The 56,573-nt window shown below is 61.5% G+C and carries 55 protein-coding genes (2 of these 55 only partly in view); 8 read left to right on the top strand and 47 right to left on the bottom strand.

The window, feature by feature from the left end; translation table 11 throughout:
• The 6 genes from ACTAQJ_RS01300 to ACTAQJ_RS01275 all read right to left on the bottom strand — a co-directional run.
• A protein-coding gene (locus ACTAQJ_RS01300) for an MFS transporter (protein ID WP_498700166.1) crosses the window boundary here: on the bottom strand, nucleotides 1-1,409 show its 5' portion. It extends 10 nt beyond the left edge of the window; 1,409 of the gene's 1,419 nt are visible here — the first part of the coding sequence; the start codon lies at nucleotides 1,407-1,409; the stop codon falls past the left edge of the window.
• An 87-nt stretch (nucleotides 1,410-1,496) separates the two neighbouring features.
• Entirely contained in the window at nucleotides 1,497-4,505 is a 3,009-nt protein-coding gene (locus tag ACTAQJ_RS01295) for an AAA family ATPase (protein ID WP_498700164.1), read from the bottom strand.
• On the bottom strand, nucleotides 4,502-5,677 hold the full coding sequence (locus ACTAQJ_RS01290; RefSeq protein WP_498700162.1) for an exonuclease SbcCD subunit D: 1,176 nt from the start codon (nucleotides 5,675-5,677) through the stop codon (nucleotides 4,502-4,504). The genes ACTAQJ_RS01295 and ACTAQJ_RS01290 overlap by 4 nt, the downstream gene beginning before the upstream one ends.
• Before the next feature lie 71 nt (nucleotides 5,678-5,748).
• Complete coding sequence (locus tag ACTAQJ_RS01285) at nucleotides 5,749-6,666, bottom strand: MIP/aquaporin family protein (RefSeq protein ID WP_477515104.1); 918 nt, start codon at nucleotides 6,664-6,666, stop codon at nucleotides 5,749-5,751.
• A 99-nt stretch (nucleotides 6,667-6,765) separates the two neighbouring features.
• Nucleotides 6,766-7,110 carry a DUF202 domain-containing protein gene (locus tag ACTAQJ_RS01280; protein WP_431120257.1) on the bottom strand — a complete coding sequence of 115 codons (345 nt, stop codon included), beginning with the start codon at nucleotides 7,108-7,110 and terminating at the stop codon, nucleotides 6,766-6,768.
• A gap of 36 nt (nucleotides 7,111-7,146) precedes the next feature.
• A complete protein-coding gene (locus tag ACTAQJ_RS01275; protein ID WP_308169301.1) occupies nucleotides 7,147-7,503 on the bottom strand; it encodes a YidH family protein in 357 nt (118 codons plus the stop codon).
• Between the two features lie 145 nt (nucleotides 7,504-7,648).
• Here ACTAQJ_RS01275 and ACTAQJ_RS01270 point away from each other — a divergent pair, with 145 nt between their 5' ends.
• Complete coding sequence (locus ACTAQJ_RS01270; protein WP_498700159.1) at nucleotides 7,649-8,719, top strand: ADP-ribosylglycohydrolase family protein; 1,071 nt, start codon at nucleotides 7,649-7,651, stop codon at nucleotides 8,717-8,719.
• Between the two features lie 12 nt (nucleotides 8,720-8,731).
• Here the strand turns inward: ACTAQJ_RS01270 and ACTAQJ_RS01265 are convergent, their stop codons facing one another.
• On the bottom strand, nucleotides 8,732-9,280 hold the full coding sequence (locus tag ACTAQJ_RS01265) for a DUF4395 domain-containing protein (RefSeq protein ID WP_431115609.1): 549 nt from the start codon (nucleotides 9,278-9,280) through the stop codon (nucleotides 8,732-8,734).
• A gap of 89 nt (nucleotides 9,281-9,369) precedes the next feature.
• Nucleotides 9,370-10,431, bottom strand: coding sequence for a 3'-5' exonuclease (locus tag ACTAQJ_RS01260; protein WP_498700155.1), 1,062 nt, complete (start codon nucleotides 10,429-10,431; stop codon nucleotides 9,370-9,372).
• Between the two features lie 206 nt (nucleotides 10,432-10,637).
• Here ACTAQJ_RS01260 and ACTAQJ_RS01255 point away from each other — a divergent pair, with 206 nt between their 5' ends.
• Nucleotides 10,638-11,402, top strand: a complete 765-nt coding sequence (locus ACTAQJ_RS01255; RefSeq protein ID WP_477515099.1) for a DedA family protein — start codon at nucleotides 10,638-10,640, stop codon at nucleotides 11,400-11,402.
• 71 nt (nucleotides 11,403-11,473) lie between these two features.
• On the opposite strand, the gene ACTAQJ_RS01250 is transcribed toward ACTAQJ_RS01255, so the two are convergent.
• From ACTAQJ_RS01250 to clpS, 6 genes are all read right to left on the bottom strand, one after another.
• Nucleotides 11,474-12,073 (bottom strand): non-canonical purine NTP pyrophosphatase, encoded by a 600-nt coding sequence (locus tag ACTAQJ_RS01250; protein WP_498702134.1) that lies wholly within the window; start codon nucleotides 12,071-12,073, stop codon nucleotides 11,474-11,476.
• 104 nt (nucleotides 12,074-12,177) lie between these two features.
• A complete protein-coding gene (gene rph, locus ACTAQJ_RS01245; RefSeq protein WP_254186194.1) occupies nucleotides 12,178-12,936 on the bottom strand; it encodes a ribonuclease PH in 759 nt (252 codons plus the stop codon).
• Nucleotides 12,937-13,030: 94 nt separating this feature from the next.
• Nucleotides 13,031-13,828 (bottom strand): MBL fold metallo-hydrolase, encoded by a 798-nt coding sequence (locus ACTAQJ_RS01240; RefSeq protein ID WP_431115612.1) that lies wholly within the window; start codon nucleotides 13,826-13,828, stop codon nucleotides 13,031-13,033.
• Nucleotides 13,825-14,904, bottom strand: a complete 1,080-nt coding sequence (gene murI, locus ACTAQJ_RS01235) for a glutamate racemase (protein WP_498700153.1) — start codon at nucleotides 14,902-14,904, stop codon at nucleotides 13,825-13,827. The genes ACTAQJ_RS01240 and murI overlap by 4 nt, the downstream gene beginning before the upstream one ends.
• Before the next feature lie 103 nt (nucleotides 14,905-15,007).
• Nucleotides 15,008-15,574, bottom strand: coding sequence for a DUF2017 domain-containing protein (locus tag ACTAQJ_RS01230; RefSeq protein ID WP_442003869.1), 567 nt, complete (start codon nucleotides 15,572-15,574; stop codon nucleotides 15,008-15,010).
• Nucleotides 15,567-15,929 (bottom strand): ATP-dependent Clp protease adapter ClpS, encoded by a 363-nt coding sequence (gene clpS / locus ACTAQJ_RS01225; protein WP_216923934.1) that lies wholly within the window; start codon nucleotides 15,927-15,929, stop codon nucleotides 15,567-15,569. The genes ACTAQJ_RS01230 and clpS overlap by 8 nt, the downstream gene beginning before the upstream one ends.
• 76 nt (nucleotides 15,930-16,005) lie before the next feature.
• Here clpS and ACTAQJ_RS01220 point away from each other — a divergent pair, with 76 nt between their 5' ends.
• On the top strand, nucleotides 16,006-17,295 hold the full coding sequence (locus tag ACTAQJ_RS01220; RefSeq protein ID WP_498702133.1) for a nicotinate phosphoribosyltransferase: 1,290 nt from the start codon (nucleotides 16,006-16,008) through the stop codon (nucleotides 17,293-17,295).
• Nucleotides 17,295-17,921 carry an isochorismatase family protein gene (locus tag ACTAQJ_RS01215; RefSeq protein WP_498700150.1) on the top strand — a complete coding sequence of 209 codons (627 nt, stop codon included), beginning with the start codon at nucleotides 17,295-17,297 and terminating at the stop codon, nucleotides 17,919-17,921. Before ACTAQJ_RS01220 ends, ACTAQJ_RS01215 begins: the two co-directional genes overlap by 1 nt.
• A 6-nt stretch (nucleotides 17,922-17,927) precedes the next feature.
• Here ACTAQJ_RS01215 and ACTAQJ_RS01210 read toward each other — a convergent pair whose 3' ends face one another.
• The 8 genes from ACTAQJ_RS01210 to ACTAQJ_RS01175 all read right to left on the bottom strand — a co-directional run bounded on the left by ACTAQJ_RS01210 (nucleotide 17,928) and on the right by ACTAQJ_RS01175 (nucleotide 27,408).
• The gene (locus ACTAQJ_RS01210; protein WP_498700149.1) at nucleotides 17,928-19,703 is read right to left on the bottom strand and encodes a DEAD/DEAH box helicase; all 1,776 of its coding nucleotides are present in this window, start codon (nucleotides 19,701-19,703) and stop codon (nucleotides 17,928-17,930) included.
• 112 nt (nucleotides 19,704-19,815) lie between these two features.
• Entirely contained in the window at nucleotides 19,816-20,151 is a 336-nt protein-coding gene (locus tag ACTAQJ_RS01205; protein ID WP_431120260.1) for a DUF3039 domain-containing protein, read from the bottom strand.
• Between the two features lie 8 nt (nucleotides 20,152-20,159).
• The gene (nagB, locus tag ACTAQJ_RS01200) at nucleotides 20,160-20,942 is read right to left on the bottom strand and encodes a glucosamine-6-phosphate deaminase (RefSeq protein WP_216923939.1); all 783 of its coding nucleotides are present in this window, start codon (nucleotides 20,940-20,942) and stop codon (nucleotides 20,160-20,162) included.
• Between the two features lie 86 nt (nucleotides 20,943-21,028).
• Nucleotides 21,029-22,600: a transporter gene (locus ACTAQJ_RS01195; protein ID WP_498700145.1), complete on the bottom strand. Its 1,572-nt coding sequence runs from the start codon at nucleotides 22,598-22,600 to the stop codon at nucleotides 21,029-21,031.
• A complete protein-coding gene (locus ACTAQJ_RS01190; protein WP_498700142.1) occupies nucleotides 22,582-23,448 on the bottom strand; it encodes an ABC transporter ATP-binding protein in 867 nt (288 codons plus the stop codon). The genes ACTAQJ_RS01195 and ACTAQJ_RS01190 overlap by 19 nt, the downstream gene beginning before the upstream one ends.
• 41 nt (nucleotides 23,449-23,489) lie before the next feature.
• Nucleotides 23,490-24,590: an NADH:flavin oxidoreductase/NADH oxidase gene (locus tag ACTAQJ_RS01185; protein ID WP_498700139.1), complete on the bottom strand. Its 1,101-nt coding sequence runs from the start codon at nucleotides 24,588-24,590 to the stop codon at nucleotides 23,490-23,492.
• Nucleotides 24,590-25,591, bottom strand: coding sequence for a co-chaperone YbbN (locus ACTAQJ_RS01180; RefSeq protein ID WP_498700137.1), 1,002 nt, complete (start codon nucleotides 25,589-25,591; stop codon nucleotides 24,590-24,592). Before ACTAQJ_RS01180 ends, ACTAQJ_RS01185 begins: the two co-directional genes overlap by 1 nt.
• A 38-nt stretch (nucleotides 25,592-25,629) precedes the next feature.
• A complete protein-coding gene (locus ACTAQJ_RS01175) occupies nucleotides 25,630-27,408 on the bottom strand; it encodes a DUF8094 domain-containing protein (RefSeq protein WP_498700135.1) in 1,779 nt (592 codons plus the stop codon).
• A 168-nt stretch (nucleotides 27,409-27,576) separates the two neighbouring features.
• On the opposite strand from ACTAQJ_RS01175, the gene ACTAQJ_RS01170 reads away from it, so the two are divergent.
• Entirely contained in the window at nucleotides 27,577-28,869 is a 1,293-nt protein-coding gene (locus ACTAQJ_RS01170; protein ID WP_498700133.1) for an AI-2E family transporter, read from the top strand.
• A gap of 14 nt (nucleotides 28,870-28,883) precedes the next feature.
• Here the strand turns inward: ACTAQJ_RS01170 and ACTAQJ_RS01165 are convergent, their stop codons facing one another.
• Together ACTAQJ_RS01165 and ACTAQJ_RS01160 are read right to left on the bottom strand one after the other, a co-directional pair.
• A complete protein-coding gene (locus ACTAQJ_RS01165; RefSeq protein WP_498700131.1) occupies nucleotides 28,884-29,681 on the bottom strand; it encodes an alpha/beta hydrolase in 798 nt (265 codons plus the stop codon).
• Nucleotides 29,682-29,713: 32 nt separating this feature from the next.
• The gene (locus tag ACTAQJ_RS01160) at nucleotides 29,714-30,058 is read right to left on the bottom strand and encodes an Rv1322 family protein (RefSeq protein WP_224090942.1); all 345 of its coding nucleotides are present in this window, start codon (nucleotides 30,056-30,058) and stop codon (nucleotides 29,714-29,716) included.
• A gap of 49 nt (nucleotides 30,059-30,107) precedes the next feature.
• Here ACTAQJ_RS01160 and nucS point away from each other — a divergent pair, with 49 nt between their 5' ends.
• From nucS to ACTAQJ_RS01145, 3 genes are all read left to right on the top strand, one after another.
• Nucleotides 30,108-30,803 (top strand): endonuclease NucS, encoded by a 696-nt coding sequence (gene nucS, locus ACTAQJ_RS01155; RefSeq protein WP_498700128.1) that lies wholly within the window; start codon nucleotides 30,108-30,110, stop codon nucleotides 30,801-30,803.
• 59 nt (nucleotides 30,804-30,862) lie between these two features.
• Nucleotides 30,863-32,110 (top strand): N-acetylglucosamine-6-phosphate deacetylase, encoded by a 1,248-nt coding sequence (locus tag ACTAQJ_RS01150; RefSeq protein WP_498700125.1) that lies wholly within the window; start codon nucleotides 30,863-30,865, stop codon nucleotides 32,108-32,110.
• A gap of 279 nt (nucleotides 32,111-32,389) precedes the next feature.
• Entirely contained in the window at nucleotides 32,390-32,593 is a 204-nt protein-coding gene (locus tag ACTAQJ_RS01145) for a cold-shock protein (protein ID WP_018776337.1), read from the top strand.
• Nucleotides 32,594-32,768: 175 nt separating this feature from the next.
• Here the strand turns inward: ACTAQJ_RS01145 and ACTAQJ_RS01140 are convergent, their stop codons facing one another.
• The 23 genes from ACTAQJ_RS01140 to ACTAQJ_RS01030 form a co-directional block, all read right to left on the bottom strand.
• On the bottom strand, nucleotides 32,769-35,282 hold the full coding sequence (locus tag ACTAQJ_RS01140; RefSeq protein ID WP_498700124.1) for a phosphatidylglycerol lysyltransferase domain-containing protein: 2,514 nt from the start codon (nucleotides 35,280-35,282) through the stop codon (nucleotides 32,769-32,771).
• The gene (locus ACTAQJ_RS01135; RefSeq protein ID WP_498700121.1) at nucleotides 35,264-36,562 is read right to left on the bottom strand and encodes an alpha/beta hydrolase; all 1,299 of its coding nucleotides are present in this window, start codon (nucleotides 36,560-36,562) and stop codon (nucleotides 35,264-35,266) included. Before ACTAQJ_RS01135 ends, ACTAQJ_RS01140 begins: the two co-directional genes overlap by 19 nt.
• Before the next feature lie 5 nt (nucleotides 36,563-36,567).
• The gene (locus tag ACTAQJ_RS01130) at nucleotides 36,568-36,999 is read right to left on the bottom strand and encodes a DUF2550 domain-containing protein (RefSeq protein WP_224091077.1); all 432 of its coding nucleotides are present in this window, start codon (nucleotides 36,997-36,999) and stop codon (nucleotides 36,568-36,570) included.
• A gap of 10 nt (nucleotides 37,000-37,009) precedes the next feature.
• Nucleotides 37,010-37,294 carry a F0F1 ATP synthase subunit epsilon gene (locus ACTAQJ_RS01125; RefSeq protein ID WP_216923952.1) on the bottom strand — a complete coding sequence of 95 codons (285 nt, stop codon included), beginning with the start codon at nucleotides 37,292-37,294 and terminating at the stop codon, nucleotides 37,010-37,012.
• Between the two features lies 1 nt (nucleotide 37,295).
• Complete coding sequence (atpD, locus tag ACTAQJ_RS01120) at nucleotides 37,296-38,747, bottom strand: F0F1 ATP synthase subunit beta (protein WP_431115631.1); 1,452 nt, start codon at nucleotides 38,745-38,747, stop codon at nucleotides 37,296-37,298.
• 83 nt (nucleotides 38,748-38,830) lie between these two features.
• Nucleotides 38,831-39,721: a F0F1 ATP synthase subunit gamma gene (locus ACTAQJ_RS01115; protein ID WP_477515082.1), complete on the bottom strand. Its 891-nt coding sequence runs from the start codon at nucleotides 39,719-39,721 to the stop codon at nucleotides 38,831-38,833.
• Nucleotides 39,722-39,797: 76 nt separating this feature from the next.
• A complete protein-coding gene (gene atpA, locus ACTAQJ_RS01110) occupies nucleotides 39,798-41,435 on the bottom strand; it encodes a F0F1 ATP synthase subunit alpha (RefSeq protein WP_431120262.1) in 1,638 nt (545 codons plus the stop codon).
• An 85-nt stretch (nucleotides 41,436-41,520) separates the two neighbouring features.
• Nucleotides 41,521-42,348 carry a F0F1 ATP synthase subunit delta gene (locus tag ACTAQJ_RS01105; protein WP_498700117.1) on the bottom strand — a complete coding sequence of 276 codons (828 nt, stop codon included), beginning with the start codon at nucleotides 42,346-42,348 and terminating at the stop codon, nucleotides 41,521-41,523.
• The gene (locus ACTAQJ_RS01100) at nucleotides 42,348-42,905 is read right to left on the bottom strand and encodes a F0F1 ATP synthase subunit B (protein ID WP_216923955.1); all 558 of its coding nucleotides are present in this window, start codon (nucleotides 42,903-42,905) and stop codon (nucleotides 42,348-42,350) included. Before ACTAQJ_RS01100 ends, ACTAQJ_RS01105 begins: the two co-directional genes overlap by 1 nt.
• 56 nt (nucleotides 42,906-42,961) lie before the next feature.
• Entirely contained in the window at nucleotides 42,962-43,165 is a 204-nt protein-coding gene (gene atpE, locus ACTAQJ_RS01095; RefSeq protein ID WP_009356484.1) for an ATP synthase F0 subunit C, read from the bottom strand.
• 77 nt (nucleotides 43,166-43,242) lie between these two features.
• Nucleotides 43,243-44,043, bottom strand: a complete 801-nt coding sequence (gene atpB, locus ACTAQJ_RS01090) for a F0F1 ATP synthase subunit A (RefSeq protein ID WP_216923956.1) — start codon at nucleotides 44,041-44,043, stop codon at nucleotides 43,243-43,245.
• Nucleotides 44,044-44,124: 81 nt separating this feature from the next.
• Nucleotides 44,125-44,460 (bottom strand): hypothetical protein, encoded by a 336-nt coding sequence (locus tag ACTAQJ_RS01085; RefSeq protein ID WP_431115634.1) that lies wholly within the window; start codon nucleotides 44,458-44,460, stop codon nucleotides 44,125-44,127.
• Complete coding sequence (locus tag ACTAQJ_RS01080; protein ID WP_498700113.1) at nucleotides 44,447-44,938, bottom strand: Cg1360 family ATP-synthase-associated protein; 492 nt, start codon at nucleotides 44,936-44,938, stop codon at nucleotides 44,447-44,449. The genes ACTAQJ_RS01085 and ACTAQJ_RS01080 overlap by 14 nt, the downstream gene beginning before the upstream one ends.
• Before the next feature lie 113 nt (nucleotides 44,939-45,051).
• Nucleotides 45,052-46,170: an MraY family glycosyltransferase gene (locus ACTAQJ_RS01075; RefSeq protein ID WP_498700112.1), complete on the bottom strand. Its 1,119-nt coding sequence runs from the start codon at nucleotides 46,168-46,170 to the stop codon at nucleotides 45,052-45,054.
• A gap of 282 nt (nucleotides 46,171-46,452) precedes the next feature.
• Nucleotides 46,453-47,409, bottom strand: a complete 957-nt coding sequence (locus tag ACTAQJ_RS01070) for a glycosyltransferase (protein WP_498700110.1) — start codon at nucleotides 47,407-47,409, stop codon at nucleotides 46,453-46,455.
• Nucleotides 47,410-48,195, bottom strand: coding sequence for a WecB/TagA/CpsF family glycosyltransferase (locus ACTAQJ_RS01065; RefSeq protein ID WP_431115638.1), 786 nt, complete (start codon nucleotides 48,193-48,195; stop codon nucleotides 47,410-47,412).
• Nucleotides 48,192-48,932: an L-threonylcarbamoyladenylate synthase gene (locus tag ACTAQJ_RS01060; protein ID WP_431115639.1), complete on the bottom strand. Its 741-nt coding sequence runs from the start codon at nucleotides 48,930-48,932 to the stop codon at nucleotides 48,192-48,194. Before ACTAQJ_RS01060 ends, ACTAQJ_RS01065 begins: the two co-directional genes overlap by 4 nt.
• 12 nt (nucleotides 48,933-48,944) lie before the next feature.
• A complete protein-coding gene (gene prmC, locus ACTAQJ_RS01055) occupies nucleotides 48,945-49,817 on the bottom strand; it encodes a peptide chain release factor N(5)-glutamine methyltransferase (RefSeq protein ID WP_431115640.1) in 873 nt (290 codons plus the stop codon).
• A 45-nt stretch (nucleotides 49,818-49,862) separates the two neighbouring features.
• Nucleotides 49,863-50,936 carry a peptide chain release factor 1 gene (gene prfA, locus ACTAQJ_RS01050; protein ID WP_431115641.1) on the bottom strand — a complete coding sequence of 358 codons (1,074 nt, stop codon included), beginning with the start codon at nucleotides 50,934-50,936 and terminating at the stop codon, nucleotides 49,863-49,865.
• A 243-nt stretch (nucleotides 50,937-51,179) separates the two neighbouring features.
• Nucleotides 51,180-53,321 carry a transcription termination factor Rho gene (gene rho / locus ACTAQJ_RS01045; protein WP_498700108.1) on the bottom strand — a complete coding sequence of 714 codons (2,142 nt, stop codon included), beginning with the start codon at nucleotides 53,319-53,321 and terminating at the stop codon, nucleotides 51,180-51,182.
• 398 nt (nucleotides 53,322-53,719) lie between these two features.
• Nucleotides 53,720-54,694 carry a homoserine kinase gene (gene thrB / locus ACTAQJ_RS01040; RefSeq protein ID WP_431115643.1) on the bottom strand — a complete coding sequence of 325 codons (975 nt, stop codon included), beginning with the start codon at nucleotides 54,692-54,694 and terminating at the stop codon, nucleotides 53,720-53,722.
• Nucleotides 54,695-54,696: 2 nt separating this feature from the next.
• A complete protein-coding gene (gene thrC, locus ACTAQJ_RS01035) occupies nucleotides 54,697-55,800 on the bottom strand; it encodes a threonine synthase (RefSeq protein ID WP_498700106.1) in 1,104 nt (367 codons plus the stop codon).
• Nucleotides 55,801-56,573, bottom strand: the 3' portion of a protein-coding gene (locus tag ACTAQJ_RS01030; RefSeq protein ID WP_431115645.1) for a homoserine dehydrogenase. Its footprint extends 544 nt past the window's final position; only the last 773 of its 1,317 coding nucleotides appear in the window; its start codon lies beyond the right edge, outside the window; the stop codon is at nucleotides 55,801-55,803.

Here is a 56,573-nt window from a genome sequence, read left to right as displayed (position 1 = left end):
GGTCGACGCTTCATGACCAGATAAGTCAGAACTCCCAGCACCAACAAGCCCGCTGCGGCAGCCATGGATACGAGGAAGGCTGCACCGGGACCCTGGGTCTGTGCCAACTGCCCGGCAAGGTAGGATCCCAGTGCGGTGCCAGCCACGATCCCACTGGCCAGGGCTGTCATCACCGTAGCCATTCGGCCGGCAGGGGCCACCACGCCACCGATGCTGAACACCGTGACCATGACCGGCCCCACCGGGATTCCCAGCAACAGCAGCACGAACACCATGGGCCAGATGCCCCCGGGAACCAGCAGCAGCAAGGCGAACAATGACATCGCAAGGGCCGAAGCAACCCACCGGGCGGCAAGACTAAAGCGCTGCGGCCAGAACGCAACGGACAGCGCCGCCACGGCCGAGCTCAAACCCATCACGGAGTAGAGAAGGCCAGCAATTTCCGCTGTAGCGTACTGGGCAGAAAAGGCGCTCAGGGCATTCTGCGTAGCACCAAAAAAGGTGCCCATGCACACCATTGCCACAACCGGCACAGCCACGACGGCGCCGGCCCAGCGGTTCCCTCGCTTTGCTGTGGGTTCACTGGAACCATCCTCGACGGCGGCAGCAGCCTTACGCGGGGCCAGCACCACGGCCTCTTGGCTGGGGTGGATGGCGAAAGCTGGTACAAGCGTGATGGTCATGACCGCTGCCAAGGCCAGAGGCAGCCAAGGAGCAATGAGGCTCGCCAGAATTCCAACCAAGGCAGGTCCGAGCACGAAGGTAATCTCGTCAGCAGTGCCCTCGTAGGAAAGTGCCGTGTCCAGATCGGCACGGCTGGCCGCGACGCTACGGCCACCGCTCGCGGGAACTCCCGCTTCCTTTCCAGCAACATCTTTTGTTGAAACACTGGCCTTGCGGGCTGACGACAGGTTCCGGGTGGTCAGCGCCATCCAGCGAACACGGGCCATGGGGCCAACCTGCGGGCAACTCGCCCCGGCGAGGAAACCTGCCACGAGCACGCCAGTCGCGTCGAGCACGGAGACATAACTTGGGGTCACGTAGGCGGCAGCAAGAAGGCCGAGGACGGCCAGGGTGTTGACAACTGCCGCGACAAGCAGCACGATGCGTTGGCCGGCGCGGTCGGCCAGCGAGCCGAGGACAGGGGCTCCGACGGCTGAACCGATACCTACTGCTCCGGCAGCCATGCCACCGATTGCGTAAGAATGACTCACCGCTGTAACCAAGGTCAGTGTTCCCACGGTGAGCATAGCCAACGGGAGTCTTGCGAAGAGGCCGAGGGGCAGGAACCCCGGCCCGGCGAGCTCAGGTAGCCTTGCGAACCTCCCGGGCAGGCGGGAGCGATGCGTGGATAACGTTGTGGTCGGTTGCGAAGGCAGTGGCTTTGAAGCCAAAGAAGATTTTTCCATAGTTCCGGGTTCGCTAAAGTCTGCGCATCGTCCCTCCTCCCGATGCGCGCGACCCGGTGTAACGGATCCAGTCTATCGGATCCGTTTTCAGACAGGCATTGCTTCGGCAACAACCACCGTAGAACCATGGCGGCCCTTGACCACGTGCAACTGGCTGCTGATGCGTTGCTTCATTTCTGCGACGTGGCTGACCAGCCCGACAACCCTGCCGCCGTCGCGCAAACCCTCCAAGGCATCCATCACCTGTTCCAGGGCTTGCTCGTCCAGGCTTCCGAACCCTTCATCGACAAAGAGCGTTTCAATGTCCACTCCGCCGGCCTCCTGCTGTACGACATCCGCAAGGCCAAGGGCCAGCGACAAGGAGGCCATGAACGACTCTCCGCCGGAGAGCGTGGATGTGTCACGCCGCTGGCCTGTCCATTCATCCACCACTTCCAGTCCGAGACCGGATTTCTGGTTGCGTGCAGCCCGGGCGTCAGTGTGCTGCAAGGTGTAGCGGCCATCGCTCATGGCAACGAGCCTCTCCGAAGCTGCGATGGCCACTTGCTCCAGCCGGGCAGCCAGCACATAGCTGTTCAAGCTCATGCGGTAGTTGTTATCTCCTGCGCCGCGAAGGGTGTCTGCCAGCCCACCCAACAAGTTGGCATGCTCGCGCGGTTCCCTGCCTGCCTCGGCAAGGTTTTGATACTCCGCGCGGATCCTCTGCACTGACCGCACAGCTTTGCTTGCCAGCCCCGCGGAAAGCGCCAGTGCCTTTGCAGCTTCCATGGCGTGGGCAGCCTCAGTCTTGGCGACCCTGAGTTCGTCCTCTGGCAGGGGAAGTTCGCCGATGCTGACTTCCTTCGCTGCCATGACGAGTTCCTCGCCGGCAAACAGTTCATCCAGCCGGGCAGCTTCCGCCTCGAAATCCGCGAGGGCTTTCTCCAATGCCACAACGTCCGAGGGTGACATGAGCTCGCGACGCACATCCTCGACCGATGAAAATCCGGACCCGGGCAATGCCCTTTCCAGCGCAGCAAGCGCCTCCAGGCGCGCAGCCCCGGCACGTTCGAGTTCGTTCGCGGCATCCACTGCAGCCTGAAGCAGCAAACGCTGGGAGGTGAGAGCTTCAGCCCGCTCACGAAGGCTGGCGAAGCCGTGTCTCAGGCCAGCTAGCTCCTCTTCAAGCGCAAGGTACTGTTCCTGAAGTAACTCCACAGCAGAGCCTGCTTGCAAGGCGGCATTCGTTGACCCGGCATGTTCCTCCTGCAGGAGGGTAATGCGCTTAATGAGATCCTCATGCTCTTTGCCGAGCTTCTCCAACGCGCCAGAGGCCTTTCGGGCTTCGATCGCCGCAGCTTCGGATGCGACCAAGCGGGCGGCCGATTCCCCTGGATCTGCGGAGCCACCCTGGGCAGCCAGGCCCGCCAGCAACTGTGCGGCTCTTGATACCGCTTCCGCGCTGCGTCCCAGAGCCTTTTCGCTCGCTTCAAATAGTTTGCTGGCCTCTTCCTCTTCCTGGGCGATGGAAAGTGCAGAACGAGCTGCGGCGGCGGGATTCGGGTGCTCGTTGCTGCCACAAACGGCGCAAGGCTGCCCAGGCACAAGGGCTGCCGCGAGCTCACCGGCTGCATTGGCCAAGCGTGCCTCCCTCATGTCAAGCCATGCTTGCCTGAGGTCCTGCGTTTTGTTGCGGGCACGGACGTGGCGCTCAGTGACGTCCTTCAACTCGGCGGCGGCAGCTTCATGACGGGACACAACCGACACCAGCTCGGCGGCAGCGGCGGCCTCCCGTTCGAGGTCTTCGACGCGGGCAGCCGAGGGTTCCAGTGCCGCCATCCCGGCCTTCACCGCTGATTCCTCGGCCCGAAGGTGTTGCAGGGATTCTGCTGCTGCTTGCTCGGCCGCCAGGTGGCTGGAGTGTTCTTTTCGTTTGGCTGCAAGTCGGGTGGCCACGTCCTCCATGCGCCGCTCATCTGGAAGCCGGGCATCGAGGACGGCAAGGGTGGTCCTGACTGTCTCAAGCGCAGCAACAGGATGTGCCGCATCCAAGCCCTTGGATTCAAGCTGCTCCCGGGATCTGTCCCTGTCCACCAAGGCAGACCGGAACTTACGCTCCGTGGCGTCCAAGGCGTCCAGTTGTCCCCCAAGGACAGCCGCACGGCGATGTCCTCCCAGCTTTTCCTTGTTTTCCAGTGCCCGCGCAGCAGCTAGTTCATGCAGAACCCGCCGCTGCATCCCAGCAGCGAGCCTGGCATGCCGTTGGGCCTTCTCCTGGTCCTCCTGAAGTTGTTCCGCAAGCCGTATGGCCTGGGCATCAGCTGCGGTGGCCTCGTCTTGACGTCGCCCACCTTCTTCCAGCAACTCCATCTCCAGGGCCGCGAGCCATGCCTCTGGCGCCTCGGCAGCTGTCTCCGCATTTGAGAGTTCATCGGGAAGGCCAAGCTGCTCCCGTTCCGCGGCTGCCCTGCCAAGCAGCATCTTCAGTTCGGCCGCATTGTCCTGCACGGCGCGCGCAGCTTCGGCCGCCTGCCGCGCAATTTGCTTCTCCACGGACTCGAATCGCTGCGTCCCAAAGAGTTTTTGGAGGAGCTCCAGCCGATCATTGGCTTTGGAGCGAAGGAACGCCGCAAAGTCACCTTGGGGAAGCATCACAACGCGCGTGAACTGGTCCCGGTCCATACCCAAAAGCTCGGACAGCTCGGCGCCGACTTCGTCATTACGCGAAGATTTTTCCTCCCAGACTCCGGAAACGCACTCGCGGAGCAGTGTCTTGGCTTGTTGGGTAGTGAAGCCGTTCCGGCCGCGCGCGCTGGGGCGTTCCCATGCCGGGGAACGGCTGACTTCGAAACGCCTGCCGCGGGCCGAGAATTCGCACACCACACGGGGTTCGGCACCCGGCGCTGCATGATCGCTGCGAAGGCGCTTACCTTCCTGGCGTGCACCCGGAACGGAGCCATAGAGGGCGAAACAGATGGCGTCGAGAATGCTGGTTTTGCCGGCCCCGGTGGCGCCGTTGAGCAGAAACAACCCCTGTGCACTGAGTTGATCAAAATCAATGTGCTGGGCAGTGGCAAAAGGCCCGAAAGCCTCAATTTCCAGTCGATGGATTCTCACAGTTCAGCCTCCTCCAGGCGCACGGCCCCTAGGGCGGCGCGCAGGGCAGCTTCTTCCGCAGATCCGGGACTGCGCTCCCGAACGTGTTCCAGGAATCCGCAGCAGACCTCGAGGTCGTCCTGGGCGGCTGCAAGCCTGCTGCTGTAACTGACTTTGTCTTTGGTTCCAGCACCCTCGGGGTCGAAGGACAGGACCAAGGTGTCAGGAAAGCGGGTTCGGAGCTGCTCCATAGCCTGGGCGGGCCGCTCGGCATCCGTGAGGGTGATTTGGCAATAGGCAGCTTCAGCCCAGGCGTGTTCGCCTGATTCAAGAAGATCGTTCAGCTTGCCTCTCAACACGGCCAGGCTTTTGGCAGCTTCCCAAAGGACTTCCTGGACACCGATGCTTCCATCGGCATCGATATCAACCAACCAGGCGCCCTTGGAATGTTTGGCTTCGGAGAACGAATAAGCCAGTGGGGAGCCGGAGTAGCGGACATTCGGAGCAAGTTCCTGCCGGCCGTGCAAGTGACCAAGTGCCGTGTAAGCAAAATCCTCGAAGAGATCCAGGGGCACTGCGCCCAACCCTCCGATGCTCAAGTCCCGTTCACTGTCAGAAGTGATGCCTCCACTGGCAAAAGTGTGTGCAAGGACCACAGGATGCACTGCGCCTGATGTACGGCGGTCCTGAAGGTCGCGCCGAATCCGCTCGGTTGCTTCACGGGTGACCTCGAAATGACTTGCGGTCTCCACCTCCAGCCGCTCCGCGACAAGCCGAGGTTCCAAATAGGGAATCCCGTAGATCGCAAGTGTGGCGCTGCTCTCCCCATCTTTTCCGAAGGGAACAAGCACGGGAACGTCCAGGTCCTCGACCCTCGTCCTGAGGTGAACGCCGCCGCGTTCGAGCAAGCGGGACGCGAATCCGAGCCGAATGGCGGAATCGTGGTTGCCGCTGGTGAGCACTACGGTGGCCCCGGCTTGGGTAATACGCACCAAGGCGTCGTCGAGAAGTTTGACGACATCGAGTCCAGGCAGGGCGCGATCATAGACATCGCCCGCAATGAGGACAACGTCTACAGACTTCGCTTCGACGAAGGACACGAACTGGTCCACAAAACCGCGCTGCGCTTCAAGCATGCCAACGCCGTGGAATGACCGGCCGAGATGCCAATCCGAGGTATGGAGTAACCGCATATTTTCAAGCTAACTGTGGGCACCGACAAAAAAGCGCAGACAGGCCGTCCGGCGTCGATCCTCTCCTGCTGCTAGCCCTTCTTTCCGTCGAAGAAGTCGCGTGCGTCATCTGCAGCAGCTTCTTTCCGGACAGTCCCGGTCTCCACTGCCTCTGCCTCTGCCTCCGCTTGGACATCCTCCGTGTCATCCACATCCAGGTGCTGGTCCCCGCGGCTTGATACCGACGCCAACGTCTCGTCATCTCCAAGGCTGGTGGCCGCGGAGGCGTAGCCAAAGCCGCGGAAGGCCAGTCCGGCCAGTGCGGCCCCCATCAGTGGAGCGACCCAAAAGAGCCACAATCCTTCCAAGGCCCAGGAAGGGCTGAAGAAAGCCAGCGCAGTTGCGCGTGCGGGATTAAACGGAAGGTTGCCAAGGACCTGGCCAAACTGCAGCAACACGGCGACGCAAAGGCCTACAGCAAAGGGAGCCACGGCAGGAAAGGCACGGCGTCCGGCAGTCGCTCCAAGGAACACCGCAACCAGCAAGGCGGAGCCAACCACTTCAACAATCAAGACCCCTGCCATCTGGGTTTGGGCAGCAGCATGCTCTCCATAGCCGGCTGCCACAGAGCCGAAGGCCGCCCGCGCATCCGTCAGGACCGGAACTGTCAGAACCACAACGTAGGCAAGAGCTGCGCCGATCACGCTGCCGATGATTTGGGCCGCAAGGTAGGCCACAGCTGCCAGCGCGCGGATGCGGCCGGCAATCAGGTTGCCCAGAGTGATTATCGGATTGAAGTGACCGCCGGAAACATGACCGAAGGCCAGCATGGCCACTGTCACCGTCAGGCCGGTCGCAAGGGCGGCGGGTAGGGGCGCTGATGAAGGGTTCGAGAAGATCGACACACCCACGGCCACGAGCACAACAAACATCGAACCGACGGCTTCAGCCGACAGCCGCGCGAACAGCCCCGGTTCGTGGTCGGTCGTGGCTTGCACTGGAGAGGTCATGTCGAATGATTCCTAACGATTGGTTTGGGGACGGCCCTTGAGCATCCTGCCAGTTGAGCCTGAACAGTTGCTGAGTCCCTGCTGACTCCCGATCCGAGCTTAGCCGCCCAAGGCGATGGCCGCGATCGCAGTTCCGCCCAGCCCTATCACGGCAAGGGTGCTGACAAAGATGAGTCGTGCCGAAGCTGCTTCGTTTCCAGCATGAAGCTGCCGTGAGCGGACCCACACCACACAAGCCAGGACAATGGTGGCGGCAGCAGCCATGAGGGCGCAGATGCCTTGGTAATCCAGCCCGGGAAGGCCCGGAATCAGACGGCCCGCAGAGGGCTCGGAGGTAAGCCAACTGCGCCAGATGAACAGATCCACCACCACAAGCGAAATGAGGGTGCGCCGCCACGCCAGCGTGGTCCGTTCCGGCTGAAGGCCTGGATCACGGAGGTCCATGCTCAACGCGCAAGCCTCGTCATCGCGCAAACCTGGTCATCGCGCCACCAAAATCAACACGGCGAATGCGAATGCTGCCACGGCCACCACGATCGTCATGAGCAGCATGACCCAGGAGAACGGCAAGGCTTCATCGTTGCGCATCGCAGCTTCCATTTGCCCCCACCTGCGGTATGACAGTGCAGCCAGGCCGGCCCCGATGAGGGACAGAAGGACACAGAGGACGATCCTTACCGGCTGGGGGGCAATGTTTGGAGCCAGCTGATCAATGGCAATCGATCCGGCCAGTAATGCCAGGGAGGTACGGATCCAGGCAAGGAAAGTGCGTTCGTTCGCCAAGGAGAACCTGTAGTCAGGTGTCTTGCCTGTCCGTCGCCAAGCCGGTTCACGCACGTCGTCTCTCCAAGTTTTCCTAGTGCTGGGCAGCTTCCCCACCATATCAGCGGCCGTTCACATCAGTTGCGTACGTCATCCGTTGCGTACCCACACCAGTTGCGGACCCCATCAGTTACATAGCAGGGCGCGGTAAGTTGATGGCATGAGTTTTGCAGCCTCCTCCCCCGCCGCCCCGTCGTTTGAATCCCGCGTCCACGGGACACTGCTCGGAGGTGCATTGGGTGATTCCCTTGGCTACGCAGTGGAGTTCGACCGCCTTGAGGCCATTCGTGCCCGTTACGGTTCCGCCGGGCTCACGTCCTTTGACCAACTCGACGCCGTCGGCCAGTTTTCGGACGACACACAAATGACGCTGTACACCGTGGATGGCCTGGTCGACGCCCTCGAATGGGCCAATGATGGGGTGGCAGCAGATGAGATCGCCTGCCTGTGGCTGGCCTACCTTCGCTGGCTGGCAACCCAGGACGTTGCTGTTTCCCCTTCTGCCCCCGTTCCACAACCGCGGTGGATAGACGGCCAGGAAGTACTCCGGCGTCGTCGGGCCCCGGGAAACACGTGCCTCAGCGGATTGGCTTCAGGAGAAATGGGCACTGTGGCCAGGCCAGTCAATCCCGATTCCAAGGGGTGCGGCACTGTCATGCGTTCAGCACCTTTTGGACTCGTGCCCCATATCTCCCGCGAAGCCGTGTACAAACTCAGTTCAGATGCTGCATCGTTGACGCACGGACACCCGTCAGCGCGGTTAAGCGCGGCTGCCTTCAGCTTGTTGATCCAGAATATTGTGGCTGGCAGCGACGTCCGCACAGCAGCTTCCGCCGCCTTGGACTACGTGAGTGGCGTGCCAACCAAAGCTCCCGAACTCCCTGAGCGTCTGGAAGCGGCCTTGAGGTTGTCGTCGGAGCCTGCTCCCCTCGGTCCTGAAAAGCTGGTAACCACACTGGGCGAGGGCTGGGTGGCAGAGGAGGCACTCGCCGTCGGGCTTTACGCCGTCCTGTCCACGCAAGGCAGTGAGCCGGCGGAGCACTTCCGCAAGGCCATCGCGGTGGCCATCAACCACAGTGGGGACAGCGATTCCACCGGTTCCATCGCCGGAAACATTCTGGGTGCTTACTACGGCGAAACTTGCCTTCCTGCCCAGTGGCTCGAGGCATTGCAAGGCACGGAGGTCATTCGTGGCATGGCAGACCGGTTGCTCGCTGTCACTACAGGCTGATCGGCCCGCACGTCAGCTGCGTCGCAGCGCGATGTTCTCGCAGGCTTCGCAAACCTCCGCGGGAATCAATCCGCGACGCTGGAGGATGCCAAAGATGGCGCAACCAAGGCAAAAGCCGAGGAACGCCTCAAGCGAGGCCGCAACGATCAACAGCGCGAGAAGGATCCATGCAGCAGGCTGGAACCCTGTGAAAAAAAGCACGACGGCGGCACTGCTCAAAGCGGCTCCCACACCTTGCGCGAAGCGCTTCGGAGGACCGGCCACCAACTTGGCGTGCCCGATGCGCGGGGCCAAAACCTTGACCGAGAGCAGGGCTAGCGGCGAAATCCGGGGGCCGAAAAGGACACGGAGCCAGAAACCGATTGCCACGGCAACCAGGCCCAAGGACGAGCCCGTCAGCAGTGTTGCGACAGCCAGCAGCACAACCAGTCCGGCCGTGATCCGGGCGGCGTATTCATTGACAGGGTTGGGAAAGGCGAAGACGACGCGCCAATCAATCCCGGCTTTTACTGGGCCATTGGATTGGTGTACCGATGACTGGGACAGGCTGGCCTTGGTCATGCACCAAGGCTAGGAGCACGGCTCCCCGGGCTGGAAGCATTGTTTCGCACTATGACCCCCGCCGACCCAAACCGCCTGCCAGACTGAAGTTAGTTCCCGCCCACCATTTGCAGGAATTCCCCTTCCGAGACAACCTCAATCTGCTGACCTTTCGCATGGAGTTCCAAAACCCGCTTGGCCTTTCCTGTAAGCCGTCCGGCACGCAGGTCTCCGGCCACGAACCCGTCGCCCACCACAAGGACAGTGGTGCGTGCGGTCACCCTGCTTTCCGGCCGGGCACCCATCTCTGCAGCACGTGACTTAGCCTCCGGACGGGTCATGATGAGGTCGCCCGTGAAGACCACCGTCTGGCCGAACAGGGGATGCCCCGGTTCGGCTGTGGGATTCGGCAACGGATTGGGGCCTTCCTCAGGCCACGCCGAGAATGGACGACCCGAACCGTTCAAGGCGCCGTCCAGGGTTTGCTCCGCGGGGCTGCCTGCCCTCTTGCCCGCGGACCCCGTGCCTGCGAGAGCCTTGCCTGCGAGAGCCTTGCCTGCGAGAGCGGCAAGGGTGGGCTTGGAGAGGCCATTCATGGGATCGAAGGCAGGTTGCCTGGGCAACATAAGGCCCAGCGAAAGATAGAGTTCGGCGATGCTGTTGGCGTTGTTGCGACGGGCGATGTCCACCAGGATTCCTGCGCAGGCGCGTGCGTCCTCGGCGGCATCGTGGTGGTTGACCAGGGGTACTCCGGCTTCCTCCGCCGCATACGGCAGGGAGTTGGACACCAATGAGTAGCAGCGGCGGGACAGCATCACGGTGCAAACGTACTCGTAGGCCGGGCCTGCAAGCCCGGAGACCTCCAGGCCGGATCGGATAACGCCCAGATCGAAGGCTGCGTTGTGGGCCGCAAGTACGTCGTTGCCGATGAAGGCGCCAATTTCGGGGAAGAGGTCCCCGAACCTGGGACGGCCGGCAACGTCTTCGGCACGGATGCCGTGGATGCGGGTGTTGTGAAACTCGAAGTGGTCGTGGTTCTCCGGCGGCCGCATGAGCCAGGAGGCTTCTTCCACCACCACACCGCCGCGGACTTTGCTGAGGCCAACCGAACACGGCGACCCCCTGAAGCCGTTGGCTGTTTCAAAGTCGATCGCCGTAAAGTCCAATGCCACTGGACAAGGTTACAGGCGGAAAGGGTGCGCTCTTGCCGATTTCCGCGGCGGGGCGGCCTTTCCGGACCGCTTTGTGGCGAGTGTTACCTCGTGGTGTTTCGCACTCGCGCATCTGCTTGTGCGCGGGAATGCCGCTGTTACCAGCGGAGGCATGAGACTGCCCGACGACGGCGGTCCAGTAGGCTTGATAGGTGATCTTTACTGCGATGAGCGACTTAGCCGTATCCACTTTCGGGGGCGCGGGACCGGTGCGTCCACCCATGGCCTCGTTCCTGCCGGACTGGCTGAACCCCCAGGTCTTCCTGGCTGATCCAGCCTTGGCGCCGTGGGTAGTGCTGCTGGTTTGCGGCATTGTCTTTGCCGAAACCGGCCTGCTGGTGGGCTTCTTCCTGCCCGGCGATTCCATGCTGTTTACCGCTGGCCTTCTTGTAGCCACGGACACCATCAAGTTCAATATCTGGGCTTTGGCGGCCCTCATCATCGTTTCTGCGATCATTGGCAACCAGACCGGCTACCTCATTGGCTCAAAGGCCGGCCCTGCAATCTTCAACCGCCCGGACTCCAGGCTGTTCAAGAAAGAAAACGTCGAAAGCGCCCACGCATTCTTTGAGAAGCACGGCGGCAAGGCCCTGATCCTTGCCCGCTTTGTCCCCATCATCCGTACGTTCGTTCCGGTGATCGTCGGCGTGGCCCAGATGGACAAACGCAAATTCTTCCTCTTCAACGTCATCGGCGCCACACTTTGGGGCGGCGGCGTCACCTTGCTTGGATACCTTCTGGGTGACCGCGTTCCGTGGGTCAGCAGCAACCTGGACATCATCTTCATCGTCATTGTCCTGATCTCGGTCATTCCCATCATTATCGAGGTAGCCCGAGGCGTCGTTGCCAAGCGTAAGGCTGCCGCTGAAGGCAGCAACCCTGTGGAGGAATTCATCGAGGAGCACGAAGGCGGAAAGCACCGCGAGAAGTAGGCCTCACCGCACTTGATGCCATACAGGAGAAGGCACCCCGCAAAACGCGGGGTGCCTTCTCCTTTGTACTTCTACCTCGAATGAACACCCGAGAGCGCAGCAACTATCACGGGGAGCAAAGCCCGGAACGCCTGGCCTCGATGGCTGATGGCGTTCTTTTCCTCGGATGTCAGCTCCGCACAGCTCCTGTCCATTCCCACGGGCTGGAGCACGGGGTCATACCCGAACCCACCCTCACCCCGTGGCTCGCGCAGCAACGTACCTTCGAGCTGCCCGTACTCCACCGTTTCGTGAGTGATTCCGTCGGCTCCGGGCACTGCCAAGGCGGCCGCGCAGACAAAAGCTGCCCCGCGGAAGGCGTCCGGCACATCGGAGAGCTGGGCGAGCAGCAATCGCAGGTTCGCGTCGTCGTCCCCGTGCTTTCCCGACCACCGGGCGGAGAAGATGCCCGGCGCACCGCCCAGGACATCAACGGCAAGCCCCGAATCGTCCGCGATGGCTACCAAACCCGTTGCCTCAGCCACGGCACGCGCCTTCAGGAGTGAGTTCTCAGCAAAGGTGACTCCGGTTTCCGCAACATCCGGCGCACCAACGGCAGCTGCATCCACCACTTGGGTATCGACGTCGAGCCCTGGAACCTGGCCGCGCAGCAGCTCCCGGAGTTCCTTCAGCTTTCCCTGGTTGTGCGTTGCGAGGACGAGCCGCGGAGCATTGGCTGGATCTGCACTGGCCGAATCCGCACCGGATGCGCCGGAGACCGCTGCGGCGTCGCCGCTCACGGAGCTTCCGCCAGCGTCTCGCGCTGGATGGCCGCAAGCTGGCCCGTGCCGATCAGGGCGAGGTCCAACAGGGCGTTGAGTTCATCGCGGTCGAACGGAGCGCCCTCGGCCGTGCCCTGGACCTCCACAAACTTGCCGGATCCGGTGACCACAACGTTCATGTCTGTTTCGGCGCGGACATCTTCTACGTACGGCAGGTCCAGCATCGGCACGCCATCGATGATGCCCACCGAGACGGCAGCAATCGTGTCCACCAACGGCTCGGCGTTGCGGGCGATGAGCTTGTTTTCGCGGGCAAACCGAATCGCTTCGGCAAGCGCCACATAGGCGCCGGTGATGGCAGCGGTGCGGGTACCGCCGTCGGCCTGCAGGACATCGCAGTCAAGGACGATCGTGTTCTCGCCCAGCGCTTTGGTATCGATGATGGAGCGCAGCGAACGGCCAATGAGGCGGGAGATCTCGTGCGTGCGTCCGCCGATCTTGCCCTTCACGGACTCGCGATCGGATCGGGTGTTCGTTGCGCGCGGCAGCATGGCGTATTCGGCGGTAACCCAGCCACGGCCCTCGCCCTTGAGCCAGCGTGGAACGCCTTCGGTCAGCGAAGCCGTGCACAGTACCCGCGTGTTTCCGAACTCGATGAGCGCCGAGCCCTCTGCCTGCTTGGACCAGCCGCGGGTAATGCTGATGGGACGCAGTTGATCGGGGGTCCGGCCGTCGGCGCGGATAACGGGTGTGGCTGTAGCTTCAGAAGTCATGCTTCAAGCTTAGCGACGATGGGACAACGCCCGACGCCGCCCAGTGGGTCAGGCGCGCACGGCACCATCTGGATGGGGTCTGGCTCGATGGGGCCTAGATCGTGTAATGGACCCCGGCAACGGCAACAGCGACGTCCCCGGCAAACACCGGTTTGGCCTCGGACATTACCTTGGTCTGCGAAGTCCACACCGGAATGTGAGTCAGAAGCAAGCGCTTGGCTCCGGCGTTCATGGCCGCTTCCCCAGCGCGTTTGCCCGTCAAGTGCACGTCCTTGATGCCATCATCGCGGCCTTCTTCGAACGCGGCCTCGCACAGGAACAAATCAGCGCCACTGGCTGCCTCCTCCAGCCCCTGGCACGAATCGGTGTCCCCCGAATATGTCAGTACCCGCGTTATGGGCGTCCCGTCCTTGCCTGGTTCCGTTGCAGTGACACGCAACGCGTATGCTTCTTCCACCGGATGGTTGACGCCGTAGGGAGTCACCGTGAAGGGGCCGACAGTAACGGGCTTCTGTTCGGCCCAATGAGTAAAGTCGAACTCCTCATGCATGCCCGGATCCAGGTCCAGCCCATAGGCTGTTGCCATCCTGTCCGCAGTTGCTGCCGGGCCCCACACGGGAATCCGGTCCCGCCCCCAGCCGCCGGGCTTCCAGCGGACCGCTACGTGGAGGCCACACAAGTCCATGCAATGGTCCGGGTGCAGGTGCGTGAGGAAAATGGCGTCAATGTCCTCAAGATCCGTGTAACGCTGGATGGCGCCCAAGGCTCCGCTCCCAAGGTCCATTACGATCTTCCATTCCCGCTCACCGTCGTGCGCAGTCACCAGATAGCACGACGCCGGCGAGCCGGGACCCGGAAAGGAACCAGTACAGCCCACGATGGTCAGTTTCACAGGCCACGTCCTGGGATGGCACTGGAATCAGGGCTGACTCCGTTGTCCGGTTGGACGAAGTAGGAGCGGCGCGACAGTCCGGCGCCGCTCCTGGCTGCTTCGAGCATTTCCGGAGTGATGCGGGCCAGGCTTCCAGTGGGGTATTGCGCAGCCACGTGGTCGACGTGTTTGACGGACAAGACCTCCGGGCCCAGGAAACGGCGGGCCAATGTTTCAAATTGAACGGCGTCGCCCGTTGCGATGAACTCATGGCTGGGGGCACTTGTATCGGTTCGCTGGATACCGTGAGTGGCCAGCGCACGGTAGACGTCCTTGGCAGTTTCCTCCGCACTGGACACAAGGGTCACGTCCTCGCCCATGACGAAAGAGATCACCCCGGTCAAGAGGGGGTAGTGCGTGCATCCGAGCACCACTGTGTCCACACCAGCGTGTTTCAGCGGCTCCAGATACTCATTGGCCGCTGCCAGGAGGTCCGCCCCCGTGGTGATGCCGGCTTCAACGAAGCTCACGAAGGCCGGGCAAGCCACAGAGGTAATGGCAAGATCCGGGGCCGCCGCGAACGTGTCCTCATAGGCGCGCGAGCCCACGGTGGCGGAGGTCCCAATAACACCGATCCTGCCGGAACGGGTGGCTGCGACCGCTCTACGCACAGCGGGTTGGATGACCTCAATAACGGGTATCCCATATCGCGCTGTATAGCGTTCACGCGCATCCCGGAGAACTGCGGCCGAAGCAGAGTTGCAGGCAATGGTCAGCAGCTTCACACCCGAATCCACGAGCTCGTCCATCACACCCAGGGCGTTGGCCCGGACTTCGGCGATGGGCAGCGGCCCATAGGGTCCATTGGCCGTATCCCCCACGTACAGGATCGATTCGTTGGGGAGTTGATCAATGATTGAGCGGGCTACCGTCAACCCACCCACGCCGGAATCAAAGACACCAATCGGGCGGGATCCCATGAGCTCATTGGAGACCCCCAGGTCACCGGGCGAGGCAGCAACCGGGGCCCCTGTAGCGCTTGGTGATCCGGCGCCTGTTGAACTGCCGCCCGTTGAACTGCCAGATGCTGAAGTCATGATTATTCGAGAATAAGGCTTCCCCTGTGTTGCGGCCATTACCTGTGGCCTCCGCCTCGTGTCTGATGTGTCACATAGGCGACCCCGGCGATGGCCTTTCTGATCAGGATTTTGCCTGCCTGGCCGCCATCATCGATTGCACCAATGACTCCTGGAGCCAGGTGGTGAAGTTGTAGACCAACGCCAGGTAGCTCTCCACGTCCTCCGCCTGGCTCCAGTCCTGCATGCTGTGGATGTGCTCGGCGTCCGCTTCGTCACGGATGTCCAGGCGTTCGGCCAAAACCAGGCGAACATCATTCAAGGCCATGGACCAGCGCGTTGCGTCCTCCGGGGTCAGTACAAGATCGTCCTTGTCCAGGCCCATCGCTGTGGCCTTCAACGCGCCAATCTTGTTTTCGCGCACCGAGCGTTCGGTCAATTGCCGGAACTCAAGCGAGCCGCCGTCGTCGTCCTTCATGACGTTTGGCAAAAGCCGCAGCAAGGCGCGATCGCTCGGTTGCTTCACGTCCATGTCCAAGCCGATCAAGGCGGCCAGCGGGTCCTCGTTCTCCCTGGCATCGGACTCCAGCATCGAGATGACGTCGTCCAGCAGCCCCCGTAAAAGATCCCGTTCGGCAGGCTCGAGGTAGCCGGTGATTCCCTTGAGTCCGTATTTGAATGCCTTAGCCACGCTGGCGGCCGCCCTTCCCGGGTGCTTCATTTCCGCTTGCCGCTTTCTCCACGGTGGCCCACAGGCCAAAGCCGTGCATGGCTACTGCGTGCTGCTCAACCTGTTCCTTGCTGCCATGCGCCACGATGGAGCGGCCCTTCCTGTGGACCTCCATCATGAGCTTGTGTGCCTTGGACTCGGAGTAGCCGAAGTAACTCTGGAACACATAGCTGACGTAACTCATGAGGTTGACGGGATCATTCCAGATCACCAAATTCCAAGGGATGTCCGGGGCAGTCAGGACATCGGTGGACGTCTGCTCTACGGCTTCCGTCCGCTCATCAATGTCCGTGCCAAATGCAACGCTAGGGGTCATCTGTCCATTCTATGGCGGCTCGCACTAGAGTGAATTCGTGAGTAGAGCCACGTCTTGGGACCATCCCGCCACTTCCTTGTACACCGACCACTACGAGTTGACGATGCTCCAGGCCGCCCTGCACTCCGGGGCTGCCCATCGCCGCTCTGTGTTTGAAGCGTTCGCCCGGCGCCTGCCTGACGGCCGCCGCTACGGCGTGGTAGGCGGAACCGGCCGCCTCCTGGAAGGAATCGCCGACTTCAGCTTCGGCGAAGCCGAGCTCGCGTTCCTTGAGCAGAACAAGGTGGTCAACCAAGAGACGCTGGACTACCTGGCCAACTACAAATTCAATGGAGACATCTGGGGTTACGCGGAAGGCGACGCCTACTTCCCCAACTCCCCCATCCTCATCGTTGAGTCCACGTTCGCCGAAGCCTGCATCCTGGAGACCTACATCCTCTCCGTCCTGAACCACGACAGCGCCATCGCTTCTGCCGCATCAAGGATGACGTCGGCGGCCGGTAGCCGGCCATGCATCGAAATGGGTTCCCGGCGCACCCAGGAGGAATCCGCGACGGCGGCTGCCCGCGCCGCAGTGATCGCAGGCTTCGCCAGCACCTCCAACCTTGAGGCCGGACGACGCTACGGCATCAAAACCGTTGGTACTGCGGCACACTCCTTCACGCTCCTCCACGACACCGAACGCGAGGCCTTCGAAGCGCAAATCGCCGCATTCGGCCCGGGAACCTCGCTGCTGGTGGACACGTACGACGTCGAAACAGCGGTGCGCACCGCCGTCGAACTCGCAGGGGACAAACTGGGCGCCGTCCGGCTGGACTCGGGCGACCTGATTGCCCAGGCGCAGTGGGTCCGGCAACTGTTGGATGACCTTGGAAACGTGAACACCCGGATAGTTGTGACCTCCGACCTCGACGAATTCGCCATAGCCGCCCTCCAGTCCGCCCCGGTGGACTCGTACGGGGTTGGCACGTCCTTGGTGACGGGCTCCGGCGCTCCCACCGCCAGCATGGTGTACAAGCTGGTGAGCAGGACAAACGACGCCGGCGAGTTCATCTCCGTTGCGAAAGCAGCCAAGAACAAGGCCAGCGTGGGTGGACGCAAGTACGCCCTGCGCAAACTCAACGAACACGGAAGGGCAACGCAGGAGATCGTTGGAATAGGTCGCCGGCCGGAGGACGACGGAAACGACCGGTCGTTGTTGCACCAGTTCATCAAGAATGGCGAACTCCTGCCCGGCTGGACGGGCCCCGAAGGCGTGATCCGCGCCAAAGAACGGCACGCCGCCAGCATGGCCGAATTGCCTGCCGTGGTGAACCGCCTGCAGCGCGGCGAGGCCGCCATCCCCACCATCTACGAGGAGAACTGATGTCCAGGGCCCTGATCATCGTCGATGTCCAGAACGACTTCTGCGAAGGCGGTAGCCTCGCCGTGGAAGGAGGCGCTGCAGTTGCCGGCGCCATCACCGAGTACGTGGATGCAAACCAACAGCATTTCGACCACATCGTGGCCACCCAGGATTGGCACATCGAACCGGGAAGCCACTTCTCCGATGAGCCGGACATGGTGGATTCCTGGCCGCCGCATTGCCGGGCCCGGACCAAAGGAGCTGAACTCCACGAGGACCTGGACCCGGAATACATCCAGGCGTACTTCCGTAAAGGACAGTACACAGCGGCCTACTCCGGCTTTGAGGGCGTCCTTGCCCCGGAAGACGACGTCCCTTCCGGGGATCTCAAGGCCGGCTCCGCTGTCTCCGAGGTCCTGGATGAAGATGCCATCGGCCTCGATGACTGGCTCCAAAGCCACGACGTCGAAGAGGTGGTGGTCGTGGGCATCGCCACGGACTACTGCGTCAAGGCCACGGCCCTTGACGCCGTGCAGGCCGGGTATGCCACTACGGTCGTTGCGGACCTGACTGCGGGAATCGCCGAGGACCTCACTGAAACCTTCGACGAAATGGAAGCCGCCGGCGTCGAGGTTGAACGCAGCTAAGTCCGGTTACTTTCGGCCGATGAACCAATCCTGCAACTTACGCAACCGCGCCTGAAGTTGTTCCTCGTTCGCCTGGGCTACAGCAGGTCCACCGCATAGTTCGCGCAGTTTGGTGTGAACTACTCCATGCGGCGTGCCTGTCCGGGCGGACCAGGCGGCTACGTTCTTGGCCAGTTCGTTGCGCAAGTCCATGAGCATGCGGTGGTCGGGTACGGCCGGTGAAGCTGCGGCAGCCAAAGGCGACTGGCGTTTCTTGCGCGATTGCTGCTCGTGCTGCCGCTGACGCAGCAACGTACCTACTTGCTCGGCGTCGAGAAGCCCGGGAATACCGAGGAAGTCCAACTCGTCATCAGAGCCGATGTCCGCTCCCGTACCGAATTCACCGCCGTCGAAAAGGACGCGGTCAAAGGAAGCCTGTGAGTCGAGAGCTTCGAACTTGCCCTTGGTGAGCTCGTCCGAAGCCTTGTCCTCGCGGTTCGCCTCGGCCATGAGGTTCTCTTCAGGGCTGAAAAGTCCATCCTCATCCTTTTCCGGGCGGTCAAGAGCGTGGTCGCGCTCGGCCTCCATGGTGTTGGCCAGCACCATCAGGGGCGGCACTGACGGCAGGAAGACCGACGCCGTCTCGCCCCTTTTGCGGGCACGCACAAAACGGCCTACGGCCTGGGCAAAAAACAGCGGCGTAGAGGTGGACGTAGCGTAGACGCCCACCGAGAGGCGAGGAACGTCCACGCCTTCGGACACCATTCGGACGGCGACCATCCACCGCTTGTCTCCCGCGGAGAAGTCCTCGATCTTGCTGGAAGCCTTCGAGTCGTCAGAAAGAATGACTGTGGGCGATTGCCCGGTGATCTTCTTTAGCTGCCCTGCGTACGCGCGGGCGTCGTCGTGGTCCGTGGCGATAACCAGCCCACCGGCGTCCGGGACCGTCCGGCGAACCTCGCTAAGGCGTTTATCCGCGGCGGCAAGGACAGCCGGGATCCATTCGCCGGTCGGGTTCAACGCCGTACGCCACGCCTGTGACGTGATGTCCTTGGTGACGGCCGCTTCCCCGAGGGAGGCGGCCATTTCGTCACCTGCACTGGTCCTCCAGCGCATCTGGCCTGAGTAGGCCATGAAAAGCACGGGACGCACCACGTGGTCCCGGAGGGCATTGCCGTAGCCATACGTGTAATCGGCTTTGGAGCGTCGAATCCCGTCGCGGTCCTCGGCGTATTCCACGAACGGGATGGGTGACGTATCTGAACGGAACGGCGTTCCGGTCAGGGAAAGGCGCCTTGCTGCTGGGTCAAAGGCCTCGCGCAAGCCATCTCCCCAGGACAGTGCCTCTCCACCGTGGTGGATTTCGTCCAGGATGACCAGCGTCCGGGCGGCTTCTGTTTTGGCACGGTGCAGCATCGGCTTGCTCGCCACCTGGGCATATGTCACAGCGACACCAACGAATCCACGGCCATGCTGGCCATCGGAATTCTTGAAGTTGGGGTCAATGGCAATGCCCACCCGGGCAGCAGCGTCAGCCCACTGCCGCTTCAAGTGATCCGTGGGCGCCACGATAGTGATCCTGTTAACAACGCCGCTGTCCAGCAGCGTGGTGGCAATCCGCAAGGCAAAGGTAGTCTTACCGGCGCCAGGCGTAGCCACGGCCAGGAAATCCTTTGGATGCCTGGCCATGTAGAGGTCCAGGGCTTCCTGCTGCCAGGCGCGCAGCTTGGGGGCTGTGCCCCACGCGGCGCGTTCAGGGTACGCGGGAGGCAGGGATGGACCACCAAATAATGTTTCTGTCATGCGGACTCCCCCGGCCTGATGGCAGCGAAAATTAGCCCCGGTTCTCCGGGCACGCGGCAGTGGACCGCATTGCGGTCACGATCGGAAGGGACCTGTGTTCTCTTCCCAGCCACTACTTGGAGTTGCCCGGGCCGCTGTCTCCACCGTCTTTGCCAGGACGTAGACCCTCATAGATCTCCTTGCACTCCGGGCAGACCGGGAACTTCTGGGGATCGCGCCCCGGCGTCCAGACTTTGCCGCAGAGGGCAATGACGGGCTCGCCGGTCATGGCCGACTCCATGATCTTTTCCTTGCGAACATAGTGCGAGAACCGCTCGCGGTCGCCGGGCTCCACTTCCTGGCGCGTTTCCTCGCGCTCAATGGTGGATGTGGACGTTCCGGCTCCGGAAAGCTCGCGCATGGGGTCGTTTTCGAATGGATCCGGAGGAAGCGTAGTCATGGCATCCATCTTACCGTCTACAGACCCTGCCACTCCGGCTTGTTGTCATAGGTGTGGCGGTAGTAATCGGCCAATTTCAGCGACGACGCAGCGGCTTCGTCCACCAATATTGTGGCGTGAGGATGCATCTGGAGGACGGATGCAGCGCAAATGGCGGCTACCGGTCCTTCGACGAAGTCCCGCACTGCCTGGGCTTTTTGTGCACCAGTAGCCACCAGGATGACGTGGCGGGCATCCATGATGGTGCCCAAACCCTGGGTGACTACATGGTGCGGGACGTCGTCGATGCTGTTGAAAAAGCGGGCGTTGTCCTTGCGCGTCTGCTCGATCAGCGTTTTGATCCGGGTGCGGGACGCCAGCGATGAACCGGGTTCATTGAATCCAATGTGGCCGTCCGTGCCCACGCCCAGAATCTGGAGGTCCACGCCGCCGGCATCCTTGATTGCATCCTCGTAGGCCTGGCAGGCTGCTTCCAGATCCTCGGCGGCACCGTCCGGGCCATGCACATTCTCAGGCTTGATATTCACCCGGTTGGTAAACTCGCGCCGGATCACCTCGCGGTAGGACTCCGGATGCCCGGCCTCAAGTCCGACGTATTCGTCCAAGGCAAATCCATGCGCCTCGCTGAAGTCCACGCTCCCGGCTTCGTAGCGCCGGGCCAATTCGTCGTAGATCGGCAGCGGAGACGAGCCCGTGGCCAAACCCAACACGGCGTTCGGCTTGCGGCGCACAAGGGCTTCGATGGCATCTGCCGCCAGTGCGCCAATCTGTTTGGTGCCAGGGAGAATGACAACTTCCATCGTCACTGCCTTTCTTGTGTAGGAATTGCGCGGTATTGAGACGAGGTTATCCCATGTCCCATGAGCTTGCCATGGTTGTTACGGGGTTAGCGGTTCACACTGAGCTGGGCGAACATCTCCGGGCCCCGCGCATCCAACCATTTACCGCCCAGGCGCACCCCGACAACGAATAGAGTCATGCCCACAAGTGGACCCACCACAAGGTTAATCCAGCCGGGGACAACGCTGCCGGTAAAGAGTTGGGCTCCCATCAGCGCAAGCTGCGGGAGGAGCAAAAGAACAAGGACACCCATCCCTATCATCTGCACGGCAAGTGTCTGGGCAACGTTGCCCGGAGGCTTCTTGAACGGGCTGTCACCGGGCAAGGGCACGGCGATGTTGTATCGCGCGGAGATCACTGAGGATAACCCCAAGCCAGTGAACAACGTACCCAGCGACAGGCCGATCAGGTTCGGAGCCCACGCCCAGGCACCAGTAAAGAAGAACGGACCGATGGAAAAGAGAAGCACAAGAGGCAGGGAAATGGTCAGGCACGCGATGGCACGCCCCAGTCGGTCATCCACACCCCTCACACCTGATGCCAGGTGGAGGGCAAAAGCGGTGTTGTCATAGGAAACATCGGCGCAGATGGACCACGCCATGACAAACGCCGTCAGCGGCCCAAGAAGCATGAGCATGCCGTAATCGCCGCTTTGGCTCCCGCTGAAGAAGAAGATCACAGGAAACAGTGGAACCACCACCAGCGAGCCCGCGTAACGGGGGTCTTTCATCCAATAAATCAAGGCACGGGCAGCAACCGCGCCAGCCGGGGTTCCGGGCAAGACATCGAACAGCCCACGCTTTCCGCCCTTCTTGGCCGAACCTCCGGCGTACGGCGGCGTCACCAAAGCATGTTGCAGCAACACGTGCCAGCAAAGCAGCAATCCCGAAACAGTTGCCGCAGCAATGAGGAGTTTCAGTCCGGCGGAAGCAACGTCTCCAGCCTCAAGGTCACCACCCAGGGACCAGGCCGCGCCAAGAGGGGTCCAAGAGACTGTACGGGCAAGCGCAGGGAGATAATCCGCCGTGCCACGAACTCCGTCGACGATACCCACGATGATGGGACCCATCAGCATGAGCGGGACGAAAAAGACGAGGCTGCTGACGTCCTTGAAACGGCGGGACGACGCCAGGCCGGCAGTCGCCGTCGTCACTACTTTGGACAACACGATGCAGGTCAAGGCCCCAAGAATAGCGCCCAGCAACGCACCCGCCACCGCTGGAAAACTGCGCCACCACGTACCAACTGTGGCAAGCGCGGTAAGGGCTGTGGCGAGGCCCGGGATCCCGATGAAACCTGCCAAGGCCAGGCCGGTGAGAAGCTGGCGGGGTGGGATCGCAGACGTGGTGAACCGGGCGGGATCCAGCGTCATGTCGGCTGCGGATGCAAGAAGGGGAACCACTGCCCAGCCAAGCAGCGCTGCAGCACCGCCCAACACCACCACGGTATGGGCGATTTCAGCGTCCGCCCAACGCAGGGCAATCAAGGCTCCAATCAACAGGACCATGATTCCCAGCGCATACAACAACCCGATGCCCATCCCGATGAGCTGCGCCGGGCTGCGCTTGAAGCCATTGAGGAGCAACCGCCATTTAAGGCTTAGAAGGTGCGCAACCACTCCAGCCCCTCCGTCCGGTGCCCGCCGCCTACCAATTGCACAAAACGTTCCTCCAGTGTGGAACCGTTCCGGACTTCATCCACGGACCCCGCTGCGAGGACGCGTCCTGCTGCCACAACTGCCACATGGCTGCACATGCGCTGCACGAGGTCCATGACGTGGCTGGAGACGATGACCGTACCCCCGGAAAATACGTAGCTCTCAAGGATGCCCCTGATGTTGGCCGCCGATACAGGGTCCACCGATTCAAAGGGCTCGTCCAAGACCAGCAGCCGGGGAGCATGGATCAACGCCGAAGCCAACGCAATCTTCTTGGTCATACCTGCCGAATAATCGACCACCAGGGATCCGGCATCGGCTTCAAGGTCCAGGGCGGCCAACAGTTCGGATACCCGCGGGCGAACCACGTCCCGGTCCATGCCACGGAGCAGGCCCGCGTAGGTGACCAGCTGTTCCCCGGTCAGCCGGTCAAACAAACGGACACCATCCGGCAACACACCCATAAGCTTCTTGGCCTCCAGCGGCCGTGCCCAAACATCCACCCCGTGGACCAACGCCGTGCCAAAGTCCGGCCGAAGCAGTCCAGTGGCCATCGACAATGTGGTGGTCTTGCCGGCACCGTTCGGGCCCACCATTCCGTAGAAAGAACCCACAGGAACCTCAAGGCTCACGCCATCGACGGCGATCTTTCCACCGAACCGCTTGGCCAGCCCGCGGATGGACAGAGCCGATACTGGCAGGTCCGTGTGCGGGTCTGCTGACAGCCCGGGTTCAACCGCAGATTCTTGCGGTGCTGGCTGGCGAATGTGGGATGGCTGGGAAAGTGGTTCATGGCGCGGTTCCGTCATGGCTCCAGCCTAGCCCCGGCTTCCAGTGGTGCCGGGACGTGCTAGAAGCCGTGGCGGGGTATGGCTCTCTGGTACTGCGGAACCCAGGAAATTTCGTGTCCGAGCTCATAAGCCGCCCTGAGCCACCAGTGCGGATCGCGCAGCGCTGCCCGGGCCATGAAGACCGCATCGGCACGTCCATTCGCCACGATATCCTCGGCCTGGGTGGCACTGGTGAGCAGGCCCACCGCACCGGTGAGTACACCGGCGTCGCGTTTTACTTGTTCCGCGAATCCAGCCTGGTACCCGGGAGCGGGTCTGATCTGCTGGTGGGCTACTGCCCCACCGCTGGAGACGTCCACGAGGTCGACGCCGTGTTCGGATGCCGCTTTGGCCAGGCGGACAGAGGCATCAACATCCACTCCCCCTTCAGCCCAATCAGTTGCGGAAATCCGCAACAACAGTGGCATGGAATCCGGAATGACCTCCCTCACTGCGTCCACGACCGCGAGCATCAACCGGTTCCGCCCTTCCTCGGCGCCACCCCACCTGTCCGTACGGGTGTTGATAAGGGGGCTTTGGAACTGGTGAAGCAGATACCCGTGCGCGCCGTGGATTTCCACGGTGTCAAACCCGATGGCCACAGCCCGGGCGGCCGCAGCTGCAAAGTCTGAAATGACTCCCTGGATGTCTTCTTCGCTCATGGCTTCCGGGGCTGCATAGCCGTCGTAGGGCTGTTGCGTAGGACCAAAAGTGACCCAGCCGCCGTCGGATGCTGGAACGGAACCGTTCCGGTCCGAGAACGGCCAGTAAGTCGACGCTTTACGCCCGGCGTGCGCGAGCTGGGCGCCGATCTTGCAGTCGACGGCGCCGTGCTGGTGAACGAAGTGGACAATCCGCTCCCAGCCAGCTGCCTGCTCATCGGAGTACAGTCCGGCGTCCCTGGGGCTGATCCGGCCGGAGGCATTCACCGCAGCAGCTTCACTCAGGATCAATGCAGCACCACCGGCGGCAAAGGATCCGAGGTGCATCAAGTGCCAGTCGTTGGGTACGCCTTCACCTGTTTCGGGGGTGCAACTGTACTGGCACATGGGTGAAACCCACCCACGGTGCGCAATGCTCAGCGAACGGAGCTGCAGGGGCGTAAACAGCGCCGAGGGCACTAGAACAGAACCCTCGCAAGTCCTTGACGGGCTTTGGCCACCCGCTCGTCCGACGTGCCCACTACCTCGAAAAGTTCAAGCAGGCGTAGACGGGCGGTCTCGCGCTCGGGACCGAAATTCCGGCCGATGAAGGCAATGATGCGGTTGAATCCATCCTCGATGTGCCCACCGGAGATATCGAGGTCGGCCACGCCCAACTGGGCCTGCACATTATCGGGCTCCTGTGCGGCCAGCTCCCGGAGGTTTTCAGCTTCGGGAGCTGAGATCTTCTCAAGCCGGGCCATCAGCTCCACCTGGGCCAAGCCTGCCTTGGCGTCGGCGTCTGCAGGCATTTCCAGTAGTGCCTGCTTATAGGCCGCGGCTGCTCCCGCGTAGTCTCCGGCCTCGATAGCATCGATGGCTGCTTGGTGGAGGGGAGGTAGCGGTGCTGGTTCCGCTTCGCCCTCCGGCGCAGCATCGCCGATGCTCCCGGTGACGCCATTGGCCGCTGCCACCTTGAGCAGTTCATCAACGAGGGCACGGATCTGCTCGTCGTCGGCAGGACCCTGGAAAAGCGGGACGGGCTGGCCTTTGACGACGGCGACTGCCGTAGGTACAGCCTGGACCTGGAAGGCCTGTGCCAGTTGAGGGAACGCATCCACGTCAGCGGCAGCAAGAACCAACCGGCCACCGTAGCTTTCGACGACGCGCTGGGCAGCGTCAAGGACGGCCGGAGATTCGGCTGCATAGCGTGACCAGAGAAGGAAGAGCACAGGTATCTGGGCGGACAACTGCACCAGATCCTGGAAATTAGTTTCGGTAGCGTCCACGCGAAGGGGCGCACGTCCCGATTCGGCACCGCCTGATTCAACGGATTCCGGACTATCGGAATCGGTCGGCACGCCTGTGGGCGGCGACTGTGGCGGAGCGGCGGGCCGGCGCAACGACGAGAGGTCGACGGCGCCGCGCAGGTTGAGCTGGCTGGCAGCGGCTGGAGTGGGTCGGTATCCGGGCGAACTCATACCGTCCACTCTAGCCGCTGCCTTGCCAAGGGCATGTCCTACTTGAAGCTGGCTCCCACGAGTCCCCGGGTAGCCGCCACAAGCTTCATGGGATCAGCCGAACCTGCCGGCGGAATGTAAACCGCCACGGACTCGGCGAAGTTCAGGACCATGCCGGTGGTGGTTTCCTTGCCGCCGGCGAAGACAGCGGAGTCGTCCTCAAGAATGAGTTTGTCCCCTGCCGCTTTCGGCGTCCCTTCGAACGCGAAGTCCAGACGTCCCACAACCAGGGCGCCGCCATCAGCTGTGCGCAGCACCACGGTCTGGTTGTTCACGGGGGTGTGGGAGAACTTGAAGTTGGCACTGGTCCCGTTCTTCACGGTGTCTGCCTGGTAGGCAAGGGCACCGGCGATGTACGGCGAGGATTGACCATCAGCCAGCTTGCTCCTGTTAGGCGAGTCAGGAGTTGTCAGCATCTCGCCAAGGATTCCCAAGGCTTCGTTGCCGCTGTAAGCCAGCCCGGTCTTATCGTCAGCTGCCGCAGGAGCGGTTCCGTCACGGGGAACGGGGAACGACGGGAAGTTGGTGCCCGGCTGCAACGGAGCGCTGCCCCAGAGCTTGTAGTTTTCCCGTGGTGAGAGCTGAACCAACGTCAGGACCTGGGGCACAACGTTACCCTCGCCTTGGGTCAAGGCAAAGACGGTACGGGGCCAGTCGCGCTTGGTACTGATGACGCTGCTCTGGAGCTTGGTGGCACGAACCGGCATGCGGGGCTCGTAAGCAGACACCGTGGAGCGGATCTTGTAGTTCTGGGTGCGGACCTGGAGTTCCATCTTGTCTACCCGCGGCGCGAGCTTTGCAGCATCCTTGGCGGCATCCGCTGCGTCTACAGTGCTGGCAACCTGCTCCAGGATGCGCTGCAGTTGCGATTCGAGCATCACAGGTGCTGCGTCCCCTTCCGTCGAAGCGGAAGAAGAGGGGCTGGAAGTGTTCGAAGGCTTAGGGGTGGACGTTGCCTGGGCAGCGATCGCCGAACTTCCCACAAGCGCGGTAGCGAGCGCCGCGGCAACGGCAGTAATGCGCAGGCTTGTGCCTTCTGCTCCAGCGCCCCGGCCGCCATCAGCCTTGCCGGGCGGCGCCTGAACGGGCAGGGAGGTGGTTTCCCCGCCACTATGCGGTCCACCGAAGTCATCATCCTTGCGGTGCTCATCGCCCTTGCGGCGGTTGCTGATGGCCTTGGTAATGAACGGGAGGGCTACTCCGGCAAGCATGATGATAATGCCAAGCACGATGAGCGGCACAGCCCATGGTGTGGTTGCGTTATTGGGGAAAGTCATCGAGATTGACGACGGCGCAGGCTTGGTTCCGTCGCTGGCTACCAGGAGGGACCACTCGCCTCCAGCAGGCGGGTTCCAGGTGTAGTCCAGCTCTCCGCTGGCGTCTTCTGTGTTAACCCACAAATCCGAACCAACAGGAGAGGGAGCAGTTGCCTCGCCATCAGTGGAGGCCACCTCAAGGGACTTCTGGTCCTGGGAGACTCCAGTCAGGGTGTTGTGGGCAGTTTTCCCCACCCAGGCTTCGACGTCGTCCGGGCGGCCCGTAGCGACGATGAAGTTGCCTTCACCCTGGATCTTGATCTTCACCGGCCCGTCATGGAGGGCGATCAACTTTTGGTCGATCACGGTCAGCGGGGCAGCTTTTGTGCCACTGGGAACCGAGGCCGTCACGGTCTCGGCGGGGGCCCAGAAAGTCAGCTGGCCAATGCCGGCCAGCATCGTCAGCAGGCCCAGCAGCACCAGCGAGGCTGCAGTCTTCAAACGCACAGGATCACCTATCATCAGCGGTCGTTGAACTTCAAGGGTAACCGTTTTGTTATCAAAGAGTCAGATCGGCCCATCCCGACGGAGACGTCTTCTCCCCTGCAATGGCGCCGCTAAGGACGGATTCCGGGCTCCTGATAGTGTGGCGATGATCATGATAATCGGTAGAAAAGGCAGCAGAACCGCGTGAAAGACCACTTGGAGCCCCGTCCCATCGATGAGTCAGGGTCAACTGTGGTGGACGCCCCCGCGGATGGGACCTCCGCTACTGTTCCGGTCCGCACCGGACGCCTGGCCGCAATAGCCCGCAAGCTGAGGCAACCCATTCCGGGAGCCCGCACGCGGGTCCGTTTTGAGATGCCGCCCGAGGACGAGGCCGTTGCCACAGCGGAGGGCATCCAGGCCGACGAGGACAACGATTTTGGCGCTCCTGGTCCCCGCATGTCATCCCAGCACCCGTTATATGTGGGCTTCATGGGCACCGCCGGGGTCGGCGTGGCCCTGCTGGTCTTTTACATCGCCAGCAATACCACCCAGCTGATCCTATGGATTGTTGCCGCGCTCTTCATCGCCCTCGGGCTGGATCCGGTAGTCCGATGGCTTGAGAGCCGAAAGGTCCCGCGCCCCGGCGGCATCCTGATATCTGTCTCTGTCCTGGTCCTTGCGGTTGCCGGGTTCTTTGCAACGTTGATTCCCACCATCGTGGAACAGGTTTCCGAGATCGTAAGGCAGGCGCCGGACTGGATACGGGGCTTCCTCGACTCGGATTTCTTCCGGACCGTGGACAGCCAGTTCGGCATTCGCGACCGCATCACTACCGAGCTGGACAAGTTCGTCAAGGATCCCGAAGCCATGGGTGGCATCTTCGGCGGCGTGGTGGGCTTCGGTTCCACCGTGGCCAACGGATTGTTCGGCACGCTGATTGTGCTGGTGCTTAGCCTGTACTTCCTGGCTGCCCTGCCATCCATGAAGAAATGGGCCTACCGCCTGGCACCGAGGTCGCGCCGCCCCCGCGTCGAGGCACTTTCGGAAGCGATTACCGACTCAGTAGGTAACTACGTGATTGGCCAGGCCTGCGTCGCCCTGCTGAACGCATTCTTTGCCTTCATCGTCATGAGCATCCTCGGCATTCCGTTCAGCGTCCTGCTTGCCTTCGTGGTGGCTCTGTTGGCCTTCATCCCGCTGGTTGGCGGCATGATCGCCGCCGTCGTGGTTATCCTCGTGGCGCTCACAGCCGGTTGGCAAACAGCCGTGATCTACGCGATCGCCTACTTTGCCTACCTGCAGTTCGAGGCCTATTTCATCTCGCCGCGTATCATGCAGCGGGCAGTGGCCGTGCCGGGCGCGGTGGCCGTGATCTCAGTTATCGCCGGCGGAAGCCTGCTGGGTGTCCTGGGTGCGTTGATTGCCATTCCGACAGCGGCGGCCATCATGCTGCTGATCAAGGAAGTCTTCATTATGCGCCAAGACAGGCACTGATTTTCCCCGTCTACTCATGCCGCGTTGGCGACCGGGCCCGCCCACTCACGTGGCAGACCGTCCACGCCGGCACCTGCCGGAGTGACGTCGTCGACGATTTCGTCCAGGACACGCGCTGCGTACTTCTCCCCCACCCACAGGTGCTTGGCGCCATCGACGCCCACCAGCCGGGCTTGAGGTACCAGGCTGAAGCGTTGGGCTGCCTCCGCGGGTCGAAGGTAATCGTCGTGTTCCGGAACCAACACGGTCAGCGGTTTGCCGGAGGCTGCCCACTCCTTGAGGTGGACGTCCGTTGCGCGGTGGAGTGGAGGAGACAGGAGGACCGCGCCCTCGATCTGGGACGCCACAGGTTCAACTGCGCCGTACATCAGCGCCAGTTCCGTCCCGAACGACCAACCCACCAACCACCGGTTCGGCAGGCCGCGCTCAACGGCGAAACGGACGGCTGCTTCGACGTCGTAACGCTCACCGATGCCCTCTTCAAACTGGCCCTGGCTGGTACCGCGCGGTGAGTGCGTGCCACGGGTATTGAACCTCAGGACCGCCACACCTGCCAGCGCCGGCAGCCTGTAGGAAGCCTTGCGGTAGACATGGGAGTCCATGAAGCCGCCATGGGTCGGCAGCGGATGGAGGGTGATCAACGTTGCGGTAATCTCCCCCGACTCCGGCAAGGCGAGTTCGCCCAGCAAGAGTTTTCCGTCTTCAGTGGTGAATTCCACATTCTCCCGACGCGCGGGAAGGACGGTGGAGGCCCGGATCGCCGAGGGAGCATCCTGCGCAGTGAAAACGAACGAGGCGGGGTCGAAAGTCATGCCTCCAAGCCTAAGGGAACCAGCGGGACTGGTCAGCGATACCGGTAGGTTCGTGACGTCCAGCAGTTGGTGTGCCAATGCCTGCGCTCGGCCAGTCCGGCGGCTTCGCCAAAGAGGTGATTGTCCGACCACACCACCAGATGTGCGATACCCGGGAGGATGGCTGTCGAGCAGCCTGGGCAGATGTACTGCTTCTCCGCCTTCCGCGCCGTCATGGTACGCACCATCCAGTCACCATCCGGGGCGCTTTCCCTGCGCGCAATCCCCGCCCTTGCCCTTTCCAGATCCAGTTCCGGGGCCTCGTCTGCCCACTTGCCGGCAGGTTTGTTCGAACGTGTGCTGGCGGCGTTGCGACGAGGGCGGTTGGAACGGGGCATGATTCCATTCTGCCCCAGCCACCGGCCGCCACCGGGTAAGGTAAGGCGGGTGCGACTCGTCATAGCCCGTTGTTCTGTTGATTATGTTGGCCGTCTCAAGGCCCACCTCCCCCTCGCCACCAGGCTCTTGCTGGTCAAGGCCGACGGCTCGGTGCTGGTGCACTCCGACGGCGGCTCGTACAAGCCGTTGAACTGGATGAGCCCACCGGCCACGCTACGCGTAACGTCCCCTGAGGAAACCGAGGTGGAAGAGGGCGTGGTTGAGCAGTGGACCGTGCAGTCGGCCAAGACCGATGACCGGCTCATCATCAACATCTACGAGCAACTGCATGACACCTCCCATGACCTGGGTGTTGATCCCGGACTGATCAAGGACGGCGTGGAAGCTGACCTGCAACGCCTGCTGGCAGAACAGATCGAGACCCTCGGGACCGGATACTCACTCATCCGCCGGGAGTACTTCACCGCCATCGGCCCCGTTGACATCCTTGCCCGGGACGCAACCGGCGCCACGGTGGCGATTGAGCTGAAGCGGCGCGGCGACATCGACGGCGTCGAGCAGCTGACGCGGTATCTGGAACTGCTGAACCGGGATCCACTGCTGGCGCCGGTCCGTGGGATTTTTGCAGCCCAGCAGATCAAGCCCCAAGCCAAGGTCCTGGCCAACGACCGCGGAATTGACTGCATAACGCTGGACTACGACGCCATGCGCGGCGTGGATGACAGCGACTCCCGGCTCTTCTGATTTTTTCCTGTTCTCGCTCTCTCCCTCTGGGGGAACCGCAGGCCACTAGAATCAGAGTCATGACTGCCGCAGACCATTTCGCCCATTCTTCCGCGCCCAGCCAACAAATCCTCACGGGAACACTCGTAAGTGACGGCGTGGTGGTGGAAGACGGCCTCCTGGCCATCGACGGCGACCGCATCGCCTACGCAGGGCCGGCGGACGGCTTTGACGTGGATGAGTTTGAAGGCTTCGGGCACGCCATACGCATCGGTGCGCCCAGCGGCCATTTCATCTTCCCTGGTTTGGTAGATGTCCACTGCCACGGCGGAAATGGTGGTGACTTTCCAGGCGGGGAGGAGGCCTCGGCCCGTAGAGCAGCCGAGTTCCTGCACCGCTCCGGCACCACAACTTTCCTCGCGAGCATGGTTACGGCGCCGCGTGAGGACCTCCTTCGCGGGATCGAACTCTATGTGAAGCTCGTCGATGAAGGTCTTGTGGCCGGCATCCACTTGGAGGGACCCTTCCTCTCCCATGCACGATGCGGCGCGCAGAACCCGGACTACCTGCTGGAGCCGGACCTGGACCTCATGAACGAACTCGTGGGCGCTGCCGCCGGCAAACTTGCCACTATGACGTATGCCCCGGAATTGCCGGGGGCCGCTGCCTTGGTGGACTTAATGACCTTCCACGGCGTGACGCCATCGTTGGGTCACACGGATTGCGACGACGCCACTGCCGCTGCTTCGTTGGCTGCCGCCCGCGAGGGACTGGAATCAGCAGGGTTCGACGGCGTCAGCTCGCTGCCGACGGTGACGCACCTTTTCAATGGGATGCCACCTATGCACCACCGAGCGCCAGGCCCCGTTGCTGCTTGCTTGCGGGCCGCCCAGGCGGGAAAAGCGGTAGTGGAACTCATCGCCGACGACACCCATTTGGACCCCGGCACCGTGGCTACTGTCTTTCAGTTGGTGGGCGCCAGCAACATTCTCCTGGTGACCGATTCAATGGCCGCTGCGGGGCTTTCGGACGGAAACTATATGCTCGGGCCTTCGCCGGTGACCGTCAGCAATGGCGTGGCAACCCTGGATGCAACTGGTTCCATCGCAGGCGGCACCGCCACGCTCCTGGAAGTGGTCCGCAAGACAGTGGCGGCCGGCGTCGCCCTTCCGGACGCCATCTGTTCGGCGACTGCAGTGCCTGCAGCCATTCTTGGACTCTCTGACGAGGTGGGTGGATTGCGCCGCGGCCTTCGCGCTGACGTTGTTACTACCGATCAGGAACTCGGCCTTACTGCAGTCATGCGTAACGGACAGTGGCTGGCTTAGGACAATCAGACCACGGTGAATTGCGGTTGTCCGCGTTACCTTCTTTTTACCGAAAATTTTCCCGAATTGCCTTAAAGACCGTTGACCTCCGGGACGGCACATGAAAGTGTTGTAGCAGTCTTTGTGTAGGTGGTTTTCATGCTCGCAAGACGAGTTGCGAGCGTGAAGCTCCTGCGAAACCAGACAGGCCCAGCCTGGACGGAATCCGGATCTTCTCGCGGAGTAACAAGGGCCGGTACGAGGTGTATCGGACTGATGTTCCATAATGAGGAGAAATACATGGCACTGGGAACCGTCAAGTGGTTCAACGCTGAAAAGGGCTTCGGCTTCATCACCCCGGATGACTCGGATGGGGATGTTTTCGTTCACTACTCTGAGATCCAGACCGGTGGTTTCAAGACCCTCGATGAGAACCAGCGCGTTCAGTTCGAGATCGGTCAGGGCGCCAAGGGCCCCCAGGCAACCGGCGTTACGGTCGTCTAGTCTTACCTGTTGATTTGTTTGTTGCAGTTTCAACAAACTCGTTGGTCCCGGCTTTCCAGCCGGGACCAACGTGTTTAACAGTCGGAATGCTTGATGAAATGTCCGATATTTCGACAACTCTTGTTACAAACCGTGAAGAAATGCTAAACGGCTTCCGAGAATAGGCGTTGTCAATTCAAGCAACCAGTGTTCGCAGTAGTCTGGCAGATTGTCGCACAGACAATCCCGGAAGGTATGCGCGGCTCAACGCCCTGCCTATTGCCGGCAGGTGCAACGGCTCCTGGTAATACATGTACAAAGTTCGGTAGTCGGGTTGGAAACGTGACTTAAAGGAAGCCAGGGATCGGAAACCATAGACAGGTTCCAGCGCCTGTCCAACCAGGTCCAGCATGCCGGCAAGTCCCTCGGCCTGCTGATCAATCTCGTCCTTCTCCCGCGCCAACGGCGAACCGGAGAGCGAGATAACCTCCACCGACTCCCTGAGATGGAGGATGGCCGAGGCAATCAGGAATTCCATCACTCCCGGGAAGGCATCCCCGCGGCGACGCATGAAGTCCAAAGTCCAGCTGACAACACTGCCGTTCCGGTAGACAGGAAGCCAGCTGGTGACCCCATAAACGAACCCTTCTGCATCGGTGGCGACGCAGCACAACACGTCAGGATCTTCAAGCTCATCCAGACCACCCAACGTGAATCCCATTTCAGGTACGCGTTTTTGAGCAGCCCACTCTTCGGACACCTCGCCCACCTGCGCACGCAGAGCATGGGGCAGCGCGTCATAGCGACCCCATGTGGCGGTGATCCCCATCTTTGCCGCCCGGTTGAGGGATGTCCTGACGTTCTGCCACTCCTTGCCGCGGAACTCCAAGCCCCGGATTCTCAACCGGGTTTCCTGCGCGACAGCGACCCTTCGAAAACCGCGGGCCTGAAGCATGGGCCACAACTCATCCGTACATGAGTAGAGGCAAGGTATCAGGGCATGCTGGGAGCAGAAATCAAGGAATCCCCCAGCAGTCTCTACATGGTGCTCCCCTGCTCCCAGGGGACCCGCCAATGTCAGGGCGACATGGCCGTGCTGCTGGTATGCCACTCCCCCCGTACCGCCAGGATTGAACCAATATTTGTTCGGCTCCCACAGCGCCATCCACGACAACGAATCACCTCCGGCTTTCACCAGCTCACGTGCGCGGTCCCGCCCTTGATGGTCCAGGCCAGCCGCATGATGGCCTCGGATGAGGAGTATCCAGACTCCAATCAACGCCACAAGCCAGAAGACGGTCCCGGAGTAGGAGAACAGAAAGACTTCAAAAGCGTCGCGCTCAGCAAAGACCTTGCGGTAGACGCTGGGCAATGGAACCGGCAGGTATTGCCGGGCGAGCTCCGCACCCAAACCCAGCAAGCCGCCGTCGCGCGTCATGCCGCCCGAAGCCAGCCACACGGCGGTGTATGCAAGCGCCAGGGACGCGCCGGTGAGGCCAACCAACCAAAAGACACGCCGCCGCAAACGGGCAGAGGATTCGACACGGAAGTGTCCACGATAAGCGAACAAGAGGACCGCCAGGGTCAGCGGAACCAAGACCAAGGGGATCAGATGCACAACTGCCGGGTTCACCATCGCCGCTTGACGCCCCGGGGGCATGGGAATGCCCGCGAAAAGGCTCAAGTAGACGGTCGAAAGGGCCACGACAACCAACTGGACACCGATCGCTATCCCCAGTGCCAGGCGCCGTCCACGTCGCATGCCGTCGGCACAAATGAGCAGCAACACCACGGGCACAACAGCAAGTGCCAGGCCAAAGGGGCCCGTGTAGCCCTGACGGCTTAGCTCGAGGCAAGCCACGTCAATGGTCCCGCCGCAATTGCTTTCCAGTTGACTCAGCGTGGGGAGCGGGTTCAGGATGACATCCCGCAGCAAGGCCAGAGGTCCCGAAGGGCTCTTGGCTGCAGCGGTCAGAATGGGGCCGGCAGCGAAAATGGCCATGGTGAGGGCCAGCAGGTTCCGGACTTCACGGCCCGTGGAGCGGTGCAAGTGAAGGTGTCCCTGGCTGCTCTGGGTCCACCACGCAGCCCCCAAGCCCAACAAGGCTCCCACAAGCCCCATTAGGGTCTCGGCGTGTCCGATGTACAGCACCAGCAGCAGGGAAAGGGAGAGGACCACGGTCCTCAATCGTCGTTGCCAAAGCGTTGGCAGCAAGGCACTGGCTGCAAGCGCTGTGGCGATCAAGGCACCATAGGGTCCTATCAGCCGGGTATCCACCATCCTGGAAATCCAACCATCATCCAGGTACCGCGCCACCTGGGTGACCAGGAGGAAGGCCGCAACGCATGCAAACTGGCTGCCCAGGAAGACTCCGGCCGTCCGGAAGAAGCCGAAACGCCGCTCTGCGAGCCCCAACAGGAACAGGATCATGAGCGCTGCGGTGACGAACGCCAGCAAGTTGGTAGTGAAGAACAATGACGTCCAGATAGACCACCACTCCCCCGACCGCAGCCCGGCCAGGGTCACGCCCGCCACGGGCAGCAATGATTCTGCAGGACCCCCAAGGATGCTTCCGGACACAATGGACACGACTACGAACAACGCAAGCACGAGTGTGGTGAAGGGAGTGGCACGGAGATGTTTGGCCGTTTGCCTCAAGACGGGCTGCACGACGCCTTTCAGGGCAAGGCTCACTGGACTATTCCCCATCGGGAAGACAAGAAATCCAGGGCATCAGGCATACCCCGGACCACAGCATCCCACGAGTGGCCGGCGCGCTGGATGGAGTGTGCCTGGGTGGTAAATCCCGCTGCGGTTCCAGCGTCAGCAAGAACGTGCATGTAGTCGGTGAACTCGGTGTCCGTAGCGCCTGCCGCCAAGTACAGGCCATTGCCTGCGTAATCCCGCTGCTGCATCAAAAACAATGGGGTCCTTGACTCGAAAGCGGCCACGTCGCCGTCGAACGAGTCTGCGATCGTCTTATTCCGGTCCTTCGCCAGCGACGGCTCCCGCTCAGCGGAAAAACCCACTATCGAAGTGAACAATTCGGGATGCTTTGTTCCCATCTGTACCGCGCAGGTACCGCCGAACGAAAAACCACCCACTGCCCACAGTCGGTGATCGTTTGATACTTCCAAGGTGGAGCTGATCCAAGCAGGTACGTCCTGGGAGAGGTAGGTGTCAGCCTGCGCGATGCGGCTGTCCATGCATAGGGTGTTGGCGCTTCCCGAGCCGTTTGGGTCCACCACGACCGCGACGGGGGCGATGCCGCCATGGGCTTCAGCGAACCTGTCCAGTTGGGCACGGAGTTGGCCCCCGGTTAACCAATCGGCCGGGCCACCGGGTTGGCCTGAAAAGAGCACCAGCACCGGCAAGCTTGGCCGTGCTGCGGTTTGATAGGCCGGAGGCAGGTAGATGTAGGCTTCACGTGCTGTGAAGCCGGCTGCGTTTCCCGGGATTTGAGCCTTCCGGAGGATGCCGCCCCGCGGGATTGACTCGGGAGCTTTCCAAACCGACGGCGCAGGTCCCGGCTTGCTGCCTGGAGCGCGTTGAAGGCTGTCCTCCAAGGGCTGGATACGGGCGACGGCCGTACCAAGAAGGTCCGCCACTGTGTTGTTCAGTCCGAAGTACACGTTTATTTGGACGACGCTCAAGAGAACTACGCCCAGCATCGCTGCCAGGCCGCCGGCACGACTTTTCCAGGTTGCGCGGGGAAAGCGCGTCGCAAACAGCAGAGCGGCGGCGACAGCCGGAACCGACCACGCCAGGGTCTCAAAGGGAAGATTTTCCGAGAAGATGGCCAAAAGATCAACCAGCACCCAGTGGGCCAGCGCCACAACGACAACGCCACCCGCCACGCAGGCTGCGACGGCCAGTGGCCAGGAACGCTGACGCCTCCACAGAAGGTACGCCGCTCCCGCCACACCGCCGATAATGCTCAACCACAGGAATGGTCCATCAACAAGGCTGATGTCCAGAAGAAAATCCATGGGGCCTAACGCCAGGTTCCGACGCCGATGACAGGTCCGGCCTCGAGCCAGGAGGAAAGGCCGGCGTAGGCATCGAAGTTCATGGCGAGCATGAACTTCTTGCCTTCATATTGGAGTTCAACCACGACGACGCCAGGCTGCACCTTGACGAGCTCATCCTCTGTGGGTTGACGCCGGCCAAGCAGCTCCAACGAACTGCGTTTGTATCTATGTTTCGGGATCACGCTCAGGGACATCAAGCGGAACCACTCAAGTTCATTGTCCTGATAACGACAAACCCCCATCTGCCAGCTGTTTCCAGCCGTGCAAATGGAGGCGTCAACCGTGCCCAGGGCGCGCCGCAGATTGAAGCGGCGCACCCCAAAAAGGCACAGTGAAAAAATCAGCAACGCAAACGCCGTTGCCAGGGCGATGAACGGAATAAGGGAATCGTCCATCAAGGTCGTGCTATCGGATCCCCGCTGTAGCCGCTTCGCCCAGTTGGGCGTTGTCAGCAACAATGACCACACGATCGTTGTCGACGGAGAAGAATCCACCGTCAACAACTACCGCAATACGGTCACCGGAAACCGGCTGGATTGCCAGCTCACCCTCAGCCAGGATGGCCAGGAGGGGCGAGTGGCCCGGCAGGATTCCGATTTCACCATCGCTGGTGCGGGCCTTCACCATCTTGGCCGCGCCGGACCACACAAAGTGGTCCGCTGCGACAATCTCAACCTCGAGCTCAGCCATACTACTTGGTCTGTTCCTGGATCTTGGCCCATTGGCGCTCGACGTCATCCAGGCCACCGACGTTGAAGAACGCCTGCTCTGCGATGTGGTCCAGCTCGCCGTCGCAGATAGCGGTGAAGCCTTCCACGGTGTCCTTGATGGACACGGTGGAGCCTTCGACGCCGGTGAACTGCTTGGCGGTGTAGGTGTTCTGGGACAGGAACTGCTGGATACGACGTGCACGTGACACGACGATCTTGTCTTCTTCAGAAAGTTCGTCAACGCCGAGGATGGCGATGATGTCCTGGAGTTCCTTGTTCTTCTGCAGGATCTGCTTTACACGGACAGCCGTGTTGTAGTGGTCCTTGCCGATGTACTGGGGGTCCAGGATACGGGAGGTCGACGTCAGCGGGTCAACGGCCGGGTACAGACCACGGGAGGCGATTTCACGGGAAAGTTCCGTGGTCGCGTCGAGGTGTGCGAAGGTCGTTGCCGGAGCCGGGTCGGTGTAGTCATCAGCAGGCACGTAAATAGCCTGCATGGACGTGATGGAGTGGCCCTTGGTGGAGGTGATGCGCTCCTGGAGGAGACCCATCTCGTCAGCAAGGTTCGGCTGGTAACCCACTGCGGACGGCATACGGCCGAGCAGCGTGGAAACTTCCGAACCTGCCTGCGTGAAGCGGAAGATGTTGTCAATGAAGAGCAACACGTCCTGGTTCTGAACATCGCGGAAGTACTCCGCCATAGTCAGCGCAGACAGGGCAACACGCAGACGCGTTCCCGGCGGCTCATCCATCTGGCCGAAGACGAGGGCGGTGTCCTTGAGAACTCCGGCCTCTTCCATTTCAACCCAGAGGTCGTTACCTTCACGGGTACGCTCGCCAACACCGGCGAATACGGAGGTACCACCGAAGTTGCGCGCAACACGCGTGATCATTTCCTGGATCAGAACGGTCTTGCCAACACCAGCGCCACCGAACAGGCCGATCTTTCCACCCTTGATGTACGGGGTGAGGAGGTCGATGACCTTGATGCCGGTCTCGAGCATCTCCGTGGAGCCCTCAAGGGAAGCGAAGGACGGTGCCTTGCGGTGGATCGGCCAGTAGGCGTCAGCCTTGATCTCGGACTCTTCGACGTCCAGCGGCTTACCGAGGACGTTGAAGATGTGGCCCTTGACGCCGTCGCCGACGGGCACGGAGATCGGAGCGCCGGAGTCCCGCACGGTGGTACCGCGGACGAGTCCGTCGGTAGCCTGCAGGGAGATGGCGCGAACGAGGTTGTCACCCAAGTGCTGGGAGGTCTCGAACGTGATGGTCTTCGTCTGGCCATTGAGAGTGATCTCAGTGGTCAAAGCGTTGTAAATCGAGGGGATTGCGTCAGCCGGGAATTCGACGTCGACAACCGGACCAATAACACGGGCAATGCGGCCGGTGGCACCGGCCGTTGCTACGTGTTCGGTAGCAGTGGCAGTCATCTCTCTCACTTCACTCAGTAGATGGCGTGGGGTTAAGTTTATCTGTTTGGTGCAGGTGCGGCTTTGAGCCGAATCCGTACCGGCTAGGACGCGAGGGCGTCGGCGCCGGCCACGATCTCGGAAAGCTCCTGCGTAATCTCGGCCTGACGGGCCGTGTTGCGAAGGCGCGTGTACTTCTTGATCAGGTCCGTAGCGTTGTCACCGGCCGACTTCATGGCACGCTGGCGGGCAGCGAGCTCGGAAGCTGCAGCCTGCAGCATGGCTGCGAAGATGCGGGACTCGATGTAACGCGGAAGCAGGGCGTCAAGGACCTGCTCGGTTTCCGGTTCAAACTCGTACAACGGCAACAGGTCTGACTCCGACACTGCTTCCTCTTCGACGACCTCCAGGGGAAGCAAACGGATAACCGTCGGCTCCTGGGTCACCATGGACTTGAAGCGGGTGTAGACGACGTGGATTTCGTCCACGCCACCCTCTTCGAAGTCAGTGGCGAAGTCTTCGAGAAGTGCAGCTCCGACTTCCTGCGCGGTTTCGAATTCCGGTGCGTCCGTGCCGCCAGTCCATACGCGGGCGTAGTCACGGTTGCGGAAATCGAAGTACGCCTGCGCCTTGCGGCCCACCAGGTATGCCTTGACTTCCTTGCCTTCTGCATGAAGAAGCTCGGTGAGACCTTCAGCCTGCTTGAGAACACTCGCAGAGTAAGATCCAGCAAGGCCACGGTCCGAGGTAATGATCAGGACTGCGGCGCGGCGAATCTGCTCCGGCTCAGTGGTCAGCGGGTGGTCGATTTCGCTCTGAGTTGCGACAGCAGAAACGGCACGGGTAATCGCGTTCGCGTAAGGCAGTGAAGCTGCTACGCGGGCGCGGGCCTTACCGATGCGCGAGGTAGCAATCAGTTCCATCGCCTTGAAGATCTTGCGCATCGACGTCGTCGAGCTGATCTTCTGACGGTAGACCCGAATCTGGGCTCCCATACTTATCCTTTCCTAAGTTCCCGACGTACTGCCCTGCCGGGGCCCTTGCGGACCCCGGCAGAACAGGTCATCGAAACTAGCGCTTCTGCTTGACGATCTTTTCCTGGTCGACATCGCCACCGGAGATCGCTTCGTGCTCTTCGTGTCCGGCGCCAACCAGGTGGTTGTCGCCCTCGCCGAAGAAGCCCTTCTTGAAGGAAACGATGGCTTCCTTCAGTGCGGCAGCGGTGTCGTCATCCAGGACGTTGGTCTGAGCCAGCGTGGTCAGGATGGAGGACTTGTGCTTCAGGTGTTCCAGGAACTCGGACTCGAAGCGGCTGATGTCTTCAACCGGAACATCGTCCAGGTAACCGTTGGTACCAGCCCAGATGGAGACAACCTGGTCCTCAACCGGGAAGGGTGAGTACTGGCCCTGCTTGAGCAGTTCCATCAGACGTGCACCACGGGTCAGCTGCTGGCGGGAGGCCGCATCCAGGTCCGAAGCGAACATGGCGAAAGCCTGCATGTCACGGTACTGCGCCAGGTCCAGCTTCAAGGTACCGGAGACCTTCTTCATGGACTTGACCTGGGCAGCGCCACCGACGCGGGAGACCGACACACCAACGTCAACAGCAGGGCGCTGGTTGGCGTTGAAGAGGTCGGACTGAAGGAAGATCTGGCCATCAGTAATGGAGATCACGTTGGTGGGGATGTAGGCGGAAACGTCGTTGGCCTTGGTTTCGACGATCGGAAGACCGGTCATCGAGCCTGCGCCGAGCTCGTCGGAGAGCTTTGCACAACGCTCCAGCAGACGGGAGTGCAAGTAGAAGACGTCGCCCGGGTAAGCTTCGCGTCCCGGCGGACGACGCAGCAGCAGGGAAACCGCGCGGTACGCTTCGGCCTGCTTGGAAAGGTCATCGAAGATCACCAGAACGTGCTTGCCACCGTACATCCAGTGCTGGCCGATGGCCGAGCCTGCGTACGGTGCCAAGTACTTGAAGCCAGCGGGGTCCGAGGCCGGGGAGGCCACGATGGTGGTGTACTCCAGCGCGCCATGGTCCTCGAGGGTCTGGCGCACTGCGGCAATGGTGGAAGCCTTCTGGCCAACACCAACGTAAACGCAACGAACCTGCTTGGTGACATCGCCCGAAGCCCAGTTGGCCTTCTGGTTGATGATGGTGTCCACAGCGATTGCGGTCTTGCCGGTCTGGCGGTCACCAATGATCAGCTGACGCTGGCCACGGCCGATCGGAATCATGGCGTCAATAGCCTTGAGGCCGGTCTGCATCGGTTCGTGAACCGACTTGCGCTCGGTGACGCCCGGAGCCTGGAGTTCCAGTGCACGGGTGGTCTCGGCCTTGATCTCGCCGAGGTCGTCGATCGGCTGGCCCAGCGGGTCGACTACGCGACCGAGGAAGGCATCGCCAACCGGAACGGACAGGATCTCACCGGTGCGGTGAACTTCCTGGCCCTCTTCGATTCCGGTGAAGTCACCGAGGATAATGACACCGATCTCGCGGACGTCAAGGTTCTGGGCGAGGCCCAGCGTGCCATCTTCGAAGCGAAGCAGCTCGTTCGCCATGACCGAGGGAAGACCCTCAACACGGGCGATGCCGTCACTTGCGGTGGTCACACGACCAACCTCTACGCGCTCTGCGTTTCCGGGTTCGTAGGACGCCGCGAACTCGTTCAACGCATTACGGACGTCGTCGGCGTTGATGGTCAATTCGGCCATCTGCAGTCCCTGCTCTCCTGTTTTCGTGATCATCGTTGCTCACGATGACCGGGTTTTATATCAGTTAAGTTGTGCTTTGTCTTCGCTAGACAGCGAGCTGACGGCGGAGGTCGGTCAGGCGGCCGATAACAGAAGCGTCAAGCACTTCATCGCCCACCTGAACCCGGATTCCACCAATGAGGCGGGGGTCAACATTGACGTTGACCTTCAGCTCGCGGCCGTACAGGGCATTCAGCCCGGCCAGCAGACGGCTGGCCTGCGTTTCCGTCAACGGACGGGTAACGCTGACAGTTGCAATCCAGCGCTGCTGACGCTTGGCTGCAAGCTTGGCGAAGGACTCGACGAGCTTGCTCGGCTTGACACCGCGCGGCTGAGTTACGGCCTGGCCAATGAGAACCTTTGCTTCCTCGCTGATGCCAGGAACAAGTTTCTCGGCCAGGACAACCTTGGCCGCGCCGGATGCCTGCGGCTCAGACAGAGCACGTTGTACTTCGTGGCTGGAAGCGACGGCCTGGTTGAAAGCAAACAGATCGTTTTCCAGCTCTTCCAGCCCCGTAATACCAGAGGCAGAAACGGCCGACTTGTTTTCAGCTATGGCAATGACAACCGTGGCGGCAAGAGTCTCGAGTGCATCGCCGATATCGCGTGCAGATGCCCAGCGTAAGCTAGCCAGTCCGCCTGCGATTTCAGCAGCATCAGCGGAGACTTTTCCGCTAACCAGCTGCTTGACCAGCGCCGACTTCTCGTCTCCACTACGGGACGGGTCAGTCAGGGCGCGGCGCAAGCCAGCCGAGCTGTCCACCGTTCCCAGGATTCCGAAGAGGTCCTTTGCCAACTGCAGCGAGGCAAAAGGAAGCTTGGCTTCCAACTGCGCCAGCGCCGTGGTCAGCGATTCGCTCGATATACCTGCCATTACTTAGCTGCACCTGCGTTCTGGGTCTCCAGATCTGCCAGGAAGCGGTCCACAACGCGTGCGGCACGCTCATCGTCAGTGAGTGCTTCACCAACGATGCGGCCAGCCAACGTAGTAGCCAAAGTGCCAACCTCTGAGCGAAGCGAGACAACTGCTGCCTGGCGCTCGGACTCAATGGCAGCGTGTGCCTGCTCGGTGATGCGGGCAGACTCGGCAGCAGCCTTGGCCTTGAGGTCCGCGAGGATCTGGGCGCCTTCAGCGCGTGCTTCTTCGCGGATCCGGTTGGCTTCGGCGCGGGCGTCGGTGAGTTGCTGCTTGTACTCTTCAAGAGCTGCAGAAGCTTCGGCCTGTGCCTTTTCTGCCTTTGCGATGCCACCTTCAATCGCTTCGGCGCGCTCTGCGAAGGTCTTCTCGAACATCGGGACAATGAACTTGACCACGATGTACAGGAGGACAGCAAAGCCGACGAGGACGACGCCCATTTCCCAAACATTGGGAACGAGAGGGTTAGTGGCCTCTTCGCCTTCAGTGGCGGCTGAGATGATCAGCTGATTCATATTTCACCCGTCCTATCTACTCGGTTGCGGAATTCGCTTTGTTCGAAAGTCGAAGACTAGAGAACGAAAGCGAAGACGAGGCCGAGGATGGCAAGAGCTTCGGTCAGTGCCAGACCAAGGAATGCGATCGGCTGCAGCACGCGCTGAGCTTCCGGCTGACGAGCAACACCGTTGATGTAAGCCGCGAATACGAGACCCACACCGATACCACCGCCGATTGCGGACAGACCGTAACCTACGAGGTTGAGATTGCCTTCCATTTTTTTCCTTTCAAGATGCCACCCATGTGGCAGGTTGTTTGGTTTACTTCAATCCCCTCAAGGGGAAGTTTTTGAGCCTAGTGGCTGTCGGCGTGCAGGGCGCCTTCAATGTAGATCGCAGTCAGCAACGTGAACACGTAGGCCTGCAGGGCCATAATCAGGGCCTCGAGCATGTACATGGCAATAGCGCCAACAAGGACGAGAACCGAGGTGCCCTTCAAAAGGACGTTCTCCTGCATGATCAGGAACTCAATACCGGAACCGGCGAGCATGACGATCAGGTGGCCGGCCAGCATGGTCGCGAACAGACGGAGGCTGTGCGTCACGGGGCGGACCAGGAAGTTGGAGATGATTTCGATCGGAACAACGATCGGCAGGATGTACCACGGCACACCGGAGGGAACAGTTGCGAGCTTGAAATACTTCAGCCCGTTCTTCTTGATGCCGATGATGATCCAGGTGAAGTACACGATGCCGGCCAGCACATACGCGCCGCCAACGTGGGAGAAGCTCGGGAGCTGGATCACGGGGATAGCGCCGTAGATGTTGTTCACCAGAATGAAGAAGAACAGGCTGAACAACAGCGGGACGTACTTGATGAAGTCCTTGCCGCCGATGATGTCCTTGGCGATGCTGTTGCGGACGAAGCCATAGGCCATTTCGCCTGCGAACTGCAGCTTGCCGGGAACCAGCTGCTGCTTACGTGCAGCGAGGATGAAGAATGTAGCGATAATGACGACCGAAAGGATCACCAGCAGCATCTGCTTGGAGAAGCCATCGTGCGCACCCCAAGGCAGGATTGCCGGCAGGTGCATTTCGTCGATTCCGGGTGGGGTGAATGACCCCGAATCCTGGGCGGGGAGCGCAAGCGCGATCAACGCGTTTCCTCTCTGCTGTGTCCATCATTGGGCATTGGTTGGAAGCCGGACGCGCTCGACGCATCCATATTCCGTGTGAAATTATTTGGCATTACTGTCCCCGTCCGTGGACGGACCGCTGTCTGCGTTGCTCTCGCCAGAAGAAGAGCTTTGCCTGGTGAGGCCGTGCATATGGGAAAGATAGAACCCTCCTGCGGCTCCCAGCAGAGCGCCAAGGAGCACAATCCAGCGGGTCCCCCACAGATTATCCAGACCCCAGCCTATCAAACTCCAGACAATGATCCCGCCAACGATGTAGCTGAAGACGGCGATGCCGGCGTTGTATCCACCATCGTTTCCTGCGTCGGCAGAATCGTTGGCTTCACCTTGCGATGGAGTGTGGCTCGACAGCTGGGAATTACGCTTACGCAGAGACATCCGTACCGCCCTTCTCATCCGCAGGATCGTTGTAGATCTGCAGGCGGGCTTTGCTGAAACCGTAGATCTCTGCAGCCTGCCAAAGGACGACGGCCACAACTGCGCCGATGATGAACCATCGGCCATGCAACCAGGCGGGAGTACCGATAACAAAGAGGACCACGGCAAATCCGACGACTTTTACGAAGTACGTCGCCACGAACAGGCCGACGGCGCCGGAAGGATTACTGCGGCCAACAAAATGACCGATCAGAAGGCTGATCGCAAAGAAGAGCATGACCAGCGCGGCCCCGAATGCTGCTGAAAGCGCGCCTTGGCCACCATTCACGAACGCTGCGACGATACTCGTCACGATCAATCCGGCCAGAGCAGCAGCGGAACTCAAGAGCAGCAAGCGGAGCCACAGGTTGGATGTCTCCCCGGAAACTCCAACAACACGTTTACCGGACGGGCGTCCGGAATCGGCGTTGGATGTCATGGGGATACCAATCCTCGTGGCACAGGTGCCATATTCTCAAAGTGGGGTTACGGGCGAGTGACTGTCCGCAGAAAGAATTCTACATGAGATAGAACTGTGACCATAACCGGAAGTCATGAGCGCTCCCCCGGTCCCGCGGTATTCCGCGTGAAGTACGGCCACGCGGTAACGGCGGCCATGACGAGAGCAGCTACAACCACCACGATCAACACAATCTGCCAAGGGAACACGGCGAACGCCACACCTCCGAACGCCAGGATGCACGTCCAGACATAAAGCATGACGACGGCGGTGCGGTGCGAGTAGCCCAGGTCCACCAATTTGTGGTGGAGGTGCCCACGGTCTGCGGACCAAGGAGACTGTCCCCGCGCGGTCCTGCGAACCACAGCCATCCCGAAATCCAGGAGCGGAAGGGACAGGACGGCGAACGGCAGGAGGATCGGGATGATCGTCGGAATGCCGTTGGCGCGGTCGTAGAGCCCGGATCCGATTTGCCCCGTGGCCACTACGCCGGCTGAAGCCATGAGGAGACCGATGAGCATGGCACCGGAGTCCCCCATGAAGATCTTGGCTGGAAACCAGTTATGCGGCAGGAAGCCGATGCAGCCACCCACCAGGATCGCCATCAGGAGTGTCGCAAGGTCTGAATTGTCAGTGGATGGGTTGTTCCGGTGCACCCAGTATGCCGTGAGGAAGAAGGCGCCGCCGCCTATGGTGGCTACACCTGCAGCCAGTCCATCGAGCCCATCAATGAAATTGACGGCATTCATGGTGGTAACAATCAGCCCGGCTGTCAGGACGATCTGGACGAGCTCGGACTCAATCAGGATCGGTTCGGGGATGAAGGGAACCACAGACATCCTCACCCCCCAGATGGCGACGATGAAAGCCGCTGCGGCCTGCCCCAGGAGCTTGATCCACCAGCGGATGTCGAGGATATCGTCCGCGACCCCCACTGCGACGATCACTACTGCTCCGGCCAATATGCCCCACGGAGCATCGTTATGCCTGAAAATGTCCTTGACGAAGAAAGAGTTGCTTGCCACCACAAGCGCAGTAAAAAAGCCTGCAAAGATGCCAAGCCCGCCCAGTTTTGAGATGAGTGCGGAGTGCATGTCCCTGCTGCGGATGGGACGGTAAAGCCGTAATTTGTTCCCCAGTACGCGGGCTCCCCACGTTGCGGCATAGGACACCAGTGCAGCCGTAAGTGCCATCAGCAGGTACATAATCATGACGCGGCTCCGGAAGGCAGCCCAATGCCGGAATCAGGTACACGGACCAACGTATGCAGCCGGTGCACCGCTGAAAAGCCGCGTAGTTCTGGGCAGGTCAAGGTGTGGATTTCTGTCTGTCGATAAATGGAACTACTCCGTCGCCATGCCTGCACCGGCTGTGCCAAATGATGCTGGGATTTCTGTGGACTCTAGTCACGATACTAATGCCAACGGTCGTGACCACCGGCGTGACGCAGCCGCAAAGCTACAGCTGATGCGCTGCAGTCAAGCGGCAGGCTTTTACTTGGCAGGCTCCTGGACGTTGCGCAGGGCGTAGATCCCCTTGAGCACTTCGGCGTTGGACCGGGGTGCCCTCAAACTGTGGCGCAGGCCCTTGAACAAGCCATCAAGCAGAACTTTGCGGTTTGACGATGCAGCAATGGTCTTGGTCCAATTGCGCAGCGAAGCCCCGGTAAAGAGGACCTTTTCCCAAGGGGTCAGGGCGTTGGACCTGGTGTAAACCCAGAGCTTGTTACGAACTTCGTAATAGAAACGAGGGCCGGGGTCCGCGCCTGCATCTCCGAATACTTTCGTGTGGTGGTTGGCTACCGACGCGTTGGTAGCCAGCGCAATTCCGCGGCGCGAAACCCTTGCCGTGTATTCGAGGTCGTCGTTCCAGATAAAGTAATCCGCGATGGGGAGTCCGTGACGCCGGATCTCGTCTGCGCGGATCAGGACAGAAACAAACGAAGCGCTGCGGATCTGAACCGCCCCGAGCCGGGTAGCCATGCTCCGCGCCGCTTCGCTGGCTCCGATGCGTGGACGCATGCGATTCATTGGGTGGTCGCGCCCATCCGTCCACACCACCCGGCTGGCGATGAACGCCGGGGCTTCCCCCGCTTCCTGTTCATAGGCCTCGGATACATCCAGTGCCTCGCGAAGTGCGCCCGGCTGTGGCTCGGTGTCGTCGTCCATGATCCAGACGTGGTCAGCACCGTGGTCCAGGACTGCACGCTCCATGCCGACAACAAATCCCCCGGCGCCGCCCACGTTGGCATTGAGCGTAACAACGTCCGTAGGAACAGGGCCACGGTAGGTCCTGAGGAATTCCGCAGTTCCGTCTGTGGAGGCATTGTCCACGACGACGACGGCGTCCGGCACCTCGGTGCCGGCGGCAATGCCGGCCAGGGTGGTCTCAAGGAGTTCACGCCGGTTAAAGGTCACCACAACGGCGACCACAACGGGTTTGGACGTCATTTACTTGCCTTTGGTCTGGGATGGCTGGAAGTGGCGCCGAATCAGCAGGCCCGCCAACTTCCACGGTTCAACAAAAACTCTGTAGCCAACACGGCCCGGATGGAGGACCAGGCGCCACGCCCATTCGAGCCCAAGGCGCCCGAGCCAACGCGGCGCGAGCTTCTGGACGCCGGCCACCTGTTCAATGGCACCGCCAACGGCACAATACACAGCGGGCGGAAACTGAGTGAGTCGTCGATGCAGGACGGTCTCCTGCAGCGGCATGCCAAGGCCCAGCAGCACCAGTTGAGGACGGAAGCGGTCCAACCACTCCACGACAGCCAATTCCAGCGCATCGTCCCATCCTTCGCCGGGCATGCCATCTACCGTTGCGTCCGGAATAATCGTGCGCAGCCGGGCCACCGCTTGCGTATTTGCAGCCCGTCCGGCACCGATCACGGCCACCCGTTCCAGCCCCTTCACTCCCCCAAGAGCCGGGATCCAGTCCATGGATCCAAGCCGGTATGCCATGGGGCCTTGTCCCAGGGGCTTCAATTGCCGTTTGTGGGCTAATCCCCAAAGCATGGCTACTGGAGCGCCGTCAAGGAGGACGATCGAACTTTGATCGTAAAGTGAACGGAAATCTGCACACGAGTGGAACAGCGTAATGCTGTGAAGATTGTGGCCGAGCACAGTACGGGTGGTTCCGGTGGAGATAAGTCCGTCAAGGGCATCGATCAATTCATTGACGCGCAGCGGAGTCGCGTCGACGTCAAGGACGGGGACGCGCTGGCGGTCCGGAATCATTCGGGTTTGGCTTCACGTGGGGCGTCGGGTGCCGATGCTGATACAGCAGGCGCCGGATCCTCGACGGCGGGTGCAGGCTCATCAACGCCGAGGAGGGAAGGAACGACCTCACGCAGGCGTTCCAGGGAGATGGCGCCCTGACGTACCACCCGGAAGGGTTCGGAGGTCGCATCCACGATGGTAGAAGGCAGTGCAGCAGTACCCTTGACGGGCCGGAAGCCGCCTTCCAAGTACACTTCCACGGAATCTGCCAGCTGGAGCCGCGCCTCTGAAGCAGTCTGCGCTGCTTCCTGCCCCGTGCGGTTGGCCGATGACACAGCCAGCGGCCCGGTAAGGCCCAGAAGTTCAAGTGCGAGTTCGTCGTCAGGCATCCGCAGGGCCACAGTGCCCTTGGTATCACCCAGGTCCCAATCCAAAGACGGCTGGGCGTGAAGGATGAGCGTCAGGCCACCGGGCCAGAAGGCCTGTGCCAAGGCCCTGGCGTCGGCGGACACATCGCTCGCGAGTCCGTCCAGGGCGTTGATGCGCGGAATCAGGACCGGTGGAGGCATTTGCCGGCTACGGCCCTTGGAAGCCAACAACATTGTCACGGCCAAGGGGGAAAAGGCGTCAGCTGCAATGCCGTACACGGTGTCCGTCGGCAGCACGATGCACTTCTTTTCGCTGATGGCACGCTGCGCGTGTTGAAGTCCTTCAGCCCGCTGGTCATCGGAAGTGCAATTGTAGGTTGTGGTCACAGCGCTATTCTTTCACTCATCAGGAGCCTTGTTTGCCAGCACCGCGCTCGTGGCACGTTCCTTGCCGTTGAGGTCAAAGTGCGTGGTGATGTCCTGCCAACGTCCGGCTCGACGCAACATGCCGCTGATCCAATCCGCCTGGACTTCTGCGTGTTCCATCACGAAGTAGCCGCCAGGTTTCAGGAGGCGGCCCGCACTGGCTGCTGCCGCCGTCGGGAGTTCCATCCCATCCGCTCCCCCACCGTACAGTGCTTCGGGCGGATCATGCAGCGCAACTTCGGGCTCGTTTGGGATGGCTTCGGCAGGGATGTACGGAGGATTGGAGACCACAACGTCAAATGAGCCGTTGTGTTCAGGCAAGGCATCCCTAAGATCGCCCTGGATCAGGGAGACGCCCAGCGGTTCAAGGTTCCTGCTGGCCCAGGCATGGGCAAACGTGCTGAATTCCACGGCATGGACTTCAGCTCCTGGAACTTCGTGCGCGATTGAACCGGCAATGGCTCCCGAACCGGTTCCGAGGTCCACGATCTTAGGGTGGGACATGCCGGCCACGTGGTCGATGACAAGCTGGACAACGGATTCCGTTTCGGGTCGGGGAATGAACACACCCGGCCCCACCTGCAGCTCAAGATGGCGGAAATATGCGACGCCGGTGATGTGCTGAAGCGGTACGCGTCCGGCACGCTCAGCCACCAGTTCGGCGTAGCCTTCAGGGGCGGGCGAATCGCCCAGGAGCATTGCCCGCAACCGGCCCAGCCCCACTCCCAGCAGGTGCTCCGCAAGGAGCTCGGCATCGACGCGCGGGGTGGGGACTCCGGCGTCGGATAAAACGGCAGTGGCCTCGCGAACGGCGTCCGCGAGGCTCTGGCCCGGGAAAATCGTCATATCTGTACCCCGACAGCTGGAAATCGGCAGGCTTGTGGTGCTTTGCTATTCGCCCAGGGCGTCCAGACGTGCCTGCTCGTCCGCTTCAATCGCCGATTGGATGACGGGTTCCAGGTCACCATTCATCACGGCGTCGAGGTTGTAGGCCTTATACCCGGTGCGGTGGTCCGCAATGCGGTTTTCCGGGAAGTTGTAGGTGCGGATGCGCTCCGAGCGGTCCATCGTACGGATCTGCGACTTGCGCTGCTCGGAGTTGGCGGCGTCGATCTGTTCCTGCTGGTGGGCCAGGAGCCGGGCACGGAGCACGCGCATACCGGCTTCGCGGTTCTGCAGCTGCGACTTTTCGTTCTGCATGGCCACCACGATGCCCGTAGGCAAGTGGGTGATGCGAACTGCGGAGTCCGTGGTGTTCACGGACTGGCCACCGGGACCGGAGGAACGGTAGACGTCGATCTTGAGATCGTTCTGGTTGATTTCAAGCTCTTCGGGTTCATCCACTTCGGGAAGCACCAGGACGCCGGCCGCGGATGTGTGGATACGGCCCTGCGACTCTGTAACCGGAACGCGCTGCACCCGGTGCACACCGCCTTCGAACTTCAACCGCGCAAAGACGCCTTCCGCGGGGTCGTTCGAATTGCCCTTGATGGCCACGGCGACGTCCTTGTATCCACCAAGATCTGATTCGGTAGCGGAGATCATCTCAGTCTTCCAGCCCCGCGACTCGGCGTACCGCATGTACATCCGCAGAAGGTCGCCAGCGAACAACGCAGCTTCGTCGCCGCCTTCTCCGCCCTTGACTTCAAGGATCACGTTGCGGGCGTCGTCCGGATCGCGAGGGATCAGCAGACGGCGCAGCCGCTCCTGTGCCGCAGGAATCTGCTCCTCCAGCTGCACAACTTCTGCAGCGAATTCGGGATCCTCGTCTGCCATCTCTTTGGCAGCTTCCAAATCATCATTGAGCCCGCGCCACTTGTTATACGCCTCCACAATGCCCTGGAGCTGCGCAGAACGCCGCCCCAATTTCCGGGCAGCAGACTGATCGGCATAAACAGCAGGATCACTCAACTGCGCCTGGATAGCAGCATGCTCATCAAGCAATCCCTGTACGGACTCAAACATTTTCAAACCTCTTTCGTGTCGCACCCTATGTTAGTCGGGTGCAGAAATCCGTTCCCCGTCAGGCCCGGCATTAGGTGAGCCGGGCGCCGGCCGCGCGGATTTCCCGCCCCGGGAGTGGCATCGGGCCTGCCGAAGCGTGGCGGCTCAGGTCCGTTAGGACAGAGCCGCCACGCGAAGGGGCGGGGGCGGGAAATCCGCGCGGCACCAACCGCACAAACACCCGACACCCCGCCCCGATTACAGCTATTTGTCGTTGTCCGACTTCGCTCCAAGCGTCGTCTTCTGAACCTGCATGAGGAACTCGACGTTGCTTTGCGTCTCCCGGATCTTGTTGGTCAGCAGCTCAAGGCTCTGCTGCTGCTCAAGGCCTGAAAGGACCCGGCGCAGCTTCCACATGATCTTGACTTCTTCCGGCGAGAGCAGGTTCTCTTCGCGGCGTGTGCCGGACGCGTTGACGTCCACGGCCGGGAAGATGCGCTTGTCTGCCAGCTGGCGGGAAAGGCGGAGCTCCATGTTGCCGGTGCCCTTGAACTCCTCGAAGATGACTTCGTCCATCTTGGATCCGGTCTCTACGAGCGCCGTTGCCAGGATGGTGAGCGAGCCACCGTTTTCGATGTTGCGGGCGGCACCGAAGAAGCGCTTCGGCGGGTAGAGCGCAGCGGAGTCCACACCACCGGACAGGATGCGGCCGGAGGCCGGTGCTGCCAGGTTGTATGCGCGGCCCAGGCGGGTCATGGAGTCCAGGAGGACCACCACGTCCATGCCCATTTCAACGAGGCGCTTGGCGCGTTCGATGGAAAGCTCGGCAACAGTGGTGTGGTCGTCTGCGGGACGGTCGAAGGTGGAGGCAATGACCTCACCCTTGACGGTGCGCTGCATGTCCGTGACTTCTTCGGGACGTTCGTCAACCAACACCATCATGAGGTGGACCTCAGGATTGTTGGTGGTGATTGCGTTCGCAATGGACTGCAGGATGAGCGTCTTTCCGGCCTTGGGCGGGGAGACGATCAGGCCACGCTGGCCCTTGCCGATCGGAGCCACGAGGTCAATGACACGCGGACCGATCTTCTTGGGGTCGGTCTCCAGGCGCAGGCGCTCGGACGGGTACAGCGGCACGAGTTTGGCGAACTCGACGCGATCCTTGAGCTCTTCAGGAGTCTTGCCGTTGACCGAAGTAACACGCACGAGGGCGTTGAACTTCTGGCGCGAAGACTGCTGGTTGCGGTCTTCACCTTCGCGTGGTGCACGGATGGCGCCAACGACGGCGTCTCCCTTGCGGAGGTTGTACTTCTTGACCTGTGCCAGCGAAACGTAGACGTCGTTCGCGCCGGGGAGGTAGCCGGACGTCCGGATGAATGCGTAGTTCTCCAGGACGTCCAGAATGCCCGCTACGGGGAGCAGGACGTCGTCTTCGGTAACCTCGATGTCGTCAACATCCGGCCCCTGCGCACGGCCACGGCGGCGTTCATTGCGGTCGCGGAAGCGGTCGCTGCGGGTGTTGCCGTCCCGGCTGTCCTGACCGCCACGACGGTCGCTGCGCTCGTTCTGATCGTTGCGATCACGGCGGTTCCTGCGGTTGCGGCGGTTACCAGTGTCGTCGAGGTCGGTGTTGTCCTCGCGGCGTCCGCGGGAGTCACGACGTTCACGGGACTGATCGCCGGAGTCGGCCTGCTCGCGCTGTTCAGTACGCTGTTCAGTGCGTTCGCCGCGCTGTTCACGCTGCTCGGTCCGTTCGACACGCTGTTCACGCTGCTCGGTCCGTTCGCCACGCTGTTCACGCTGCTCGGTCCGTTCGCCGCGCTGTTCACGCTGCTCGGTCCGTTCGCCACGCTGTTCACGCTGCTCAGCACGCTGTTCAGTGCGCTCGGCACGCTGTTCTGTGCGCTCCGGGCGCTGCTCAGCGGCCGGGGCTTCTGCGGTTTCCTCCGGAGCTGCAGCAGCCTCGCTGCGGCGACGGTTACGGGTCCGGGGCTGGCGACGCTCGGTGACGGCTTCGCTTGCTTCCGGCGCTGCTTCGGGCTCTGCAACCGGCGCAGCCGGCGCTTCAGCAGGTGCAGCGGCCTCTGCCGCGGCAACTACGCCATCGCTGGTGGCGCGGCGGCTACGGCCACGTCCACGTCCACGAGGGGCTTCCTGGGCTGGCGCTTCCGTGCTCACTTCAGCGGCAGGAGTGCTCTTCTCCGCAACCTTGACCTCGGGAGCCGGCGCTGCCTTGGGCGCGGTGGCAGCCTTCGTCGATGCCTTGGCCGGGGCCTTGGCGGTAGAAGTCCCGGCACGATGGGCGGATATGGCTGTTACCAAGTCCCCCTTACGCATACGGGACCCACCGGAGATCCCCAGCTGGCTGGCAAGAGCCTGGAGCTGGGCGAGCTTGAAGGCCTGCAAGGCCGCTGCTCTTGGTGGTTGCTGCTGTTGACGACTCAGCAGCAGAAGTTGTTGTGTCCACAGCTGAAGCCAGCTCAGTGGTTTCTGTCACGAAGGATCCTTCCCCCTCGACGGCGTCCAGAGCGAGAGCTGGACGCGATGATTTGTTCTGGGCTGCAGTTCAGATCTGCAGCCGGTGATTTCGGCCGTGCCTGATGGATTGTGGCCAACAGGGCCGGATACTGATCGTCTTCACTGAACCCAGTTGCCCGGACAGCCGACTGAATATTCAGGGAACAGAGAGAGTTCTGCGGCACCTGAGACAGGCCGGAAGGAGACGGCACCGCCAGACGTTGGCACAGTTGACGAAAGGAACAGCGAAACCGCCAAGATCCAAAATCAGGGAACTGCCCGCGGCTTTACCGCCGGTGCACTTCCACTCTAGCACCTTCAACGTCCACAGCCAGCGTCATCACACGCCAACCGACGTTGGGTGTGTTGGCGGCAGTAAACGCCTCGATGAATTCGGCAACGGTTGCTGCTTCGCCGGGCCCGTTGGCCAGGACCATGACAGTAGGACCGGCACCGGAAACCACGGCAGCGTGACCGGCCGTTCGCAGCGCCGCAATAAGATCCGCGCTGGGCCGCATCGCTTCGGCGCGGTAGCTCTGGTGCAGGTAGTCTTCGGTACCGGGCAGCAGGAATTCCGGCTGCGTTGTCAACGCGTGGATAAGCAACGCTGCACGTCCGGAGTTCATCGCAGCAGCATGGTGACCCACAGACGCGGGCAAAAGTCCGCGGGCAGTTTCGGTGGAGAGTTCATAATCTGGAACCGCCACCACGGGAACCACGGATCGGGCTACTTCAGCACGCGTACTGCTGTACTGCTCGCTGTCCTGCCATGACAGCGCCAGTCCGCCGAAAATGGCGGGGGCGACGTTGTCCGGGTGGCCTTCCATTTCGCTGGTCAGCTGCAGGATCCAGTCGAGATCCTGCTGCGCCTCTTTTGGAACCAAGGAATTGGCGGCAGTAACGGCCGCTACAACTGCGGAGGCTGAGGAACCCAGGCCGCGTCCATGCGGATTAACGTTGTCAGCCGTGATCCTTAGGCCGGAGTGCCGGAAACCCAAACGTTCCAAGGCAAGGTCGATCGCACGCACCACCAAGTGGCTGGAGTCGCGCGGAAGGGTATCGGCGCCTTCACCGGAGAGCTCGAATTCGAGCTCTCCGGTGGTGAGCGTTTCCACCGTCAAGGTGTCATAAATGGATAGGGCCAAGCCGAGGCTGTCGTAGCCGGGACCCAGGTTGGCGCTCGTACCGGGGACCTTGACGGTCAGCCGCTGGCCTGCCGCGACGAGTTGACGATCGGTCGCGGTGGGCTGCGTTTGTTCCACTCTTATTTTTCTTCCAGTCCCAGTTCCGCGGCAACGGTGACGACGTCATTGGAAACCTTGACCGGCTGGACCTCGCTGCCGTCCTCCGTGCGGAGGGCCCACTGGGGGTCCTTCAGTCCGTGGCCGGTAACGGTGATGACGATGGTCTTGCCGGACGGAACCTCACCAGCAGCGTGCTTCTTGATCAGGCCTGCCACGCCGGCAGCAGAGCCCGGCTCCACAAAGACGCCTTCCTTGGAAGAGAGCCAACGGTGGGCGTCCAGGATTTCCTCATCTGTGACAGCTTCAATCAGGCCACCGGATTCATCGCGGGCAGCGATCGCCGTGTCCCATGATGCCGGGTTGCCGATGCGGATGGCAGTGGCGATAGTGTCCGGTTCAGTGATCGGGTGCCCTGCAACGAACGGCGCTGCACCCGCAGCCTGGAAACCCCACATGATGGGTGTCTTGGTGGAGACGGCCGGCAGCGTGCCGTTGGCGGTCTCGAAGGGAGCGGCGTACTCCTTGTATCCCTTCCAGTAGGCAGTGATGTTGCCGGCGTTGCCGACAGGCAGAACATGGATATCCGGGGCATCGCCCAGGGAGTCCACAACTTCGAAGGCACCGGTCTTCTGGCCCTGGATACGGGCAGGGTTGACCGAGTTCACCAGGAAGACCGGATAGGACTCGCCAAGCTTGCGGGCGATGTCCAGGCAGTTGTCGAAGTTGCCGTCCACCTGCAGCAGCGTGGCGCCGTGCGCGATCGCCTGGCTGAGCTTGCCCATGGAAATCTTGCCTTCGGGGACCAGCACAGCGCACTTGAGGCCTGCGGCCGTTGCGTATGCCGCGGCCGAGGCCGAGGTGTTTCCGGTGGAAGCACATACAACAGCTTTGGCGCCGGCTTCGACGGCCGCCGTCATAGCCATGGTCATGCCGCGGTCCTTGAAGGAACCCGTGGGGTTCATGCCCTCGACCTTCAGGTACACCTGGGACCCGGTCAGCTCGGAAAGCTTCTGTGCGTGGACGAGGGGGGTGCCGCCCTCGCCGAGGGTGATGACCTTGGTGGCTTCCGTTACAGGCAAACGATCAGCGTATTCGCGGATTACTCCGCGCCATTGGTGAGCCACTTAGACCCCTTCTACCCGCAGTACGGATGTTACAGAATTGATGACGTCCAGGCCCTTGATGGCCTCGACGGTTGCTGCGAGTGCAGCTTCGGATGCACGGTGCGTCACGATTTTCAGCTCAGCCGACTCAACATTCGAGGCAGAGTCGCGGTGGATCGTTTGACGCATGATCTCGATGGATACGCCGTTCTCCGCAAAAATGTGGGCGATGCGAGCCAGCACACCTGCTTGGTCCGCTACATCCAGACCGATGTAGTAGCTGGTGTTGGAGGCATCAATGGACAGTGCCGGAACATGCCCGGTAGTTGTTTCCGTGCGGCCGGGACCGCCAAGGACCAGGCGCCGGGCAGCGGAGACGAGGTCACCCAACACAGCAGAGGCAGTGGGAGTCCCCCCTGCACCCTGGCCGTAGAACATCAGTTCACCAGCGTTTTCGGCTTCGATGAAGACCGCGTTGAACGCACCGCGGACTGCTGCCAGCGGGTGTTCGCGTGGCAGGAGGGTGGGGTGCACGCGTACCGAGATTCCGCTGCCGTTCGCTGAGGCTTCGATTTTCTCGGCGATGGCCAAAAGCTTGATGACGAAGCCGGCTTCCTTGGCCGAAGCGATGTCCGCGGCACTGACCTTGGTGATCCCCTCGCAGTAGACGTCGTCCAGGGAGAACCTTGTATGGAAGGACAACGATGCCAGGATCGCAGCCTTGGCAGCTGCGTCATGGCCCTCAACGTCGGCAGTGGGGTCAGCTTCGGCGTAACCGAGTCGCTGGGCTTCGG

It is taken from the genome of Arthrobacter sp. alpha11c, assembly GCF_054149985.1.
The sequence above is the reverse complement of the archived record's forward strand: the minus strand, read 5'-3'. Positions and strand labels throughout refer to the sequence as shown.

What these genes read in the sequence shown, in the direction of transcription:
- ACTAQJ_RS01150 (WP_498700125.1), top strand. Translation starts at nt 30,863, where the DNA reads ATGACTGCCGCAGACCATTTCGCCCATTCTTCCGCGCCCAGCCAACAA.
- ACTAQJ_RS01125 (WP_216923952.1), bottom strand. Translation starts at nt 37,294, where the DNA reads ATGGCTGAGCTCGAGGTTGAGATTGTCGCAGCGGACCACTTTGTGTGG.
- ACTAQJ_RS01160 (WP_224090942.1), bottom strand. Translation starts at nt 30,058, where the DNA reads ATGCCCCGTTCCAACCGCCCTCGTCGCAACGCCGCCAGCACACGTTCG.
- ACTAQJ_RS01065 (WP_431115638.1), bottom strand. Translation starts at nt 48,195, where the DNA reads ATGATTCCGGACCGCCAGCGCGTCCCCGTCCTTGACGTCGACGCGACT.
- ACTAQJ_RS01165 (WP_498700131.1), bottom strand. Translation starts at nt 29,681, where the DNA reads ATGACTTTCGACCCCGCCTCGTTCGTTTTCACTGCGCAGGATGCTCCC.
- nagB (WP_216923939.1), bottom strand. Translation starts at nt 20,942, where the DNA reads ATGGAAGTTGTCATTCTCCCTGGCACCAAACAGATTGGCGCACTGGCG.
- rph (WP_254186194.1), bottom strand. Translation starts at nt 12,936, where the DNA reads ATGACTTCTGAAGCTACAGCCACACCCGTTATCCGCGCCGACGGCCGG.
- atpE (WP_009356484.1), bottom strand. Translation starts at nt 43,165, where the DNA reads ATGGAAGGCAATCTCAACCTCGTAGGTTACGGTCTGTCCGCAATCGGC.
- ACTAQJ_RS01280 (WP_431120257.1), bottom strand. Translation starts at nt 7,110, where the DNA reads ATGGACCTCCGTGATCCAGGCCTTCAGCCGGAACGGACCACGCTGGCG.
- ACTAQJ_RS01205 (WP_431120260.1), bottom strand. Translation starts at nt 20,151, where the DNA reads ATGGATGCCATGACTACGCTTCCTCCGGATCCATTCGAAAACGACCCC.
- ACTAQJ_RS01190 (WP_498700142.1), bottom strand. Translation starts at nt 23,448, where the DNA reads ATGACGGAACCGCGCCATGAACCACTTTCCCAGCCATCCCACATTCGC.
- ACTAQJ_RS01210 (WP_498700149.1), bottom strand. Translation starts at nt 19,703, where the DNA reads ATGACAGAAACATTATTTGGTGGTCCATCCCTGCCTCCCGCGTACCCT.
- ACTAQJ_RS01115 (WP_477515082.1), bottom strand. Translation starts at nt 39,721, where the DNA reads ATGGGAGCCCAGATTCGGGTCTACCGTCAGAAGATCAGCTCGACGACG.
- murI (WP_498700153.1), bottom strand. Translation starts at nt 14,904, where the DNA reads ATGACTTCAGCATCTGGCAGTTCAACGGGCGGCAGTTCAACAGGCGCC.
- atpD (WP_431115631.1), bottom strand. Translation starts at nt 38,747, where the DNA reads ATGACTGCCACTGCTACCGAACACGTAGCAACGGCCGGTGCCACCGGC.
- ACTAQJ_RS01085 (WP_431115634.1), bottom strand. Translation starts at nt 44,460, where the DNA reads ATGTCTCTGCGTAAGCGTAATTCCCAGCTGTCGAGCCACACTCCATCG.
- ACTAQJ_RS01175 (WP_498700135.1), bottom strand. Translation starts at nt 27,408, where the DNA reads ATGATAGGTGATCCTGTGCGTTTGAAGACTGCAGCCTCGCTGGTGCTG.
- ACTAQJ_RS01215 (WP_498700150.1), top strand. Translation starts at nt 17,295, where the DNA reads ATGTCCAGGGCCCTGATCATCGTCGATGTCCAGAACGACTTCTGCGAA.
- ACTAQJ_RS01130 (WP_224091077.1), bottom strand. Translation starts at nt 36,999, where the DNA reads ATGGACGATTCCCTTATTCCGTTCATCGCCCTGGCAACGGCGTTTGCG.
- ACTAQJ_RS01255 (WP_477515099.1), top strand. Translation starts at nt 10,638, where the DNA reads ATGAGCGACTTAGCCGTATCCACTTTCGGGGGCGCGGGACCGGTGCGT.
- clpS (WP_216923934.1), bottom strand. Translation starts at nt 15,929, where the DNA reads ATGACCCCTAGCGTTGCATTTGGCACGGACATTGATGAGCGGACGGAA.
- ACTAQJ_RS01265 (WP_431115609.1), bottom strand. Translation starts at nt 9,280, where the DNA reads ATGACCAAGGCCAGCCTGTCCCAGTCATCGGTACACCAATCCAATGGC.
- ACTAQJ_RS01080 (WP_498700113.1), bottom strand. Translation starts at nt 44,938, where the DNA reads ATGACATCCAACGCCGATTCCGGACGCCCGTCCGGTAAACGTGTTGTT.
- ACTAQJ_RS01145 (WP_018776337.1), top strand. Translation starts at nt 32,390, where the DNA reads ATGGCACTGGGAACCGTCAAGTGGTTCAACGCTGAAAAGGGCTTCGGC.
- ACTAQJ_RS01075 (WP_498700112.1), bottom strand. Translation starts at nt 46,170, where the DNA reads ATGATTATGTACCTGCTGATGGCACTTACGGCTGCACTGGTGTCCTAT.
- ACTAQJ_RS01140 (WP_498700124.1), bottom strand. Translation starts at nt 35,282, where the DNA reads ATGGGGAATAGTCCAGTGAGCCTTGCCCTGAAAGGCGTCGTGCAGCCC.
- ACTAQJ_RS01180 (WP_498700137.1), bottom strand. Translation starts at nt 25,591, where the DNA reads ATGAGTTCGCCCGGATACCGACCCACTCCAGCCGCTGCCAGCCAGCTC.
- ACTAQJ_RS01135 (WP_498700121.1), bottom strand. Translation starts at nt 36,562, where the DNA reads ATGGATTTTCTTCTGGACATCAGCCTTGTTGATGGACCATTCCTGTGG.
- ACTAQJ_RS01105 (WP_498700117.1), bottom strand. Translation starts at nt 42,348, where the DNA reads ATGGCAGGTATATCGAGCGAATCGCTGACCACGGCGCTGGCGCAGTTG.
- ACTAQJ_RS01270 (WP_498700159.1), top strand. Translation starts at nt 7,649, where the DNA reads ATGAGTTTTGCAGCCTCCTCCCCCGCCGCCCCGTCGTTTGAATCCCGC.
- ACTAQJ_RS01100 (WP_216923955.1), bottom strand. Translation starts at nt 42,905, where the DNA reads ATGAATCAGCTGATCATCTCAGCCGCCACTGAAGGCGAAGAGGCCACT.
- ACTAQJ_RS01285 (WP_477515104.1), bottom strand. Translation starts at nt 6,666, where the DNA reads ATGACCTCTCCAGTGCAAGCCACGACCGACCACGAACCGGGGCTGTTC.
- prfA (WP_431115641.1), bottom strand. Translation starts at nt 50,936, where the DNA reads ATGTTTGAGTCCGTACAGGGATTGCTTGATGAGCATGCTGCTATCCAG.
- atpA (WP_431120262.1), bottom strand. Translation starts at nt 41,435, where the DNA reads ATGGCCGAATTGACCATCAACGCCGACGACGTCCGTAATGCGTTGAAC.
- ACTAQJ_RS01290 (WP_498700162.1), bottom strand. Translation starts at nt 5,677, where the DNA reads ATGCGGTTACTCCATACCTCGGATTGGCATCTCGGCCGGTCATTCCAC.
- ACTAQJ_RS01070 (WP_498700110.1), bottom strand. Translation starts at nt 47,409, where the DNA reads ATGACGTCCAAACCCGTTGTGGTCGCCGTTGTGGTGACCTTTAACCGG.
- prmC (WP_431115640.1), bottom strand. Translation starts at nt 49,817, where the DNA reads ATGACGATTTTCCCGGGCCAGAGCCTCGCGGACGCCGTTCGCGAGGCC.